The sequence below is a fragment of the Vibrio sp. M260121 genome, assembly GCF_036533715.1.
In the GTDB taxonomy this organism is placed as follows: domain Bacteria; phylum Pseudomonadota; class Gammaproteobacteria; order Enterobacterales; family Vibrionaceae; genus Vibrio.
Map to the genome: position 1 here is coordinate 1 of NZ_JATABF010000031.1, position 57,671 is coordinate 57,671.

Genomic DNA, 57,671 nt, shown 5'->3' on the forward strand with positions numbered 1-57,671 from the left:
CTCGGCCGGTCAACTCGACGGCGGGATATTAAATTCACCCACTCAATTTTCGGATGGTGCCCCGGGCCGGACTTGAACCGGCACAACGCGAACGTCGAGGGATTTTAAATCCCTTGTGTCTACCAATTCCACCACCAGGGCAACGCAATCAATGCGATGGTAACACCATCTGTTCTAACGACCTTCACCGTGAGAACGAGGCGTACTTTAACGGATTAAGATTTTAGGTCAACAAAAATTCTTATATTTATCAATCAAGTGAACACTAAGTGCCCTTTTCGGATAAATCACCATCGTTCAGTCCAATAATTGTCCATGAATAATTAACTTGTTCCGTCATCGAACTAAGTCAAGCAACCTGTTAACCAGTGTTCACTCAGAGAACAACTGCCCCAAATTCGCTATCTATCAGATAAACATAAACTTTTATCCATCACTTAAATAACTGTCTCACTGAAGTGAACACTGTGTACACCTCTTAACAGTTATTTTGGCTACAAACTCATTAGTTAATAAACAAATTCAATAACTTAAGGTTTGGTTCATTTCTTGCTCTTAAGTGGGCAACCAATGGATAGTCTCTTAGGTGAATATTGCTAGCGTCACCTCGAAGGCTTTTTTGGTCAAGGAATGAGGGTTCTTTACTTAAGTCGCTGATAAAGTGTCAGTTATGCCTTAGACACTATGGTGTGTTCAGCGTTCATGTAGCCCTCTTGTTCAAACTTTCGAATAAAAAGAAGGTCAATGATGGAACGATTAATACACAGCCGATTAAGCAAAGTGATGAGTGTCATCTTTGTTAGCTCGGCGGCATTGTATGGCGTAACGAGTCATTCTCCTGCTCAAGCGGAAGCCTATAACCTCTCACCAACAGAAAAACTCTGTATGGCAGATGCTTATTTGCAAGAGCCGGGAAACTCATTACCAAGAGATGCTTTAAACTGTACCGCTAATGACGTTGAGATCACGCAAGTGATTCCCGTCGATCCGAATGCAGAATGTAACCTTGGAGATACCTTCTCTTTCCAAGCTGACGTTACCGTGCGAACCAACGCAAACGAACGATACGACACCACCTTTTATCTTCCTTTAACTGAGGCTAGCCCTCAGGTCGTTCAAGGTAACTTTAGAAACTGTAGCATGATTCTGCCCGTGCCAGGAGGAAGTGGTGAGACTGCTGATGCTCAGTTAGATGGCGATGCTTGTGGTGACATCACTAAAGCTTTCGGTCCGGACGAATACACACTGCTTAACGAAACCATTACCATGCTCTGTTCAGATAACGACGGCGACAACCGAGCCGACTTTACCTATTGTGCAGCATGGGATAATCAAGAACGAGATAACTGTACGATCGATGAAGATCCGTACGCTGGTCAGATCCCAAATACCAAATCTAAATGTAACTGTGACACCTTTAATATTGATGTGTTCATCAAACCATCACCACCAGATATCGTAAAATCTGAAGGTGCCCCTAGCTCTCACCCAGAAGCAGGCGGCGAGTTTACCTTTAATCTAAGTTTCACTAACCCTAACGCTCAAACATCGTTATTCATTAGTGCATTAACCGATGAAATCGACATCAACGGCGATGGCACTTATGACGTTAGCTTCGATCTTTGGGGAGCGACCTCTGGCCCTGCTATGGCTGACGGTGTTTATCTGACATCGACTAACTGTCCAGTCGGTACACCTCTGTATGAAGTAGCTCCGAGCGCAACCTACAGTTGTGAGTTCAAAGTCTTTGTCGTAGATAGTGACCTTCCGGATATACCAAACCCTGAACTCTATAAAGACGTTGTCAAAGTAACGTTACAAGACAAGAACGGCGATCCTGTTGTGAACGGCGATACTTGTCCCGTTGGGGTTGGCAACGCGGCACTTGGCGATCGTTGTAGTGTCGAACGACAAGTCCAGATTACCAATATCCCACCAGCGATTAGCGTAGTTAAGTCAGCGGATAAAAATGAAGTACTTGAGCCTGGAGAAAATGTCACATTTACGTTCGACGTGACTAACGACTCCGGTACATTTGATTCTCCTATCGAACTCGTGAGCTTAGTCGACACCATCTATGGTGATCTAAGCGCAATTGGGGCTGAGAGTAACTGTCTTGATAACCCTGTAACGATAGCATTTGGTGCAACATACAGCTGTTCCCTAAGCGTCTTTGTTGCTGGCGATGCAGGTGATAGTTTCACAAATACAGTGACAGCAATCGCGAGAGACAACGAGAATGACACAGCCAATGCTATGGATTCTCACACCATCATGGTTCTTGATGTTCCTTCTATGATTACGCTAGAAAAAACAGCCAATCCAACATCAGTGTTTGAGACAGGCGATAATCCAACCTTGTTCAGAGATGTTGATTACACCTTCTACTTCACGGTCAAAGACACAATAGATGACGTCTCAACATCCGACACTGTGGTCTTCTCTAGCCTGAATGACGACCGTTTCGGAACACTCACTGACGACTGTATGGTAGACATGAAAAATGGCGGCGCTATCACGCCAACCGGGTTAAACGGGTTTGAGTTAGACCCAGGCGAAACAGCAAGCTGTACCATCACTTTGCAAGTCCAAGGCAATGCCGGTGATAGTCACGTTAACGTCGCCACTATTAATGGTACTGACGAAGACGGTCTAGGTGTAAGCGCAATGGATGATGCTACAGTAACGTTTGATCCACTTGCTCCAGATACGGATATCGCATTCGCATTGAGTGGTTTGGTTATTATTCAACTTACCAACGCGTCTGAAGTGGACAATGTCAAGTTAACTGGTTTGACTCTGCGTGGCGTTGATATTATCGATGGTAATGGCAATGCCAACTTTACCATCTTTAATACTCAAGGCGGCACCCACAGTGGTATGACGTATCCACCTTGTAACATCGGACAAGAACTCGGTTACAGCGGTTCAGGCAACAACGTTTACACCTGTGCGTTTACCGTAGAACTTCGACCTGGTCTGGAAAATACCGATCCTATTACCTTCCAAGCGCAAGGTGTACTAGACGGTATTGTAGCAACGGTTGAAGACGATGATGGTGATGCGTTAACCAACTTCGTATCTATCGAAGTCAACACTGTCGAGTAACCAACACAGAGAACTTCACGTTCTTAACATTAAAGGGGCAGCGTCATTGCCCCTTTTCTCAATCCATACAAGGGGATATCACTATGTTGAAGTATGGAAAAAGCATTTACGTTATGCTGCTGTCGGTTGCGCTGGTCATTGGTTGTCAACCAGCCAATGATGAGAAAGTTGAATCCGAATTAGCCGCATTAAGACAAGAAGTAAAAGACTTAAAAGCGCAGGTTGAAAGCATTAACTCAGACATTGAGTTAGCTAAAGAAAATGCAGCCAAAGCGGCCAAACCAAAATTCAGGACTTTACCCGATCAAAAAGACTTTGATGGCAATGGAACCATTCCGTCTATGGGCGCTGACAACGCGACAATCGCGATCATCGAGTTTTCTGACTACCAATGCCCTTACTGCAAACGCTTCACCGACAACACATTCGCAAAGATCAAAGAAAACTATGTCGACTCAGGAAAAGTTAAGTACTTAACAAGAGACTTTCCACTGGGATTCCATCCACAAGCTAAAGGTGCCGCAATTGCTGCCAATTGTAGCTTTAAGCAAGGTGAGTATTGGCCAATGCGACACGCTTTGTTTTCAAATATGCGCAACTTAAATACCGCTTTGTACCAAAAAACCGCAAGTGACTTAAAGCTGGATATCGACAAGTTCTCCGCGTGTCTTGAAGATCCTCAAATGGCAAAAAATGTAGAAAACGACATTGCCCTTGCATCCACTCTTGGTATTCGGGGGACGCCAAGTTTTGTTGTCGGACGTATTGAAGATGGCCAATTAGTAGGCGCGCAACTGGTTGTTGGTGCGCAAGATTATCACGTATTCTCCGCGCTGTTTGACGATCTTCTTAAAGTGCCTAAATAGCCACTTAACTCTGCGCTAATATAAACCAAAAGAGGCAATAACTTTCGCTATTGCCTCCTCTATCGCGCAGCTCAACAAACTCTATTTACTGTTTCCTTTTCCTTTATTACCACCGCCCCCACTTGTGCTGCTTAACTGGATGGAAACCAGTGCGGTCGCTGTATTTTGACCATCAGATATGGTGTAGCTAAAGCTATCACTCCCTTTAAACTTCTTCGCCGGTGAATAAACTAAGCGCCCAGAACTGTTTAAACTGACTGATCCCTTAGAGCCTTGAGTAAAGCCAACGACTTGCAGTTTATCTCCATCAGGATCACTGTCATTCGCAAGTACATCAACCTCAGTCACCTCTTTTGCCGTCAACACAACTGAGTCGTCGCTGGCGATGGGAGATAAGTTTGCGATCGCTAGGATGCGATATTCGACAACGCCATTAGCCACGCCTTCATCGCTTTCCGTTGATAGCGCATGAACTTGAATCGAATACTCACCCTCGGTTGCATTCTCTGCAGAAGTAACTATCACCTCAACATTCACCTTCTGTCCGGACTCAAGCGATAGCTGGCGAGTCGAGCTACTCCACCCACTTGGTACATCCGCAGAGATTGTGTACGACACAGAGTCGCATTCAGGACCATTCTGGCTCGTCAACGTTGCGGAATACACCAAGGTGTCACCGGCATTCCCCTCTTGAATCAAAGAAGAAAACGTCAACAACGGAGGGCTTAGCTCACAAGTAGGCGTCACTTCTGCCACTTTGTACACACTGCTCGCTCGCGCATTATAACTTGCGTCTCGTGTATTGGTTGCTATCGCGTCAATGCTGTAACTTCCTGCTTCGGCCGAAACGTCAGAAGTAACACTCAAACTAATAGATGTCGTTTCACCCGAAGCAAGTGAAGCAACGCTACTAGTCGTGCTCCACCCTTCAGGCACATTGGCATTGATTTGAAAATTCGTTGGCTCACACGCTTGGTTATCATTGTTGGTAATGGTTGCGGTGTAGTTAGCTATTGCTCCCGGTTCGAATTCTGCCGCTGAGTTTGCAACGAGCGTTAACGTTGGATTAGCCATCTCACACGCCTGAACGCTTGGTTCAATTTGATAAACCGCTGGAATACTTGCTAAATCAGTGCTATTTTCCGCCTTCAGCAGTATGTCGTAACTGCCTTCTTGTACTGAATCGCTCGACGCTACGCTAATTTCTACCGCTTTCGATTCACCCGGAACCAATGTCAAAGATTCATGGGTTGAAGACCAACCAGAAGGCACATTAGCACCCACATTGAATGAAGATGACGAACAAGCATTCGTATCGTTGTTCGTCACATTCAACTTATAAGAGGCAGAGGAACCAGCAACGCCACTCACCACTTGACTGGATTTAAGAGCAATGGAAGGGCTTGCTTGCACACACCGGTCATTATCAAATGTCACACGTACGCTGGCAGCATTTCCATCTGCCCATTCTGTTGTGATGGTAATGCCCGCTTGAACATCGGAATACGTTTGGCCAACAAGCAACGCTGAATCATCAAGATCTCTTAGACCACTATTTGGAATCATATCTAGCATCAAGTTACTTTGTGGGTCATCCTTCGTCGCTAAGTGGAAAATAACACCGCCTGTAATACCCGACTTACCTTCCACAAAACTATCAAACCCAATCGCTTGACGATATTCGAGGTAGTACCACAAAGGTTTCCCAGTCACGTCATCAGTACCACGTCGAATTTTCAAACCTTTGGCACCACCACTACGCGGTGTTTCAACAGGTTCAAGTAAATAGCTGCCGTCAGCCTCGACGGAAAGGACGTTTCCTGAACCTGTGGTAATCCAGCCTAAAAGTTCTTTGCTAAACGCATTGAAGTGGCCTGTAATACCGGACATACCCATGATATCGAGCGCATCACCATATTCTGCCGACGCACATCGTTCACCAATAATGTCTGAGCCACAATCGAGATCTTTGGCGTGATGCAGACCAAAATTATGTCCTAGCTCATGTCCGACGGTGCGCAAAGTAAGGGAGCCATTTGCGTACGCTTTAGAAGGATTCCCCCCCACCGTTCCTTTGCCGGTCCACCCGCACGATGAGTTTTCAGGGAACACATATAGAATACGCGCATAATCACCAAAGCTAACGCCATTGTCTAAAGCCACGTCTTCAGCGGTTGTATGAATTGCCCAAGTGTCACACGTTGTGTTCATTGGTAGCGTGTAATAGCCAACCACGTCTCCCGTTAGCCATACTTGGTTATCAGAGTTTTCTTTATAGAAGTCATTAACCTGCCCAAATACTAACTCTCGCACTTCTTCGACTGCCCATGGTGTCTGAGTGTTGTCTAGAAAGTTTAATAACATCACCAAAGTACGCTGTTCACCAAATGAACTCGCGGTCACTTGTGCCGAGTCAGCCCCGTCCGTAGAAGTTGTGTTACTACCATCGGCCAAAACCAATAAGTTAGATGGCTCCTCGTTCAATGCTAATACATCTAATTTCTTACCCGTTTGCTTGATGCTGAGACCGTTAGCGCGTACTTTGACGCCATCCTTCAAGCGCTTCGCGAACGCATGATTGGGAAATTTAATTTCGATACGTGTGTTACCAGAATTCAAGATATAACGAAGACGACTGGAGTGCGTTTTTTCGTCATCTTCATAAAACACTTCCAAAGCGCCTTCTAACTGCTGCTCTTGCTCAACAAAGCCTTGAAGTTCTGATGGAATAAGCTTGCGCTGCTTGTTGTTAAAAGCGACTTTTGTTGCAAGGTCTGAGTCGATGTCAGCCAATTGTGCAATAGTTTCCTGTCTCGACTTGAGCAACATTAATGCTTCTGAAAAATAACGTAATTTAGCTTCGCCATCATTATTCTTGTAATTATCAATTGCGACCAATAGGTCTGAGTTCTTCTGCTGTATTTTTCGTTTTAGATTTTTCTTATCAGCAAACAATTTCTCTTTTGATTCATGTACATCAGAATGTATGTGGTAGTGATGTTGATGAGTATTTTGGTTCGTCACATCATTTATATATGCAGCCAAAGTGTTTGACGAAAATATAGCAAGGGATATAACAGCAAGTTTTTGAACGAATCTTTTATTTAAATTAACACCATTAACTGGTAAGTAATTATTAAAATCAAACATAATTATATTTTAGATTTATATCTTATTATGGATAGAAAACAACAACGTCTTATGACTTGGGATTCAAGTCAAAACGGGGTACTAATTTACTTGCACTCCCACTACAGCAAGCTACCCAGCCAAGTCAGACATTGCCAAAAACAATGGGCAATAAAGCCCTCACCTATTTAATAAAATGAAAATCTAGGTAGAGTGGCTCACATTACTATAACTTCACATGGCGTATCTAAGCCACATATAAAGAAATAGAACGTAATAGGTATTAAATTTAAAGCGTAAGTGACCCAAGGTTATGTTGAGTTATATTTAACCTTAACTTTAATTTTGTAGGGCGCTGTAAGTAACCAATGCAACGATGCGGATATAAAATCCTTATAATTATTAATTCAATTTCATACTTATTACTTCCTTTAAATATTTGACGAAGGAAATATTACCAAACAGAACGATTAAAAACCAAACAATTCATAACTCAAACTGATAGTTTTTAAAATGCATTTTTAAATCATCATGATAGAAAGCCACACAATACTGAATTATTAATTCGAAAGGCTGGATTCCATGTGATCTACCTCTAAACAGACTTCCTCTGTAGGATTACAAGGTAAAAAACAAAAAGAGCCGCGTATGTCAGCGGCTCCTAGAATCAATACTCTTAACTTCTAAGCACAACAGTTACAGTTGCGCTTGTAGCGGTCCATTTTACCTATGCCTGGGTTAAAGGTGTTGGTCGGGTCAAGTTGGTGATAGAACTTTTGTAGCGAGTTTTCTGCTTCGTATAGGTGCCCTACGTTGTGTTCTGCTGGGTATTTCGCACCGCGACTATTTAGGTGCTCCAGCATCAGTTTCTTCATTAGCTTGGTGTCTGTGCCCTTTTTAAAGACATAGTCTTGGTGGAACACATAACACATGAAATGCCCATAATAGAGAGACTTAACGAGGTTCTTACTTACTTCGTCAGGTAATGTTTCTAACCATTCTTCATCGTTACGTCGTAACGCAATGTCGAGAGCAACGATGTCTTCCACTTCCTTGCGGTGAATGGTTTCGTAACGAATTGCTGCACCTGCTGCTGCAAAACGGTGAAGATACGCTTTCTTGCCCTCTTCTGGTGTACATTCGAAGAAGTCACTATCGTGCTCAGCCGCCCACACCTCTTTTAGGTATTTCTGCGCTTCGGCAATTCCGCCGTCACTCATTTTAAGTACAAGATGGTGCTCGTACTTATCACGGAATTCCAACATGCGCTTTGGTAAATGCTGCGGGAATAACTTGCTTGCGTAGTAGAGAATAGTATCTGGCAGGTATTTGCTGACCAACGGCACACGCTCTAGGAAGTTTTCAACCTTAGCTTTCAGCGAGAACATCTTAGGCAGATTGTCTGTGCCTAATAAATCGATAGAAAGGAAAACGTCTTTACCGTATTTCTCTGCCATGTTGAAGATATCACGGTGAAGGTACTCACCCATTTCTGGTAAGTTTTCGAATTGAGTAAGGAAGTCTTTTCTCAGCTTGGTCAGTTTATCTGGATCGTTAGTACCTAGGTAGAACACCTGCTCTTTCTCAGGGATTGGATAGCTATCGACTCGAACAGCAAACACGCCAAGCTTACCCGCACAACCGCTCGCCTCGTACAGACGGCGTTCGTCGGCATTAAAGCGCGATGGAATATCAGAAGTCACATCACGAACACGTTCGTCGTATTCTTTATCCGACGCCATACGTTCATCATGAATCACTTTGTCTGGGTCGAAGTTACCATCTTGGATATTCTGTAAGATCTCTTCAGGCGTCGAGCCTAACCCTTCAATACCAAGGTGGTTAACAAGATTGAGCTTACCGTCTTTGTCCACCTGAGCGAATATGGCTAACTCTGTGTAAGCCGGACCACGTTTAACCAAAGCGCCACCAGAGTTGTTTGCAATGCCACCTACAACGGTTGCTCCAAGAGAAGAAGAACCAATCACCGAATGCGGCGCGCGATTAACTGCTCGCAACTCTTTTTCTAACGAATGCAGACTCGCCCCCGGAAGACAAACGGCTTGCTTACCCCCGTCTAACAGATAGATTTGCTTCATCTTGGTGATATTGATCACCACCACATCGCGGTCGTAATCACTACCACTTGGCGCTGAGCCTTCGGTCAGACCCGTCTTAGCCGCCTGCATGATGATGATGCAATTATTGTCGACACATTGTTGGATGACCTTCCACTGCTCTAGCAGAGTCTTAGGAAAAACCACCGCCAACGCCGTGCCGCTTCCTGAGCGAAAACCGCTGCGATAATACTTGGTTTTGATTTGATCGGTAAGGACATTTTCTTCCCCGACAATGGTGACAAACGCGTCGATGAGCTGCTTCTGTTTCATATCCGTATCTCTAGTTATTATGCCCGGCCAATATAAGTAGTCCGAATCTGAACGTCCATGCCACCAAAGTCCGATAACGACGCTCAGATCAAGTTAACTACATTAATTACCCATACATTCAATTACTTAAAATTCTTAGAACTGTAAAATCAACAAAGAAACTTATCGTTTCCAAAAAGAAACAATAGCAAAGTACATTGTTAACAAATGTGCACGATATCGAAGAACAAGAAAGTTAAAAGGGATGACAAGGCTTTGTATTCCTGACCTTGTCAGAATATTGAGTCAGAACAAAGCCACAACATGTGAATACCATGACGTTATAGCAGCGTTATATGGCTGTGACATTGCCGATCAGTGAAGAAAATAGTTAGAGTGGAGAGTTTAAAATTTAGAGCAAATCCCTTCAATCAAAGGAGAATCACTCCTTTGAGAAAAGTTGAGCCACTAGAATTGATGGCTACGACGTTGAAAGCACTGATAGAGATGCTCGATAAAGATCTTAATCTTTTCTGGTTGCTGACGAGTGTATGGGTACACGGCATAAATACCCAAGCACTTAGCTGTTTCGTCTTTAAACAACTGAATCAGTTTGCCTTGCTGTAAGTCTTCATAAACCAGCACCCGAGGCACATAAATAATACCTTGCCCTAGCAAAGCGACGTTACGTAACGCAGATGAGTTATTGGTACATAGATTCCCATCTACCTTAACCTGATACACCTCATCATCACGCTTGAAAACCCACTCACGTGCACCTGTCTCTTGATAGGCGTAAACCAAACAGTTGTGCTTAGTGAGATCGTCCGGCGTTTTTGGTCTGCCATGTTTGGCGACGTACTTAGGCGATGCACACACAATCCAGTTTGCATCAACAAGCTTGCGTGCGATTAGGCTTGAGTCTGGTAAAACCCCAGTGCGAATAGCAAGGTCAAAACCTTCGTTGACGATGTCAGCAAACCGGTTGTCCAGTTCCATATCAATGTTGATATCAGGGTAAGCTTGGTTGAATTCAGAAATAACCGTAGGAAGGATAAGTTCACCAGAGATGGTAGGTACCGTAATCTTGATATTGCCGGATAGGTTCTTGCCTAAGCCAACAATGGATTCTTCTGCAGTTGCGACGGCTTGGTAAACGCTACGCGCATGTTCGAAGAAGGATTGCCCTGCTTCTGTCAGTTTTAGCGTGCGAGTGGTTCGATAAAGCAGTTGAACACCTATCTCCTGCTCTAATTTGGCAATGCGCTTACTGACGACCGACTTAGTGAGTTCCATTTGTCTTGCAGCGGCACTGAATGACCCCTGTTCAACCAAATGATAGAAAATAATGTAGTCGTCGGTATTTCTCATGTGTCTTCACTGCTTCCTTGTCGAAGAAGACATTCTAAAGAGATTTCGCACAGATTGCCGCAAGAAAGTTCACACTTGGCTTTTTAAGCCTACCAACGAGAAAGGCGAGCTAATAAGGCTCGCCTTGTTTCTACTTAATTGAGTAACGTTCCTAGACGGTCTGTTTACTTCGTGAAGTGAATATCACTGATTTCAAACTCTACGCCAGCTTGGGTATTTGCCCATGCGGGGAAGATAGTGAAAGTTTTAACGGTTTGAGCCCAGTACTTGTTATCAAACTTCTCGGCGAAGGTGGACATTGGCACGGTCACTTTAATATCCGTATTCAACGTAGTATTCTCCCCAGCCAATTCAGTGACAAAAATGTCACCGGTATCACCATCAGCATTCGCCAGCTTCAACACCAATCCGGTTTGATCGTTGTCAGGCTTTTGTGCCCCCAACGTCGATGCGTTCACCGTAAACACCAACGAACCCGTTTCAGCAAAGTTTTCTAAGTTCTGTGCATCAAAGTTAAAATGCAACAGGCCTTTGTAAGCCTCTGGACTCGCGTTGTTATAAGTAACCGATGCACCATCAGCAGTTTGTGTTGCCGTCATGTGGGTTTCACCGTCAGGGATAGGTCCCCAGCCTTCTGTCGTGTATTGGTCTGAGGTATTTATCTGCGCACCAAAGTCGGTAATGATGTTGTACATGTCCCCCGTCAATGGTGGTAGCGCTTCATCAAGCATGTCTTCACAGCTAACTGCATCCTCAGGTAATCCATCTGGGTTCGGAACATAACGAATCTTACCCAAATCAAACTCCACAGCCTCAGTTGAATACATCAAGAATGACGTGTTCAACATTTGGAAACTCATCCCTGTGTCCTTCAAACACTGGAGCGGTACTTTGACCGTCGTCCAAGTGCTATCTGACGGTTCAGGTAAGACTTTGTTGATGTTTACCTCACCGCGACAAGGATACTCACAGTGTGTCGACAGCACTAAGCTCTCTGGCGCTGTGGTTACCATGCGAATATCAAACTCCAAAGTCGAATCGGCATTCATGTAACTGTTGTAGTCGGAACCCTTTTCATCTGGCGTTTGCATGTAAATTTGTGCGGCTGAATTACCTACGAAATCGCCAGTTTCTCCAGAGAATTTCACGTTGATTGCTGACTGCTGCATGCCATCGTAGTTAATGCCTTTCGTCGTCACTGAGCCGATTGTGGTGGTGTCTTTACTGATTTCCACGCCAGCCCAACCATTTGCACTGCCAGACATTCTCGCAACAAACTCACCTTTTGCGTCTTTACCGAAGATCTCTAATGGGAACTCAGCAATACCATTGTCTGGCTCGTCCATACCACAGCCATAATCACGTGGGTCGAGTGGAATGTCGTTTAAGTCTTCATACAGCGCTGGGACATCGGTCTGGTTCGCGTAGTTCAAACCATAACCATAAGGGAATAACGGTTTATGTTCACCTTCAATATCCTGCTCAATCAACTCACCGTTTATGCCATCAATTGGTGTTGTGTAGTTAGGGATATTAGGCGCCTTTCGGTTGATTGTGGTCGAACACTTCTTAACGCCCCACGAGTAAGAGAGTTTGCCTTTGAAATCCGCGCCATCTTTTGCGAACAGTACATCCGTAATACCTAAACCTTCCGTTCCCGGCAGCCAAGCTGCAACGAATGCATCAGAGTTGTTGAGCTCTTCATTTACGTAAAGCGGACGCCCAGAGAAGAATACCGTAACCACTTTGTATCCCTGCTCTTTTAGTGCTTTGATCGTATCAAGATCCGCTTGATAAGAGGCTTTTAGCTTCGAGAACTCAAGTGTTTGTGCTTTGCTGATGTCACCAAACATTTCTGCATAGGGATCTTCACCGATAACCACAAGCGCAATAGCTTCTTCAGGTGTTGTTGCTGAAGCATCAGTAAAGACGTTTTCTTCACCAACTTCTTGCTGCATTGCCATAAGCACGGTTTGTGCGTTCGGGAAGTCTTTCTCTATCGTGTTGCCATCACCTTGCCAAGTAAGCGACCAACCACCAGTTTGTTTGGTGATGTCATTGGCAGCCGAACCCGTTACCAAGAATTTCGCATCTGATTTCAAAGGTAGAATTTGGTCTTGGTTCTTCAATAGAACTAACGATTCTGAAACTGCTTGGCGGGCAATAGCAACGTGTTCTGGCGCGCTAAGCACGGATTGGTCACCCGCTAACGAACGCTCAGATGGCTTAGGTTTCTCCCAAAGGTTTGCACGCATTTTGACGCGGAGAATACGGGTTACGGCATCATCAATACGAGACATTGGGATAATGCCTGCGTTTACTTGGTCAATCACATTTTGGTAGAACGCTTGCCAATCGTTACGCGAGGTCACCATAAACACATCATTGCCTGCGATTACAGCTTGCGGGCAGTTTGCTGCTGTACAGCCGTTGATCTCACCTTGTCCGTTCCAGTCTGTGACGACTAAGCCGTCAAAACCCAATTCGCCCTTCAAGACGTCAGTAATCAGGTATTGTGAGCCGTGGATTTTCTGGTTTTGCATGTAATCGCCACCATCCTCAGCACCGTCGATACCGACCATAGGATCGTAGTTCGCATCGCTCCACCATGAGTTAAATGAAGACATCACCACTTGTGCGCCTGCATTCAAACCACCGATGTAGCCCATTGCATGGATATTGCGTAGGTACTCTTCTGTGTAACGGTTCTCACCATGGTCAACACCACCCAACGTACCGCCGTCACCGACCCAGTGCTTCACGTTAGAGATTACGTTGGTGTCCCCTTTTAAGCCTTCTTCACCACCTTGAATGCCTTCCACCATGCGCTTCGCGTATTCATACACGATTTCAGGATCTTCCGAGTAGCCTTCGTATACACGTCCCCAACGATAATCGCGTGGTGTCGCAACGGTCGGTGCGAATGTCCAATCAAGACCGGTCGCAACAACCTCTCTTGCGGTCGCTTTTCCTATTTCTTCAATCAGATCAGGGTTACGAGCTGCACCCAAACCAATGTTGTGAGGGAATACCGTCGCCATAAAAACGTTGTTGTGGCCATGAACCGCATCGGTTGCCCACATAAAAGGAATTCGGAACCCTCTCTCTGCATAAGCTTCTTCTAGCGCCAGCCAGAACTTATCCGCTTCGTCCGCCCAATCTTGCGCGGTTGAGTATTTATCGTCATTTGGGAAGCCGCCTCCGCCGTTTAGGATAGAACCTAACTTATAAGTTTTCGCTTCTTCCGGAGTGACTTCACGAAGGTCTGGCTGAATCATTTGCCCCACCTTTTCTTCCAGCGTCATTAGCGTAAGGATACGCTGGATTTCCGCCTCCATTGCATCATCTTTCTTGATGGCACTATCGACATTCGTCCATTCAGCAAAATAAGGAATAGGGCTGGTTGAAATCGTATCACTGTCTGAGTCGTTGCAGCCTGAGATCATCGCCATTGAGACGAGAATACTGACGATTGTTTTCTTTGTTCGTAGCACGTTATTGCTCCTGAAATATTTGTTATCCAACGAGACCACACGTCAAAAACGTGCAAGTCACGGCTTATTTTTCTCTACAGGGGTTTTATTTAGACTACTGAAATAAAGGACGAATAATTCTGGTTTAGTCACAGAAATTGCTCGTGTGGATAGGTCTGTTAGTTCATGAAACAAATAAACAAATTTTCGGCTTTGATAAGGTATGAAAAGCCAGATGGCAAAAAGAGGCTGGTACTTTTGAATGATATGAAGGTTATTTTACAGATTCATAAAAATGTGACTCATTTAAAAATCTTAACAAAACGCACTCGTGATAAGCATTCCATATTCAATAGATTAAATTTGAGTGAAGTTGCATAACTTTGAAGTATATTCACACAAATGACGTCAATTAATTTTCACTGCGTTTTAAGTTGGTTGCCGAGTTAACATCAAGAGTCATTAGATTTGATGATTGAACTTACTGAGAGGAATTTTAGGTATAAAAAAAGACGCCATAAAGACGTCTCTTTTTAAGAATTTGGAGGCGCCTCCCGGAGTCGAACCGAGGTCCACGGATTTGCAATCCGCTGCATAGCCACTCTGCCAAGGCGCCAAATTGTTTACGCTTAAAGGCTCTGCCCCGCTGCGTTGGTTGCTACTTTACGGATTCAGGAAATATAGTCAAACAAAAATCCAAAATTTCTGTTTGTTTGCTTTGTTTTAAACCAATCCGATGTTAATTCGACCTACACCGTCCAGATTTACTCACTTTGGTTAAGACAAATCAAAACAGATAGACAAAAGAAAAGCGGCAATCGATGCCACTTTTGTATCTCTATTCTCGCGATTAACCGTTGGCAACGCGTTTGAACAAGCGCCCCACTACATTTGGATGGTAAGACCAAGTGTGGTCAAACATCGACATTAATGCTGGGTTGCCGTACTTCGACAAGCTAATGGCATGGAAGCGGTTCTTCTTCGCTTTTAACGCATCGACTTTTGCAAGCAATTCATCTTGCTGTTTTGGCGCAATGAAGTCTGAAATAACGACCATGTCGGCGTTTTTGTATTTGTCGCTGTTCATCAAATCGATGGATTTAATCAACGTTGGCTCCAAATCTGTACCACCATGGAAGCTGTAAGTTAAAAAGTCGGCAGCTTCACGTAAGCCATCCTGACGCGTTAACTCGTAAGTAATGTGCTCAGTGGAGAAGATGATCACATAACAATCACGCTGTTCAGCCAGAGCGATTTGCATAAGTGCGTACGCCATAGCTTTTGCACATTGTTCTGGGAAGCCACTCATCGAGCCTGACGCATCAACACAAACGATAAACGGTCCTTTTTCAACGTCCACCGCTTTATGATCTGGTTTGTGCGCTTTCACTTTACGTAGTGTGCGAGACTTACCTTGCGTGCGGTAGTTCATCAAGCGTTTATCAACCAAATGCTTGTAGAACACCACTTCCAGCTCTGGGTACGCCAAAAACATGGTTTCGTTAGGGAGCAGTTTGTTGAGATCGTCACTTTCATGAATACCGACGATATCGTCTGTTGCTTCGTCACTCTTTTCCTCAACCATTTGCAGCTCTTCTGCTGGCGCGCGATTAAGGTCAGGAGCATTCACTTGCCCCGCCATGCGACCAAGCTGTTCTGCGATTTCTTGTAAGCCTTTGTGCTTTTTAAGGAACTCTGCGTGGCGCTTCATCACGGTTAAGTCGGTTTTACTCAACTTAGCGGACGCCATATCCCACAAGCGACCTACGCTTTCTTCGTCACCGGACTCCGTCACTTTATCCATGTTACGCATGGTTTCCATACGTTGATAAAGATCGTTGAGTACTTTTTCTTTGTTCTCTTCAAGCTCAGAGACTTGCGCTTGTTTGATCGCTTCAGCAAGGCTTTGATACCACTGGTCACAGAAGTAATGAGGGAACATTGGGTTGTTCACTCCCTTGTTCTTCTCCATCATGCGACGCGCTTGCATGTAAAACGCCGAGTGCCATTCAAGCTTCTTGATCACGTCATCAATGCGTTCAAAGAACTCGTTCTCATCCCAATAGATAACTTCTTGGTAGAGTGCGAGTTCTTGTTGAAAACGTTCTGTCTCACAGACTTTCGTCATGCGCTTTTTCACGTTGCCACGCCATTTGAGCAGATGGTTTTTCACGGAGGATTTCATGCCTCGGTTTTCTGCCATCATCATGACTTGTGAACGCGCCATTAAATCGTTAACCGCACTATCAATGATGCCTGAATCTGCCACCATGAGCGCTAAGTTGAGTCCGTCTGCACCTAACATGTCGTCTCCTTAAGAGAAAAACTGATGTAAGTTTTTGAAGCGTTGAATGATCTTCTCGCTTTCACCTTGGATAGACTCAAGTCTCTGGCTCACCTGTTGCAGACTCGACTCCATTAGACGTGGTAACTCTGGGTCCACGAAACTGTGTGGCAATGCGCCATGGAAGTTGGCTTTAACCTTACGCATATGATGTTCAGCTTCACTTAGTTGGCTGACTGCTTTTTCGCTTTCTGCCAACCATTTTTGGTAAAGCTCAACATCCAAACCTTGTTGGGTAACCAAGCTCACCAACACGCCACGGTTGGCAATGTCACGGATCACTAGGTTGTTGGCGGCATCGACATCAAAACGCAGACGACACATATTGGTGTTTTGGTTCACGTATCCATACACATCGCCATGACCTTCTTTGATCACTCGGTCAAGTTCGTCTTTTGGCACGTATACCCAGCGGCTGTCGCCCTTCTCTGATTCAGAAACCGACATGTTGCTTTGCAGAATAACCAGCTTAACCAGATTCACCGCCGCGCCTACTTTGTAAGTTTTCGCTTTGGATGTATCGAAGCTCATGGTTTCTTTGCGAAGCAGACCTGTTGCCGCTTCAGCGTTTAGCGTCATGCGATATTTGTCTTCAAGCTCATGCTGTACATCAACCAAAGATTCACGACAGTATTCGATCTCTTGCTCTGCTTCTTGCTGGTCAAAAGCATGTTTAAGTGCGAACTCTTGAATCACACCGCGAACGACATCGCGTGACTCAGGGCTGTTCCATAAACAATCTTGAAGTAGCAGAAGATCAAGTGGATTGATCTCGTCACGCCCATTAAAGAACGCACTTGCTTTAAGCAGCTTGACCGCTTTCTTCCAACGGCGGTCAGACACGTACATGTCTGTTAATGATGCGTCGCCAAACTCAGACTCAACTTTGGTTTCCAACATCGTTTTTAGTTGGAAAAGCTTTTCGAATGCGTTGTCGGTCAGAGTGAGTTTGTCGAGCTGCTGCTGCCAGCGGTGGTATTCTTCGTCTGTGATCGCCAAGCCCTCTGGAACTTGCGCTTCTTGAGACGTACCCACTGTCAGCATGGATTTGAAGTTCTGTTTGTCCTGAATGCGATTTACAAACACGCGTACCAACATACGGTCGTAAAGTGCGTCTAAGCCGCTGTCTTCATCTGGCAGCTCGTTTGATGCAGAAACCAAAAGACGCATCGGTACACGTTCGATATCGCTGCCGTTTTTAAATGTCTTTTCGTTCACAACGGTCAATAGCGTGTTCAGAATCGCAGGACCCGCCTTCCAAATCTCATCAAGGAAAACCACTTGCGCCGTTGGTAAGTACCCTTGAGTAAGACGGACATAACGACCGTTGTCTTTTAGCTCTTGAATGCTCAATGGACCAAACACTTCTTCAGGTGTTGAGAAGCGCGTCATGAGGTATTCAAAATAACTGCTATTATCAAAAGCTTGGATAAGACGTTTTGCGATTAAGCTTTTTGCGATCCCTGGAGGACCAAGAAGGAAGACGCTTTCGCCGGCAAGAGCGGCAAGAAGGCAAAGTTTGATGGTGTGTTCGCGTTCGTAAACGCCATCAGTTAACGCTTTCGCTAGCTTGTTGATACGCTCTGAAAGAAGCGCCTTTTCTGCATTAGATGCGAAAGATGGTTGAATCATAAAAGCTCCGGCTGTTGAACTGAGGCTGTACATATAATTTTATACATTTGTTATCACTTTGTTACAAGTGTATTTTTTATTGAACCTCGGTTATACCAGATGCTCTTCGCGCGCGTGCGCGAGCAACCATAGTTTTCATTTATGAGACATAACTCACTGAATGTGCTGGTTTCGCAAGAGTATGAAACCATTTTCTTCTTTTGTTTCCGATGGTTTGTGGTTAATGTGCAAAACACGTCAATGCGCGGTTACAGCTAGGATCCAAAACTGCATGAGCAATACAATTCATAAATGGAAGCAGATTTCTCTGGTCGAAGAGGAAGTTAAACTACCAACTGGTCGGATGATCACACATACCACTATCCAACACCCCGGTGCTGCCGTTATCTTACCTATTACTTCAGATGGCAACATCGTTCTTGTTAATCAATTCCGCCCCTCTCTTAACAAATGGCTGCTCGAATTGCCTGCTGGCACACGTGAAGGCGATGAAGATCCATTGCATTGTGCTCAAAGAGAGTTGGAAGAAGAAACAGGATACAGCGCCGAAAAGTTCACATCGCTTGGTCAAGTTACCCCTCTTGCTGGTTTCTGTGATGAAATCCAGTACTTGTTTGTTGCCGAACAACTGAACAAAACCAATCGATACGAGTGTGACGACGACGAAGTCATTGAAGTAGTGACATTGTCACGAAAAGAACTCGAACAACAAATTATTCAAGGCATTATTACGGATGCCAAAACTATCGCTTGCCTAAGCAAAGCTCGTCTTTGCGGTTATATTTAGGTCTTTTCGACCGAGGAGAGAATTATGGACTTTCGATCAGATACCGTTACGCAACCTACCCAAGCAATGCGTGAAGCAATGTTTACCGCTCCTGTCGGCGATGATGTGTACGGTGATGACCCAACCGTTAACGAGTTAGAGCAATTTGCGGCTGAGCTTGCGGGCTTTGAAGCGGCAATGTTCACGACCTCTGGTACACAAGCAAACTTACTTGGCTTAATGGCGCATTGTGAGCGCGGTGACGAATACCTATGTGGTCAGCAAGCGCATAACTACAAGTATGAAGCTGGCGGCGCGGCGGTACTGGGTTCTATTCAACCTCAACCGATTGAAAACAACCCAGACGGTACCTTGCCATTTGATAAGTTAGAAGCAGCTATCAAGCCAGATGACGCGCACTTTGCACGTACTCGCCTACTTAGCTTAGAGAACACCATCAACGGTAAAGTGATTCCTCTTTCCTACCTTGCAGAGGCTCGTGAGTTTGTGAACAAACATAACTTGCAGATGCACCTAGATGGCGCTCGCGTATTCAACGCAGCTGTAGCGCTTAATGTTCCAGTCAAAGAGATTGGTCAGTACTTTGATTCAATGACTATCTGTTTATCTAAAGGTTTGGCAGCCCCTGTTGGTTCACTACTGCTTGGTAGCAAAGAGTACATTGCAAAAGCACGCCGTCTAAGAAAAATGGTCGGCGGTGGTATGCGCCAAGCGGGCATTCTTGCTGCAGCCGGTAAACTAGCCCTTACCGAGCAAGTAGAACAGCTAAAACAAGACCACATCAATGCAAAAACCTTAGCGGAAGGTTTAGCGGAATTGCCTGGTTTCTCTGTTAATCCAGAATTTGTTCAAACCAACATCGTCTTTGCCAAGCTTGATCCAGAAGTGGATATCGCTGGTATCGCAGAAAAGATGAAGGAGCAAGGCATAACAATTACGCCAGGAAACCCAATCCGCTTCGTGACGCACAAAGATATTTCGGCACAAGACATCGATACCTTCCTATCTAGCCTTAAATCTCTGCTTTAACTTGATTTTGATCATTGAGCTTCCCCTAAGGGGAAGCTTTATTCTATGCGCTTTCAAGAACTACAATGAGTGCATTTCATGCTTAGATACGTGCTTCTAACGTCTCTTCTTCTCTCTTCCTCTGTTGTGGCGAAACCTTTTGGTGACGTTGATAAAGGCAAACTTAAATCGCCTAGCTGTGTTTACTGTCATGGTTCGAACGGCATGACGACAAACGACGCTTACCCCAACCTAGCCGGTCAGAATGCTCAGTATCTGTATGATTCTATGAAAGCCTATCAAGATGGGCTTCGCTTAGGTCCTTTGGCAGAAATGATGGCAGCCCAGTTACGCATGCTGAATGATGAAGATTTGCGCGATGTTGCCGCGTTTTATTCAGAACAAACACCTCATGCAGAAAAGTGAATAATTATGGGACTTGTGAATCACCACAAGTCCTAACTCCGTTTTCATTCGCACAACATCTAACCAAAACAATTAACCATTAAATTATTGATAAGCAACTCAACCCTCTTCAGATCAAATTATTGATGAATTTATAGTTCATCAACTCAGTTAATATTGACTTTTTATTCTATTTTATCGATATTTCATGCTTTCTATAATTCGACGTGAAATAGGTTATGTCTCACACACACGCTCAGCCATCGGAATCGGCGGCAACCCCAAAATCATGGCAGATGCCTGATACCCTCATTTTGATCTTCATTGTTGGTATTCTTGCTGCGATTCTTACCTACTTAATCCCTGCTGGTCATTTCGATAGCCAACAAGTGACCTACATGGTCGACGGTGCAGAAAAAACTCGTACTGTTATCGATCCATCTTCTTTCTCTTATGCAACCGACGAAAACGGTGAATTGGTTTACAACAAGGTTGGACTGTTCGCTTCAGGCGGCGGCATTGGTCTAATGAACTTCCCATTCGAAGGTCTGGTTTCAGGCTCTAAATGGGGCAGCGCGATTGGCGTTATTATGTTCATGCTTGTTATCGGTGGTGCATTTGGTGTGGTAATGCGCACAGGCACAATCGACAACGGTATCCTTCGCCTTATCGATAAGACCAAAGGTAACGAAGCGCTATTCATTCCAGTTCTGTTTTTGCTGTTCTCTTTGGGCGGCGCAGTATTTGGTATGGGTGAAGAAGCCGTTGCATTTGCGATTATTATCGCGCCACTAATGGTTCGCCTTGGCTACGATGGTATCACGACAGTAATGGTGACCTACGTTGCGACTCAGATTGGTTTTGCAACGTCTTGGATGAACCCATTCTCGGTAGCGATCGCGCAAGGTATTGCTGGTATTCCGGTTCTATCTGGGATGACTGTACGTATGGGTCTGTGGGCTGGCTTTACACTTATCGGTATTGCTTTCACAATGATCTACGCAGCGCGTATCAAAGCAAACCCTGAGCTTTCTTACAGCCGTCGTACTGACAAATACTTCCGTCAGCAAGAGTTAGGTGACCACGATTCTCGTTGGAACCTAGGTGATACCCTAGTAATCCTTACGGTTATCGCAACGACAGTATGGGTTGTTTGGGGCGTAGTGGCTAACGCATGGTACATCCCAGAAATCGCATCTCAATTCTTCACTATGGGCTTTGTCGTTGCGATTATCGGTACGATCTTCCGTCTGAACGGCATGACGCTAAACTGCGCGGCTGACGCATTTAAAGAAGGTGCAGCAATCATGCTTGCCCCTGCTCTATTGGTTGGTTGTGCGAAAGGTGTATTGCTTATCCTAGGTGGCGGTACTACTGACGAAGCAAGCGTACTGAACTCGATCCTGAACAGCGCTGGTGGCGTAATCAGCGGTCTTCCTGACGTTGCAGCGGCTTGGTTGATGTATGTTTTCCAATCTATCTTCAACTTCTTCGTGACTTCAGGTTCTGGTCAAGCAGCGCTGACAATGCCTCTATTGTCTCCTCTTGCAGACATCGCTGGCGTTACACGTCAGGTAGCCGTTCTAGCATTCCAACTTGGTGACGGTTTCACTAACGTTATCGTTCCAACTTCAGCGTCGCTAATGGCAACACTGGGTGTATGTCGTATCGACTGGGGTGACTGGGCGAAATTCTGCTGGCGCTTTATGCTATTACTCTTTACCCTATCGAGCATTGTCGTCGTCGCAGCTCACGTGATGGGTTTTGCGTAAACTGATTACCAATATCCCCAAGCAACTTAAACGCGAAAGCGGAGTTTGGGTATAAAGAATAAGGCGAGACAAAGTTCTCGCCTTTTTTAATTCAAGCCGTATGGCAAACAAGCATCGAAGTAAGATGTTTTGGAGTGACAACTTTAATGGCAACACAATTTCTGGATGACGTAATTCAAGGTCATCAAGTCATTCAATCTCTTGACGTAACAGACTTGCCTGCAGGCGAGCATAAGTTTTGGTTCCGTATCGCAACCAACGCCCTATCTCAATGGCAACATTTGCCTGTGTTGGTTTTCAAAGGCGAAAAACCGGGTAAGAAAATCATGATCACAGCAGGTGTTCATGGTGACGAATACAACGGTGTTTTAGCGGCTCAAAAGACCGCTCGTGAACTGATTGGTAAAGACATCGCAGGTACTGTAACTGTCGTTCCGACCATCAACCTGACGGGTATGCTGAACCACAGCCGTGACTTCTTCTCTGCGGATCCAGATGCATCTCCTGCAAACTTAAACCGTTTCTTCCCTGGCGATGCAAACGGCAACGAAGCAAACCGCTTCCTATTTGCTTTGTGGAATAACCTTCTTAAGCCAAACGCAGAACTAGCGATTGATTTGCACACTCAAACCACTGGTGCTGCTTACCCGCTGTACGTGTTTGCCGATTTCCGTATCGAGCAATCTCTGGAAATGGCTCGCCTTATTAACCCAGACGTAATTCTTAACGATCCGGGTGACGCAGGTGTACTTGAAACCGTCTGGAACAACAGCGGCATTCCAAGCATCACCATCGAGGTGGGCATGGGTCGTTACACAGAACAAGAGCTGATCGACCGTACCGTGAGTGGCATCTTCAATATCCTTGCTCGTCATGACGTAGTGACCGGTGAAGTTGCAGAAATCACGCCTTGCCTAGAAGGCAAAGACATCATCAGCATTCGCGCCGAACTGGGTGGCTTTGTACTACCACAAGTGAAGATGATGGATAAGGTAGAGCAAGGTCAATTAGTTGCGATTCAATACGACAGCTTTGGTGATGAGATTCAGCGTTACACTGCCCCAACAGAAGGCACGGTACTGAGCCACAACATTGAATCGATCCGAGCACCTGGCTCTTTGGTTGTTCGACTGATCAAGTAATACCTTTAAATTTAATTGTTTGTAATTTCAGACTGTTAGAATCAAACCAATAACACAAAGCCCTGCATAACTTGCAGGGCTTTTCTTTGTTGCTCTCTTCGACATGCTTCAGCTAAACCCTGCGTGACAATGTCACTAACAAAACCAAAGCTGCACACGACATAAGAACAAATCCAAGGTTTTGAATCATTCCAGCTAAACCTAGACCCGAACCAATCATCAAGTAGTACATCAATCCTAGCAATGCCCCTGCACTGCCCGCTTGTTGCTTGTAATCAACCAAAGCGGTACTCAGTACATTTGGAATGGCGATACCAAATGCCATCACAATGAATGACATTGGAACCAAGAACCAAATCGATGTTTGCAGCATAAACACACCGAAGCCTCCGATGATCAAAAATGCTGATGCAATCCAAAGCAAATGCCTTTGTGAGCGACCTTTTGCTAGCAATGACTTGTTCATCAAACTGCCAATTAAGGTACCAACGCCCAATATCACACCGCTGTATCCGAACTGCTCAGAACTCAGTCCGAGCTGCTCAAAAGTGAATGCGCCCAATTGGTAGTATGCGAATAAAGCAATGTTGTAGAGCGCAACCAACAACGCAGATTGCCAGATTTGAGCATCTTTCAACATTCGTCCAAGTAATGAACCTATGTTTAGCGGCTGCTTTTGAGTTTGTGTTTCAGGTAGATTAACCGCGTTGTAGCACAGCAACACAAGCGCCAAAATAAACAACGTAAAGAACACAACCTGATAGCCACCGAGTGCTGTTAACTGACCACCGAGTAACATGCCAATTACTACGCTAATGGAAATACCCATGCCCATAACGCTAAATACTTTGCTTAGCTCATCACCTGAAAAACTGTCTCTTAGCATAGTTTGTGTCACGACCGACCCAACCGCAATACCAAAAGCACTGAATGCGCGAGCTATCATCATCACGTCAAAGCTTTCTGTTTGCATAGCGACCAAAGCAGATACGCCGTAAACCAGCAACCCTGCCAACATGGTAGGGCGTCTGCCCCACTTATCTGCCAAGATTCCCCAAATCACCACGCCAATAGCAAACGCAGAAAAATAGATAGATAGGGTTTGCGCCGCTTGTGAATACGTCACAGCAAATGACTTAGCAATGTTGCCAAGTGCTGGACTGTATATGGTCTCCACAATTTGCGGAAACATCAGCATAACCACCATCAATCCAATAGAAGGTTTAGTTTTCATTTTTACCTCTCTGTCCCACTCCTACAGATGTTTAAGTGGGTAACGAACTTAACTTGGCGTGCAGTATAGAAGGCGTTATGCTTTACCCATTAACAACATTAAAACCAAAAACATCAAGATTCGGACAAATGGCAATTATTGAAGATAATACTCGATTCGATGCGGACGCGATTGCCGCGAGTGTGGTTGGCATTGCAGCGGATGTCGGCAAACATGATTCCGGTATGCACGAACACAAGAAAGGACAATTGCTTTATGCGCCACAAGGCTGCATGACGTTCGCACTCGATAACTCTATTTGTACCTTACCTCCAACCAAAGCGGTGTGGATTCCGCCGCATACTTCTCACAGAGCCGTCATGACCAACGTTGTAGCTTACCGTTCACTCTATTTCGATTGCAGTAAATACACCTGCCCTGATGAGATAGTGATGATTGAGGTGAACGATCTTTTAAAAGCACTGATCGACAAAATGGCGTTATGGGGGTGGGATATTGAAGAAACGAAAACTCAGGCAACGAGCACTTTATTTTGGGAAGAGTTTTACCAAGCGAAGCAGTTTGAATTCTCTTTACCCTTGCCTTCCGATCGACGTTTAACAGGGTTTCGCAAGGCAATGACCAAGGGTGATTTTATAGCTCCTGAGTTAAACCAACTGTCACAAACCGTTGGCGCGAGCTGCAAAACCATCACTCGCCTATTTAAGGCTGAGACTGGCATGTCTTATCAAGATTGGCGTCAACAATGGCGGCTACTTAAGGCTATTGAGCTCTTATGTGAAGAAAGACAAGTCAGTGATGTTGCCCATTGTTTGGAGTTCTCATCAGACAGCGCATTTATTGCGTTCTTTAAGAAACAAACCGGACAGACACCACTGAGTTTTATGAAGCACAGATCGTTGTTATAAGGCGATCATTTCGTGTGTTATTTGGTTTGGTCTACGAGAATTAGCTCGTCCAACGCAAAGCCTTTCTCTTTTGCTGCTTGTTTGAAACGCTCGACTGTTGCTTTATCGACAGTTGGTGTGCGTGACAGTAGCCATAGGTAGTCGTGATTGAAACCAGAGATAAACGCGTAGTCGTAGTCCTCGCCTAGCTCAAACACGATGTAAGACGAATAAAACGGACCGAAGAAAGACACTTTTAAATGCCCTGTATTTTCATCATCAACGAAATACGCTTTGCCGTCAGCTTGCGTCCATTCTTTATCTTCTTCTGAATAACCTCGGTTGATAACCGTTACGCCACCATCCTCACGGCGCTCGTATTCAGCCGTCACATTCGATAGACCGCGCTCAAAAGAATGATCAAGACGCGCAATTTCATACCACTTGCCTAGATATGGCTGAAGTTCAAAGTTGTTGACTGGCTCCACACCGTCCGGTTTAGACGTACAGCCAAACAACGTTGCAAGAGATAAAAGTAAAAGTGTTTTAAGAGATTTCATACAACAACCTGAAGTTAAACTAGGGTCTGATTTTACTATAGAAGATAAAAATTCGATCAGAAATTAATGTATCGAAATTCTCCACAGGACAGCCCTACGTCTTGGAAACCTTGTAGTGCTTCAAACACATTAAAGTGGCTCACGACAACAACCTTTCGATATTGACGGTAACGATCCAGTACTAACTCCGCTCGTGCTTTTAGCTCGTCAACATGTTCATAGCGAGTATCAGTCATTGGAATACATGCTTTTAATAGCTCTCGATATTCGTGCCAACGTCGGTCTCTTTCATTTAACGTAATGTAGCCACCATCTTTGTCAGCACGCCACTCTCTTAAGTCATGCTCGATAAACAATGGTAACCCGCGATGGCGATTGAGAATTTCTGCAGTTTGAAGAGTACGCGTATAAGGTGAGCTGATGATGATATCGGCATCGTCAAATACTGCATGATTGAGTTTCTCCTGCAACGCAGGCAAATGTTCTCGACAAAGTGGCGCATAATCCTTCTCAAGTTGGGTCATCTGCCGCTCATCCGCTAACGTAAAATCTGGCACGCCATGCCTTACAAATACAATGTCCATATTGTGGTGCTCGTCCTTGTTAAATTACTATTGAGAAATTGGAGTCAGTTTTAGATAGGAGTGCACTTCTCCATTTTTGTATTCAATCGCAGAGTGGATGGAAGGTTCACGATTTCCCACAACAGAGAGCTCATAAGTGTTTTCACCTTTGTAGATCGTGATATGAAGAACACCAGCCTCAAGCTCCCAGTGTCCTTTGGTGTGAAGGCGTCCAAACAAGGTGTATTCATCAAGTGAACCATCCGCATGCAAGTGCACCTCTGTGATGTAGCCACCCGTGCAGCTCTTAATCCAGCAACGGTCGCTCACCTCCTCCAAGCGTACTTCTCTTTTGCTTGCCTTCCATTTTGAGAAACGTTCAGACTCCGCAAAAGACGCTTCGATATCGGAATGTTCTTTGATAGGCGCACCTTCCAGCTCGCGAAAGCAAAGCTGAATCCAATTAGTTATTTGCATGGAATGTCCTTAAGGTTTCAATTGCCCTTTTTACGCCTAAAAGCGGGCTGCTTAATACTGGAATGTCGACATCAGCTAATGGTGCCGCACCTGACATCGAAGCTTGTGCTAATACTATTACGTCATAATCACGAGCTTTCTGCTCTATTACCGCTTTGATCTTGTCGTAATAGCCTTGATTATCTTGGTCGAGAAAGCGTTCCCATGCACCTTCAACCACAAACGTATCTAACTGAAGGATACAATTGTCCTCACTCGACTCAAGTAACGCCAAGCTCGGCTCTATCGTTGTCGATAATGCCGCAAGTAACAACACTCTCTCATGAGTTACGGCTTGATCACCCATTGCGCGGTCGATACGCTGAACATTGATTCCCTGCTCTGTAAGCGACTCAGCAAAGCGACCAATTGAAGAACAGGTGCAAACCACCAAGTTTGCTTGCTCCGAAAGCTCGCGTACTTTGTCTTGTACTGATTGCTTCACCTTAGACTCGTCCGCCCCAGCAACCAAACGTTCCAACAAGTCAGCATCGGCAAAGTGTGCGACTTTTAAATCAGGTGCGAGCTCTGTCATCAGTTCGGAGAAAGGTTGAATGTGTACGGGTGAAGTATGCAGAAAATAAAGGTCGTATGGCTTCATGCTAAGTTATCGATTTTTAGTTCACTTCCGACAACTTAGCACAAGGCAATGGGAATTAATGCGATCAGAGTTATTGTTGTGCTTCCCAAAGGTCGAGAAAATACTTGCCATAAATCACTTCCGTTTGCATATGCATAATCAGCAGAAATGCAATCAGGACTAATACAGTGCGATTGAAATAGCGGCTAACTTTGGTACGGACTTTTATGTCGAATATACCGATGTGAATACCAACATAAGCAAAGGGGTAAACCAATAAAACAGCGAGTAACCAACCTAGGTAGCCGGATATCGCCATTTCTTCGTAGCCGATCATAATACCTCCACAATGAATACGACGGGAACGTTATTGGGGTCTGTTAATCTCTCGAGCTGATTTTTGCAGCGAAAGGTCAACAGACCCTAGTATTCATCATCTAACGGAGGCGGAATGTCAGGATTTACACAGCTGCGAGCCGTTGCCAAAAAGTCACTTAAATAAGTTACTTATCTATTTATAAAATCTTGAGAACCAAGAAAATCTTGTGCCATTTTTGGTGAAGTGGTGTGGATGAACTCGATAGGCGAACCTTTTAAGTCATCTTTCAATTTTAAATAACGCTTCCGATTCTTTCGGTAATTCTTAACCGACCACCAAATAATCGAGTCTGTACTCAAAAACGCTTTTCTAAAGCTTTCTCTATTGCCAGTTCCTTCCCAAAACTCTTCTTGAGTCCATGCCCTTTTAATAGCACGAGTTATGGAACGATAAGTGGTGATAGAACGTGAATAATCGAGCCAGATGATGGTATCGACTCTTTGCCATTTGTATGGTTGTGTTCGGCTGTAATTCCCGTCGAGTACCCAAGCGTCTTGTTGAGTTACGTCCACGACTTTATCGAAGAACGTCTCATCATCGAGTTCTTTCCAATCGGGAAGCCAGAACAACCTGTCCATTTCTATGTACGTGACACCTAATTTCATTGCGAGTTGCTTTGAAAACGTCGATTTACCGCTTGCACTGCTGCCTACTACATTGATCCTTTTCATTAAATCCTCCTAGGTGACCATACCAAATTGACAAAGAGCGACGCACTCCAACTATAGGTAAGTAGGGAAAATGCGGAGGCGAGATACTAATGATTACGCTTTCAAGTTCTAGTGTAGGTTCAATAAGATGTGAAGTTACGCGCATAAAAAAGCCTCCAGTGAAGGAGGTCTATACCCAAGTGACTTCAAGGTGCTGATTCAGAGCGTTGTCATTGATTCCCTGTTTACCGAAAGTAAGCAAGGAAAACAACGAAGCGGAATAGCAAGCTCTTTCCAAGTTGTTTGACGCAGTAATCGGGTCAATGACACGCTCCCTGAGGGCGAGTTGACTTGGCTTGTATACTTTGTTGTCGATTCTTGATTTAGACCCACTAAACCTTTAAATCGCCGCCGCGTCTACAAACCAAGTCAATCTCGCTGAACCTAGCACCTCGAGGTTACTTGGGTATACCTAAATTCATGAGCTAATTACAACTTATCCCACGCGTCTGACCAATAAACGGTTTCACCAGGTGCATAAGAAGGGTTTGAACACCAGCCCGTGTATGGCCACGGTTTACACTGATACAAGTTACCATCCGAACCTGTGACAATGTCACCTGCTTCATACGTCTTTCCAGATTCATACGGAGGGTAACTGCTGCCATCAGAAACAATCACAGAGCGTTGCGCAGTCGTAGTTTGATTAGCACTGTCCGTTACGCGGTAAACCAAGTCGTAGACACCTAGTACGTTCACATCTACGCTGCCTTCTACACGCACTTGATCAGTCAAATCACCGTCTTCTGCATCCGTCGCTTTTACGCCTGCCATTGGGTCAAAAGCGTCACCAAGCTGGATGGTCGTATCTGCGACACCTTCAAACTCAGGCACTAGGCTGTAAACAACAACCGTTCTACTTTGCTTGGTTTCATTGTTGTCGCTGTCTTTTACACTGTAAACCAAAACATATGTGCCTACCGTGTTCACATCAACTGAACCTTCGACAGTGATGCTGTTGGTTAGGTCTCCATCTTCTTTATCAGACGCAGTAACACCTGCATACGGGTCAAATGAACTACCGTGATGCACACGAACATCGATGAGGCCACTAAACACTGGTTCACCTTCACTTGGTGGTGGAGTCTGCCCGTGGATAAACGGACCGTAATCCTTCACGAATTTTTCACCGTACGCTTGGCCATTTTTATCGGTGCCCATATCCCAGTTCACCGACCATGTCATTACGCCACGAAGTGCCTGCCCTTGCGCTTTAAGTTGATCAAACGCGTCGTAAAGGTCTTGAGGGTTTTGAACAAAGCCCGTTGCAGCAGCATCAATGTTAGATGGGATACCAAACACCAGTTTGTCATGCGGGATTTTGTGGAAACCGCGTGTACCGTTCGATAGAGCGTCCGAAATGTAGTAAATAAACTCTTGTTTTAACTCATCATTGTTTTGCGCTATCCAACCCACGCCATCAACCCAAATACCGTCACCACCTTGATTGTAAAACTGAGGGTTGATCCAATCGTAGTACCCTTCTAAACCAGTAATGTAAGGAACATACTTGCCACCTTCTGTTAGATAAGGGAATTCAGGCGCCATCGTAATTAGGAAGTTCTTACCTTGTTGTTGATAATGCTCTTTTACAAGGCGAAGTGCAGCTGGAATTACGGTTTGGTTGTTCTCTGCCGTTACTGCTGACTGCTCTAGATCGATATCTAGACCATCAAAACCGAACTTATCCGTTAAACGAATAATCTGTTGTGCGAACGCTTGTTCGTCACCAGTTTTAAGTTCAACGTGAGCATCTGCGCCACCAAGAGCGATGAGAACGGCACGTCCTTGTTGGTTTAGAGCTTCAATTTGGTCAATAAATTGTTGTTCTGAAAGGCCGATATTTGGATCGAGCTTAAAGGTTGGAATACGACCTTCATTGGTATTGAATACCTTCATAAAGGAGACGTTAACCACATTGTACATAGGATCAACTTCATCCAATGTTACACACGGTGCATTACCTCCCTTGTAACCAGCGCCATCGCACCAGTTATGCCAGTAACCCACTACGACACCACCATCAGGATTTACCATCTCATTAGCGGATGCGACGTTCGCAAGACCACTCAAACCCATTGCTACTGCTAGATATAGCGCTTTTTGCTTCATCGTGTTACCTCTCATCCATTTTGTTTCATCACAACAATCATTCAGTACTTTGTATTGGCACTTAATGAATTTCGTTTGGATTATATGGCTGAGCTAAGAAAACAGATACACTTACAAAGTTATGTTTTTAATGTCTATTTTATAATTGTGATCTTAATTCACGACGCGAAATGAACCGTAAAGCTGCGCTCGCAATTAAGCGTGACGTTCTATCAAAATCCCACAAAAACGTAACCAATCTTCTTTTTTTGGAGCTCGCTCGCAACCATTTCATCAGGATTTAACCCTCTGCATATCAAAAGTTTGCACAACGTAGACATTGTGCTTTAACACCGAGCTTTATAATACGTGCTTGCAAACAGAGGTTAATTTTATGAAATTAAAAACCGTGTCAGCTTGCGCTATCTTGATTCTTCTTGCTGGATGTCAGCAAAATACTCAAGATGAAGCGGCACAACCAACAACCTCGGCAGATGTATGTAATACACAAGGAAATATGCCAGGTGGGTGGAACGAATTCGATGCTACCCCAGACGCTCAAAAGGCAATGGCCTTTGTCCTAAACAAAATGGAAACTCTCGCTTCGTTTAAACAGATCTTGTCCGTTCATGCACAAATTGTGAGTGGTGTGAACTACGCGATAGAGTTTGAATTGAATGATGGCTCAGTTTGGAACACGGTTGTTTACCGCAACCTTGATGGTGAATATGCGATTACGCAATCGCCGAAGGAAGGTCGCTTCTGCGAACAGTAAGTGCTTCGAGACAGAGAAACAAAAAGCTCCGCTACTTTACACCGTAATCTAGCGGGGCTTTTGTTTATGTACGTTTGCAGGTATTGATTAAGAATCAAATACCATCCGAGATTTCACAGAAACTGTAGAACCAAGTCGCGACGGTTCAACATCAATACGCTGCGCCATTTGCTCTTTCAGTTCAGATACGTGAGAAATCACGCCAATCATGCGACCCGTTTGTTGTAAGTCGACCAAGGTTTGAATCGCAAGATCTAAAGATTCCGGATCTAAGCTGCCAAAGCCTTCATCAATAAACAGCGTATCCAAGCGAATACCGCCACTGTAAGACTGCACAACATCAGATAGACCGAGCGCTAATGCCAACGCTGCCATGAAAGATTCACCACCTGATAACGTCGCAACATCGCGCGTTTTACCTGTGTAGCTGTCCTCTACTACCAGATCCAAGCCTCGTCCTGCCGCACCTTTAAAGCCTTCCGTTTTACGAGCCAAGATATAACGACCTTTACTCATCAGACTTAAACGCTGTGACGCTTGAATCAATACATCGTCTAATAACACACCAAGGACAAATCGGTGCAGACTGATGCGGCTACCCGTTTTACCGCTTGCAACGTCATACAAAGTGCCAAACACTTTGTATTCGTCTTCTAACTTAGTGTTCTTGTCATGTAACGTCGCGATGTCATTACGGACTTTCTCTAGACGTTCAAACAATGAGCGCGTGCTATCAAGCTGATTACGCGCTTCAACGTAATTTTGCTGATTGCTGTTTAGCTTAACGTTAAGCCCTTCTAAATCTGGTAACACCAAGTCTTTCAACGTTGAACTTAAATCTGCCAAAGTTTGTTCTAGCTTGATTTGATTCTGTTTGAACGCATCAATTTCTTGCTGCCAAATCTGCATCTCGGCTTCATCAACTTTACTTGCTAGGAATTGTGCTTCATCCTCAAATGCGCTCGTCTGCAACGCTTGCGCCCAATCAGTTTTGGCTGTGTTCAAACGCTCTAGTGCCTCATTCAACCACTGTTGATTGGTTGTCAGTTGGCTTTCAATATTGGTCTTCGCCAGCACGGCTTGTTGTAAATGATTTTGTGCAGACTCGAATGCGGTATTCAACTCCGTAATCTGTTTTTGAATCGCAACAATGTCTTGCTCAAGAACTTCAAGAGATGAGTACTTGGCATCTAACGAAGCAGACAGTTTAGCCAGTTGCTCTTGGTTCCCTTTTATCGTCGATTCATTCGCTGCCATCTGGTTTTGCAGATCATTGATCTTACCTTCCCCAGTAACACAACGCTGGTTTAACTCATTGACGCTTTGTTCCAACTGAACCAAGTTAATCGATGACAATTGCTGTAAACGTTCATTGAGCTGCTGCATGGACACTTGTAACGCGCCTAAATCCATTGATGCTTTTTGACCAAGCTCAACGGATAGCTGCTCAATCTGCTGCTTGTATTGTCCGATTGCGATATTGTGCTGCTCCAACTGATTGTTCAATTGGTTAAGCACAACTTGCCCTTCTCGCTCCGTGTTTCGAGCGTTTTGAACTTGATCCTTAGTGACCTCCTCACCAACAAATTGAGCGGGTTGAGGGTGTTCTACACTACCGCACACCGGACACATTTCACCGGCTTGTAAGCGCTGAGCCAATACAGCGGCTTGAGCATTGTGCCAACTCAATTCAAGTGTATCTGCTGAGCGTTGAAGTTCTGCGTATCGCGCTTTTGCTTGGTCAACCGAAGCTTGTTTGCTAGGCGTCGCCGCGTCCAATTTTGCCAGCTCTTGGTTTAAACCAGTTAGCTTCTGTACGTCTTGCATCAAACGTTGTTGCTGTTTTATCTCAGCCTCTACAGTGCCAATACTTGCAACATCGACTCGAGCTTGATCCAGTGACTTCTGACCTTGTTGCGCCTCTAGCGTTAACTTCTCTTTCAGAGCGATATATTTCTTGAGCGTTGCCTCAAACTCCGACTTTTGCGTCAAACCTGCGTTAATGGCTTTCTCTAGCTCTGACTTTTCAACCAACTTTCCTTTCATGCCTTCAAGTTGGTATTGCTGCTCTGTCAGTTTTGGCAATTGTGCGGCTTGTTCTTTCGCGGTTTGCAATGCGCCTTCTTTGGATTTTACCGCGTCATTTGCCACAGTAAGATCTTGAGAAAGCTTAGCCACCTTTTGCTCAAGTTCTTGCGTTTGCTTTGAGGCATTTTGTAACGTGACATAAGGCAACTCAACCTTGCTTGCCTTCTTCGCATTGTCTAACTGCAATTGACGAGATGAGACAGCATCGCTCTGTTCTAAATGTCGCTTCAATGCAATTTCGGCTTGCTCGCGCTTTTTAAACTCATTGCTCAGCGCTTCTGCTTTTTGCAGTTCCGTTTTTACCGCATTTAATTGCGCCAGAGATTCTTGCTCTTGCTTTTGTACAGATTCAAATTGAACAGATAAGGCTTCGCGCTGCTCTGTCAACTCCGCTTCTGAAGAAACACCAGCCACCTGCAGTGCGCCTCGAATTTGGTTATCAAACTCGTCTTTGGCTTTGCTAATAGCACTCGCTTTGTCTTTCAGTGCGTATTCAATCTTCTTGTAGATATCCGTTTGGAATAGCTGACCAAATATCTCTTCACGCTCTTTGGACGTCGCAAGTAACAACTCTCGAAACTTACCTTGTGGCAACACCATAACTTGGCGGAACTGAGTTTCGTTCAAGCCAATAATATTGGTCACTTCTGTCTTTACTTGCGTTGTTTTGCTGGTGATGAGCTTTTCTTCGTCCGTAATCTCATACAAAGCTGCGGTATGCTTACGCACCGTCATGCCCTCACCACGCGCTTTTGGTGCTTCTTGTTCTGGTGAGCGAATCACTCGATAAGACTTGCCGTGTAAAGAGAACTCAAGTGTCACTTCAGTCAATAGCGTTGGCGCTGCCATATCGCAACGCATTTGAATGCCTTGACGCTCGTTACCCGTCGTTTCACCATAAAGAGCAAAACAAATCGCATCGAGAATCGAGGTTTTACCCGAACCAGTAGGACCATTGATAAGAAACAGAGGGTTAGTTCCCAGCTTGTCGAATTCAATCGTTTCTGTTTGAGCAAACGGACCAAAAGCCTGCATTGTCAGTTTAATGGGTTTCATGTTTGGTCCTTACTGAGCTTGCTGAGAAAGTTGTTTGATAATGTCACTGATCGCTTGATCTTGTTCTTGCGATAATTGGCCGTCTTGCGCTTCCGAAAAGAAATCTCGGAACATGTCTATCTCACTTCTCGCCAACTTCGCTTGCGCCATTTCCTGCTCGACACCAATTAACATGCCCGGTTTTTCTAGGTGCAAAACATTTGGGTAAACAGTACGTAGCTTTTCCATTGGGTTTAAGATCGCGTGCTTATCCATCAAACGTACCAACAGGTAGTCTTCGTTTTTCGGATCGGTTTTGCCCTGCTCTATTACTTGTTCAAGTTCGCCTTCAACGATTCGCATCTCATGAGGTGCGGCAAGGTCAATATGCTCTGCCGAGACAAAACCGTTTTGGTCAATTTCCACCAGCGTGAAACCTTTCTTCTGGTTTTGTTCACCAAAACTGTATTTCATCAGTGAACCAGAATAACGAATGTACTCTTCGCCTTTTTTCTGTGGCTGGTGCAAATGCCCCAACGCTACATAGTCAAAGTTGAGAAAATGCTCGTGACTGACACGGTCGGAACCGCCAATCGAAAGTGGACGCTCAGATTCAGACTCAATGGCACCATCGACAAAGCAGTGACTGACTAACACGTTGCGTTGTTCTGGTTGGAACTGCTCCGTGATTTTCTCGGCAAGTAACTTGTGTGCTTGATCGTGGGTCGAAACGGGTTCTTGGTAGGCAAAACGGACTTGCTCTGGATCGTTATAAGGCATGCCATAAAAAGCCACTCTCCCTGCGCTCTCGGTTTCAATAACAACAGGGGTAAGCATGTCTTCGAAGTTACTGATAATGTGAAGACCTGCATTTTTCATCTGTTCTGAGCCAAAACCTAGGCGCTCAGCACCATCATGGTTGCCAGAAATCAGAATCATCGGCGTATTTAGCTCACCACAGATTCGCTTCACTACTTTGTTAAGTAGTTCAATCGCAATGGTTGGTGGGACAGAACGGTCATAAATATCACCAGCAACAACCACCGCATCAACAGGGTTGTTTTCAATATATTGGATTAACTGGTCAAGAACGGCTTGCTGATCGTCAAGCAAAGAGACGTTATGAAACTGTCGGCCAAGGTGCCAATCTGAGGTATGGATAAACTTCATTCGAATTCACTTTCTGCCATCAATATGGCGCTATCTTATTATCCCCCTAGGATATCGTGAGTTCGTAAGCTTTTCATGTGGTTTGTGAAGGCTTATCAAGAATAGGATCCCCGAACTTAATTCGGGTTATCTTAAGACAAACTTCAGAGGAAGAGCGCTACTTCGCAACTTTTGCTGTGAATATCAGTAGCTCATCTATATGGAACGATAGAAATAACTGGGGAAGAATAACTTTCCCTTTTACAACCAAACAGCTTGCGAGCGAAAAATGTTCTACCGATACGTTTAAAGTAACATTGGTTAACACTCTTAATTCTATAGCTTTGTACTCTATTACTCCAACCTTTGGGACTCCATTGAGATTTTAGGCCCATCCTTTAGCTATCAGATATTTGTCAGGGATCCTAAGCCTAACCTCTTCTTCTAACTTAGCAGGGATGCTATCAATTGATTCATCAATCATAGATATCGAAAAAAGCTTAAACTGGAAGCCAGATTGCAATATAGATAAGGAGATGGTTCGTTTTTCTACAAAAGCTCGGACTACGAAGTAATTATATAAACTCATCTCGATTACCAGTTGCAAAGCAGGGATATCACTACTCTCCTTTACGACAAAATCATTCACAGCTTGCCCAAAATGACTATCGAGTATTTCGATTAGTTTATCTTCTAAAATTTCACTTTGCATAAAATACTCCATCAATTTCTTTTAGTCGTTTAAAGTTGTACACTTTTTTTAGGTAGCCCCATTCTTGCTCAAGAAATCCACCGTGTATACGAGGATCATGGGTAAATTTTATATCTTTGCCGGACTCAACTGCTTGGTCCAAAATGGGAATGTTAAATGCATCGAACATTTCATCGTCAGTCAAATTAAACCGTTCGGTTACAGTCCCCCATTCAGCACCAAGGTCAAAATACATTGCATTTTCATTTTTAGCCACAGCCACATAAGAATCTGGGCCTGGTATACTCCAGTCTTCAATTCCATCTATAACTGTGGGTCTATATTTTCCAAGAACTAAAGTGTCCGCATTGACGTTATGAACAGAACGATTTTTGACTGCAATGTATTCGTCTTCTGGGATCTTAGTCAGTATTGACTGAAGCCTTGAGTTTGGGATACTACTTTTTCCTATTGCTTTGAGCGTTGTAGCTCCACCTACTAAGGTTGTTATTATTTCAGGTGACTTTTGAACGATCGTAGCGATCAACGGAGAGTCTGTTTGTTCCAGTGCAGCATTCCCGATCCCCATCATAGTTTCTTCATATTTCGCGACATATGGAGAAATAGCTCTGCCAATCCTACCTGCACCGTCTGTCCCTGGGATATACGAGTAGTTTGTCTGTATTGATTCGATTAAATCTGCCGAGCTAGATACATCTCCTGTTGCTAATTCAATTACACCTCCCAGCCCAGCTACAATGTCAACTGTCGTGTTATACATACCGGCAGCTAATATTTCAGTAATACCGACCGCATAGTCTATACCAACCTTCTGGACAGCATGAGGAGCGATAGCCCGCATGCTATAACTTGGGTTAGTTTGGGAGAGAGTGTTACCATAATTCCCCGCCCCCATTGCGTAGTACACCGACTTCTCAGGCGAATTATCATTGTGTCCGGCAAGAACTGTCGGTGTGTCTTCTTTTGCACATAAACCCAAGGGGTCGACCCAAGAAACTGGATTTGGCGCAAATTGATAGTGGTTGGTTCCACCGAGAAGCCCTAGGGGATCGGGTTGGATAAATCGACCTATTTGAGGATCGTAGTAGCGTGCTAAGTTGTAGTGCAGACCAGTCTCAATATCGAAGTACTGCCCCTGTAAGCGAAGGTTGTTTTTAACCGTCTCGACACCAACGTGAGCAAATCCAAAGGTATCGTATGTTGCTTGCCAAACTACCTGCCCATTCGAATCCACCAAACGCTCTGGAGTTCCGATTTGATTGCATTGGAAGAAATAACACTCGCCGTTTTCAATAAGAGCAAGCGGAACAAAACTGTTTGGTTGATATAGATACCACCGATAACCCGAACGAGAATACTCACCGACTAAATGACTTCCTTGCCAAATAAATTCGGTAGTCCCAATTTCGCTGATTTTCTTCGTTCTTCGGCCTAGCGCATCGTATTCAAATTGGCATAAATGCCCTTCGCTTTCGACAACAATCAGCTGCCCTTTTGCATCGTAAGTGCAGTACTGCTCTCGTCCATGTCCTTGACTGCTAGTTCTATTTCCTAGTTCATCGTAGTCGTACCTGATACCATGGTGTTCAATAAGACGGTCATGTTTTCGCTGCGCACTTTCGTCATTAAAGTTGCCAAAACTGTCATAAACGTATGACTCTTCAGAAGTTTCCGTCTTTACTCTTTCTAATTGGCCGAGTTCATCATATTGATAATGTTGAGCTCCCTTCTCACTGTCGATGATAAGCGACAGATAATGCTGTGCGTTGAAATGGTATTTACGCTCGAAACCAGTCCATGTTTGGTGCTTCAAGCGACCTATTCCATCGAACTCTCTCCGCTCTTTTCCCGCGCTACAGGTGATTATCGATAAACGTTGTAATTCATCGTATTCAAACTTAATTGAATCTTCTCTTTCTGAGCCGTTTGAATGAATCGTTAACCCGCATACCGTGCCAAATTGGTCATGCTCATATATAACCTCTGTGCCGTCGTCATAACGTTGAGAGCGAAGTAAACCGTTATCTTGGTATTGATTGGTGAAAGAAAAGCGTCCCTGCTCTTCACTTACCAATTTTGTACCTAAATACGTATAGGAGACGTTCGAAAAACGGTTGTGCGCACGGATTAACTTGCCGCCTAAGGTGTGTAGGTAATGGTCCTCAACACCGCGATTTTTACCATGGGCTTTCACCCTAGCGATGTGACCAACTTGGTCATACTCAAAAGAGATGCGACCACTGCAATGCAAGATTTCACTTAATCTTTCAGCGCGGTCATAGGTGTAGTTTGTTTGCACTTGATCGAAGCTAGTTGTCTGACTGATCTGGCCATCTGGAGTGTATTCAAACTTGTATTGGCAACCGTCAGAACGTTCGATAGATATCAGGTTCCTTTCCGCATCGTACGAGAAGGAAAAAGAGCTTTGATCTGGTTTAACAATTTCCGTTGGTTGAGCAAAGTTCCCCCAAACAATTTGGGTTGTCCCTCTTGGCGTATGAATCAGCTTAACTCGCCCAACTGAGTCATATTGGTAGCGATGCTCTCGAGACGTGCCATCTTCTGAGCTTTGGAAGTATAGTCGTGTGAGTAAGTTGCTTTCGTTGCGCTCAAATCCGCTTATGAGGCCATGTGGGTAAGCGACTCCGTTCACTCGATCGCGCTCGTCATAGCTATAGCGAATCAAGCTTTGATCGACTTTTTTTGCTAACAGCTGATGCGAGTCATTCCACCACCATTGTGTACGAGACCCAGTATCAGCACTCGTTTCTACTTGTCTGCCATATTTATCAAATACGGCGCGTTCTTGAAGCCCGTTACTGTGTTGGTGCCTTACGAGCTGACCAAGTGCATTGAACTCTTTAAACTCGATTTCACCGTCAGGAAATTGATGCTTAATGCATTGACCAAATTCATTGTACTCAAAACCCTCTGTAGCCCCAGACGAGTGTGTTTTTTTCTCGAGCAAACCAAATGGGTTGTAGCTATGATGGGTGTATGTCTGATCTGCATTGATAGTACAAACTAATCTACCGAGTGGGTCGTACTCAAATGCCCTACATCTCGATTCAGGGCTCACACTCTCAAGCAGCTTGCCTTGTTCATTGTGTTTATAGTGCCAACAGTGTCCAAGTGAATTTCGGTATTTGGATTCGCTCCCATCAAACTCAAACGAGTAATCATAAACACTTTCATCCGCCCAATTTTTTATGCATTGCGCATCAGGCCCTCGCCCAGACCATGTAAAGTAGTGAGAAAGTCCGCTAGCTCTCGTTCGTTTAACAATTAAGTTTGTGTCATCGTATTGGTATTGTTCGATTAAACCATTTTCATTCTGAGCAGCTATCAATCGCCCATCAAAATCGAAATCATACTTGGCTAGCAAATGTTGAGTCTTTGGATTTCTAATCTCTATTAGTTGGCCTTGATGATTGTATTGAAGCTCAAGCTGGTTTTGTCGGTTGACGCATATATGGGTGATACGGTGATCTCGAGAGTATTCGAGGCTTACCGTTTTCATATGACCTAGACGGATTTCAGTGGCAACCCACTGCTCATTCTTTAAGAAAAACTTGATTTGAGCTTCATTACTTAACGTAACTAATCGATAACCGCTGTGATGATACTGGCAACTCGCACCCACATAAGTTTGGTAACTGATTCCGCCTTTGGCGACATTTGGAAATAGGATTGTGTCCCCCATTTCGTCGATGAACAGCCACCCCGTCACATTAGATTTTTCATCCAATACGTCTGTTAGCTCATATTGAAAAATATGTCTCCAACCAAAGCCAAGAGTTGTAGCAGAATCGCACAACGATGAGCGATACGTTCGTGACCAAACCAATCCATTAGGCAGTCCGACATCAGACAATGAGAGATTTTCTTCCCCTGTGACCATGGAAACAGGATCGCCTGCTTTTACATGCCTTTTGCTACTTTCTTCTTGAGGATTACTATTACTTGCGACAGTGTTGGTGCCTGAGTGAGTAGCGTTCGAGTTATTACGCTCAACCTTCGCCAGTTGGTTTATGACTTGGGAAGGTATGTTGGCTGATGGATAAAATGTGCTTGGTGCAGTCTTAGGTAACTCAACAGCAAAAAGGATTTTTTCTTGTAATCCTTGAGCAATAATTTGAAGAAGTTCAGACTTAGTTTTTGTCTGGTATTCATGTGAAAAAGTCGCACTCATGCTTGTCCATGACGCAATTTCACTGAGCTCCTCTAAATCGGAAAAATGAAAATTCTCAATAAACGCTTCTGCACTTAGAGCGGTTGCAAAGCTTTGTTCCGAGCCGGTACTGAGTCGCTGCGTGGAAAAGTAAAACGTGATTCCGTTCAAAGATGTGAGTTTGACAATCCTTTGTATATTCATTTTGTAAGTTACTCACTACCCCAGCGGTAAGTGGCGCCAACGGCATACCCACCACGCTCAATATCAAGCTGAATACCTGAATAATTTTTATCGTGTGTTTCTTTCGGCTGCAGGCAAGCACAAATCGCCTTCAATACCCCTCCACTCGCTCCCAAAGGGCCAGTCGTGGTGCCTATTAGCCGATAGGAGGTGTCTCTATTAACCCAAGGAGAAAGGAATTGAATTGAGTCCAGCCACACAGGCTCATCGCCTTCGGTTGACAACATCAATTCATCCAACTCCTGTACACACGACTTTCCGAGTTGCTTAACGACATGTGAAACCGCGGTGTTATTACTATCGAGTTGAAGATCAATTGCGATCTTATTGAATATAAGTCCCTGTTTTTGCGCGGAGCAGCGCGCGACAACTAATGAGTCGTGCTCCCCTTTAGCATCGGCAACATGTAAAGCGACAATCCATAATGGTTTAGTTTGTTTTACTGCTCGTTGGATTCGACTCAGAGCCATCAGAAAAGACGCGTTCCCATACGGATATAACGCCAAATGTTGTGGTTCTACTCGGTGAAAAACCGAAAGAAGCAGCGTTGTAACACGTTGAAGCTCAACCTTGTCGGATAGCTTTGGTAACAGAAGATAAACTTGTCCTTCGATGCCGCATTCAGACAGCGCTTTCGAATAGTGAGTTAATCTGTCATAGACAGGTAGGACTGAGCTTTCCCTGGCTTGTGGAATCAGTTCGTTTTTTTCTGATGGCCTTAGCGTATTGTTTGCCAATTGCTCTACAGAAAAGGCTTGATCGCCCAGCATACAAAGTTGGGATTGAAAAAATAGCGCCATTTACCCACCAATTAATATTGCTGAGTTACCGGCAACAATTTTACCGCCATGCGCGGTGGAGTCTCCCAGCCTAGCCGCAGGTTTTCCGTTGATTTTGACGCTCGAAGACCCAGATGAAATAGTGTCTGGAGGCCCCACACAAGATAGCTTGTCCCCCTGACGCGCAGCCGGAATACCTGAAATCTTCACGTTTGGAGAACCGACAACAACAGGACCACCTACATGAGGGACTTTGTTTGTTTTTTTGGGGCACACATGGTGACTCCCCAATACCGCGGCTGGTTTACCCATATCTGCTCACCTTTAGTTAAGAGAAATTTGACCAGCTTTAAGTGCTATGGCTGAACCATTAATAGAGATCTTGTTGCCTTTAATGTTGATCTCCCCAGAACTAGACATTTGTATCGACGCCCCTCCTACCTTTATTTCAATGCTCTTACCCGCTTTAACGACAAGAGCTTCACCGATATCAACCCCTTGGTTCTTGCCTACTTTCTGACTCGCGTTATTACCGACCTCTTGCATAAAATCATTGGTAATCCTTTCACTTTTATTGTTCTCTACAGCAATATCGGCATTGTCTTCCACCACCATTTGAAAGAGTTTCTCAGCATGCAAATACACATGTTCTTCGCCGGGTTTGTCTTCAAAACGTAGCTCGTTGAACTTGTCACTGCCTTTTTGTACTGAACGGGACTTATAGCCGCTTTGGGAAGCTTGGGCAGGTAATTGATAAGGTGTTAGCTGGGTAGCGTTATAAAGAGCCCCAGTTACGATTGGCTGATCTGGGTCTCCATTTACAAAATCGACGATAACTTCTTGTCCGACTCTTGGATGGAATACACTCCCCCAGCCATTGCCAGCACTGGCTTGAGCGACTCGAATCCAACATGAACTGTTCGCATCATATTGACCTTCACGATCCCAGTGGAACTGCACTTTGATTCGACCAAATTTATCTACGTAGATTTCGCCATCTTTGTTTCCTGTCACAATTGCGGTTTGCAAACCTCTAATCTGCGGTTTAAACCTCCGCATTTTTGGGCGCAGAATGGTGTTTGAGTCAACGCAATGAAACGAAACCCTCACACCTTGTGACGACGTACCGCCCTGTCCCGTTTGGTTAAATACCGCAGCAGAAAGCGCGACAGAAGAAAGGACATATTCTTTTCCTACTCGAGTCTTATCCTCATGTTTTTTAAATTTAAAAAGCTTGCCAACAGAAAATGTCCTGCAGCTTGATTCACCACTGCATTGATAAACGTCTTGCTGAAGTGATTCAATTGCGTGTGTATTTCGCAACACAAACTCATCGTCAGTTTCAGCTTCAGCTAAGTATTCGTAGTGCTCACTATTTGGCACCGAAAACAGTTGTGCAGATCCACTAGTAAGATTCTGTGGTGGTGATAAAGGCTTGAGCATATTAAAGCCGGACTTGTGTGCGGCTTTTGTCGTCAGTATTTGCGTTTCATTCCAAGAGTAAATATGGCTTGCTTGACCTGTTCCCGTCGTATGTTCGACAAGAAACTCTGAACCAGGTATGTAAAAGTTAAGATCATCAAACAATTCCAGTATGTGTGCTGAATTTGTATGTGAGAAGCAGTAAGCAATCCCTTCTTCAGACAGAAGTCGTTCAACAAATGCCAGATCAGATTCTTCATATTGAACTTTATAAGTATATTTAGAGTACGACTTGGTAAGCTTTAGGCTAAAGCTTACGTCATGCTCAGATAATACTTCCGACACAATTTCTTTAATGTCTTTGTTTTGAAAAATACGGGAGTGGACTCGATAATCGGCAAAGCGAACTTTAGGCTCTATAAGTAAATCGATATTTCGATAGTTTTCACCTTGATGAGCTGTGGTCACCCGAGATCCTGTTAACTTAGCTCGTGAGACAACACCATGAAAGTAACGGGGTTGAAAGCTAACACTTGGATCATTGTCCATAGCGATAACAACCTCTTGCCCAATAATATTATTGAGCTCTTCGTGTTGCCCGTTGAAATAAGCTTGTGCATGTAATGAAAAAAGATCTGATACTTTTTCCTTATATTCAAATGAATTTAGAATAATGGCATCTGTACCAAATGGTGTAGAAATACGAATAAAGTTATTTTTCTGTGTCGCTTTTTTCATTAGATACTTCTTTATAAAATAGCGGGAAGCGTTGACTTCCCGCAATTCAATTACATTTGTTGACCTTTCACACCGCTGTAGCCATATACTAATGGTGCAGATGTGTTGTTCTTATCGTCAGTTGGTGTCACTGTCATCATCATTTCAGTGTATGAAATAGTGATAGTTTCAATTGGGCGGTCATCTTGAATTGACACTGAGTAGTTTGAAATCATTGCATCTGTAAGCTCGATTTTCATGATTTCTTCCACTTTCTCACCTTGCTTGGTGATGTGGAATACAGCTGGTTTACCTTTACCAATGGTCGCTTCTTTAAAAAGATCCGGTGACGCGCGGTCTTGAAGCTTAGTGATTGTCAGGTCGTATAGACGTGTTGCACTTGCTTCACGGTCCATAGCAGTACCAGTGAATGATGAAATTTCACGACCAACACTCCAATCTACAGATAGTAGTGTAATTAGATCCTTGTACTGCTCAGCAGTTGCTTCACCTTTAATATCTGCATATTTAAGATACGTGTTAGACTGCATGCTAATCTCCTATAGCATTATTAATGACATATTGCTTAATGTTTTAATTATCTATTCTATTTTGATAATTAATGATTGATGTATCAAAAACTTTATTTTAAATACGCTCTTTTATATCTTTAATTAAGAATTTAATTAAGCGCTATTTCTGATCAAAAATGTTTATTATGAAGCGACTCTCAAATAATTTTTACTTTAGAAAAACTGTTAAATAAGTGAGACACTCAATGAATTAACAGAACCTTCGACATTAATTATTTCAAATGTCTTACCATTAAGAATGGCGTTCAATATTTCATGAGAAACTTTCGGTAATAGCGTATTTTCAATGGTTGTTTGCACGACCCTTGCCCCACTCCCAGACTCGTTACTGCTATCCACTATGTCGGTTACAAGATCGTCATCAAAATGCAGTTCAGCCGAATAGTGTTTTTCAATTCTGTCTGACACCTTTTTCAGCTTGAGGCGTGTAATTTGTGTCAATACTTCTTTATCCAAAGGCACATAAGGAAGGACATTCACTCTTCCTAAAAAGGCGGGCTTAAAGTCGTTTAGTAAGTCATCATGTAGTGAGTCTTTTAATGTACTTGGATCAGGAGCAAGTTCTGGGTCATCGAACAGTGACATGGTGGTATCCGTCCCTGTATTCGCTGTCATGATAATAATCGTATTTTTGAAATCGATATCTCTGCCTTCGCCGTCCTTAATTATCCCTTTATCAAAGACTTGGTAGAAAATGTCTTGAACTCCTGGGTGCGCTTTTTCCATTTCATCCAGCAGTATTACACTATACGGCTTACGTCTGACGGCTTCGGTTAATACACCACCTTCACCATAACCCACGTATCCTGGAGGAGAACCTAGCAACAATGAGACCTTGTGTTCTTCTTTGAACTCCGACATGTTGATTGTCGTAACGTTGTCCTCACTACCATACACTTTTTCCGCAATCGCTAACGCAGATTCCGTTTTACCCACACCACTTGGACCAGTTAATAGGAACACACCGTTTGGCTTGGATTCATCAGTCAATTGCGCACTCGCCGTTTTGATCACCTCAGACATGACTTCTAGCGCGTGGTCTTGACCAACAACCCTCTCGATTAAACTCTCTTTTAGGTTTAGAACAGCTTTTATTTCATCATCTTGCAGTTTACCTAGTGGAATCCCAGTCCAGTCTGATATGACTTCAGCAATCAAAGCCTCGCTAACATGGGAAAACACTAAAGGCTGCGCACTCGCGTTTAAGTCGCTTTCGATTTCCATTAATTTTTTCTTATCTTCACTTAATGGTTCTAGAGCAATTTTTTCGCGTAACGCTATCGCTTGTTCAACCCACGCTTGTTCTTTGTTCCATTGCAACTCCAAGTCAGAGACCTGAGTAGATAACTCATCAATATCTCGTCTTATGCGCTGGACTGATTCAGTATTCTCCGAGCCAAATTGAAACTCTTTCTCAAGCTGCTTTAACTCGTCTTGTTTAAGTTGAACAGATTTCCTTTTGCTATCGAGCAACCCCGGAATGGCATTTTGGCTCAAGGCTACGCGGGAACATGCGGTATCTAAAACGGAAACGGCTTTGTCTGGCAACTGCCTTCCATTTATGTAACGCGAGGAGAGCTGTACAGCGGCTTCTAAAGCATCGCTGGTGATGTAAACACCATGGTGTTCAGCCATAACACTCAATAGTCCACGTAACATGTTTACGGCAACCGCTGGCGTTGGCTCTTCCACTTTAACGACTTGAAATCGTCTTGTCAGGGCTGCGTCTTTCTCAAAGTATTTTTTGTATTCCGCCCAGGTCGTTGCTGCTATCGTTCGCAGCTCACCTCTTGCCAGAGCGGGTTTGAGAATGTTCGCAGCGTCACCTTGACCGGCTTGCCCGCCACCACCAATCAAACCATGCGCTTCATCAATGAAAAGGATGATTGGCGTGGAAGACTCGTTAACCTCTTTAATTACGTTTTTTAACCGATTTTCGAATTCGCCTTTCATGCCCGCTCCTGCTTGAAGCAGAGCCATATCAAGAGACTTAATTGAAACGCCTTCTAGCGCTGGAGGGACATCTCCTTCGACGATCTTTTGAGCCAGTCCTTCGACAACCGCTGTTTTACCGACCCCAGCTTCACCCGTCAGAATTGGGTTGTTTTGACGCCTTCTAAGCAAAATATCAATCATTAGACGGATTTCATTCTCTCGTCCAACTACTGGATCAATCTTCCCTGCCTTTGCTTGTTCAGTGAGATCCACGGTGAACTGATCCAACGCCGCGTGCGACCCTTTAGTTCCAGTAACGCCAGCTTGATGTGGTGAACTCCCCTCTGAAAATCCAAGGAGTGCACTTGCCTCTACTTTGTCTAGCTCTGTGCTGACTTGGTTCATCACGTTCGCCAAGCTTTCATCTGACAAATAAGCACTTAGCAGATGGATACAATCAAGATCCGTTGCTTGAAACTCAATCGTCGAGACCATCATGGCGTTTTGCATCACAGAAACTGTATGCGCTGAAAGTCCCGGAACTGACTCACAACCTGTTTTATACTTTTCTAATTGAGATAGTAGCTGTGATTCAACTACCTGCGCGTCGACATTAAATTTATCGAAAACTTCAGCATAGATTTGATTGGGATTTTGGACAATGGTGAGTAACCAATGCGTCATTTCAATACTATGGTGAGTACGCGAACTGGCCATAGCGGCTGCTTGCTCAAGTGTTTCTCGTGCAACAGGTGATAACCTTTCGACCAACGCTGAAAGTGAGAGTAAAGCCATTTTGATTCCCTTAAATGGTAATTGTTATTTTTCGATCTTTGGTTCGTTTATGTTTTGCCAAAACGGTTCCTATCCCTAATTGACCAGAACCTTTAACAAGACGAACTTGAGGTAAATGTTTATGACGTGTCGTGAGCTTCCAATTAATGCGCTTATGCTTGCCAACATAGTCCTGCACAACTGACTTTATGGTTGCTAAGCTCGATTTATTTGGCAGTAATTGCTCAACCTGTAATGTGTTCGTCGGAAACAGCTCAATCGTAATTCCTGCATTGATATTCCATGCCTTGGCACCGATAGAAGCTCCTCGCCCTAATTGAGCATACTGCCCTTCAGGCGATGATCCTCCAGCTAGCTTAGTTTGCTCATCTTGCGATACACTCATCCACTGCCCCTGAAGCTCGTGTAATTTAGCTTCACAGTCTGTGAGGTGCTCAATTAAGTCTTTTAGCGCACCTTTACCGCGACCTTTCTGCGCAAACAATCCTGCATAGTAATTGTTCAGGTGCTTTTCGTGCCCAGTTACCGCTTCAAGACTGCTCAATAGAGGTGCTCGATTGCCCTTATTGTGCTCACGTGCTTGCACCGCAAATTGACTTAGCTGCCAACTTCGGTAGTACAGTGACAACAAGCGATGATTGAAAATGTTATAGAAATCGACCATTGCACCATCACCAGCCTTTTCACGACCGATGGCCAATTCACTGTAGTAGCTTGGTAAAACACCTTGCTCACCCGTTAAGCCAAGCAAGTTCGTTTCTAGGAAAACTTTATGCTCAGAAAGTGTCGCATTAACCAGTTGTGCATTCTCATAACCCAATGAGGCGTTTACTTTTAACTCAAGCTTCTCTTTCTTGGGTAACTCATCCGAGCCTAGTTGAGCTTGCGAACGAAGTAACGCTTGCTCGATTAGGTGAATCGCTTCGAACAACGGTCGCTTTTTCAGCTGAATTAAGAATTCTTCTGGTTTCATAACAAAGCTTTGTTTCCGATCAGTGCTGGCCACCGATGAAATAACTGGCCTGTCGATTTAAGTTTTACCTCTAACTGCGTAAAAATGTTTACTTCCGCAAACTGAGAGAAGTACACCGACAAAACGCAACCTAAAAGGAAGACTTGCTCTTTAGATATCATTTGATCAGAGACGGTCAATATGAGCTTTACACCATGAGCAAATCCAACTTTACCTTTTTCGTTGACCCTTCCCGTTGTTTGCTGATACTCGAAATTTACGAGAGCATCGATCAGCGATTTCGTTTCCGCTGTACCTGTAAACGCATACAAGTTGAGTAATTGCTTGAGCGTAGAGAGTCCATCCTCATCGGTAAAATGAGTCAGGGTAAGCAGTTTGGTTAGTTGCCAACGCGTGCTCTCATCCATTTCCGGCCTCACCGTTTCTGACAAAGAAACAAGGCATCGAAGCTCAGCAAAATTGTCATTGACACTCGGTAGCGAGACCTCTGGCAGGCCGCCACCAAAAGGCAGTTTCTGCGGTAAGTTTCGATTGCAACATTCCGCCTGTACGTACATCAGCCAGTTTTCACGACTTTCAGGAGCAAATAATCGGTGCTTTTTATCCACGAATGAAATGTAGCTTTCTCGGCCCGGTTCATCGAACCCACCTGCCCAATTCTTATCCTCTCGCCTCATGACCCAAAAAATCTCGCTTTTGTTCATGTAATGAGTGTGTTCACCGGCAAAATAACTGGGCAAGTTCTCGTATGTTTTATTCCAATTCCTAAGCGTGACATTCGAAATAGACACCACTTCGTTGCTCTCTGCTTCTTGGTATTGTGGAGACAGTTGGTATTCGTACTCGGCTGGCTCTAGTCGCTTTGGCTCCATTGTTGTTTTGAACAGATTGATGATGGGAACACAACCTAATAACACACTGTCTTTGTCAACTTGCTTTGGGAGCCAGTCATCATTGCAGTCAAAGTAAAAGTTGAGTTCCAACTCCTCGTTAATACCTAGCTTTTCAAGATTTAAGTCAACGACATCAAAGAACATAAACTTCTCGGGGAAGTGTAAATATTCCACCAACATCCTCGAAGAAGAAAAGCTTCGCTTGCTGTAGGGCACGACTTGTTGACTATCGATAAAACCGACAGCTTGGCAGTGACGTGGAGTGTACGAAGCCTGCTCACAACCATTCACCGAGACAGAGATCCCGATTAGGCTTTGGAACAATAGCTGATATAACCGCTGAGTAAGCTGTGCTTGGCCATTGAGGTAGAATCTGAGCGTCTCGACGCCAATCTCACTTAATGCAGACTCACCATCATTAGCATTGATCTTTACCTTAAGTACAGATTTAGACGAACGCTCCCAAGGAGAACCAATCGGCTGTATCGGGGCATTTTCAAAGGTTCCTGCCGATATATCGAAGGGATACATTCTTGTCTCATAACACGTTCTGAATTCACATTCTTTGTAACCCGGCGCGCCAACCATCACCTTTTCCCCCTTAGAAACATCAAAGGGAGCAGAGGTCGACTCATTACATTTCATTTTAATGATCGACATTGAAGGGATTGGCGCATGAAAATCCGGATGCAACTGCCCCATCAAAGATTCCGTAAACTGCGGATAACTGTTATCGAGACTTTGACGTATACGAGCTGTCATGAAAGCGCAGCCTTCAAGAAGCCTCTCCACATGAGGGTCATCGACTTGCTCTTCACTGATCCCCAATCGAGAAGCAATTTTGGGGTACTGCTCGCCAAACTCTTGCCCTTTATGGCGTAAGTAAGCTAACTCTCGGTTGTAATACTTAATAAACTCGTCACTCATTTCATTCTGCTCAACTTCATGCCTAAACTCACGGGTTCTACTTCTGAGTTAAATGTCACTTCGTGTGTGTTATTGCCAATCAGACAAGTCGCGCTGATCTTTAGTCTCAAGGTTCTGTCTACTGCGCTCTTTTCATCTAGAATGCTAACGTTCGGGCTTTCTAGGCGAGGCTCAAACTCTAAAATCGCATCACGAACGATTTCACACAGTTGATCTTGCCCCTGCTTGCTGCTGTATGGCATAGACGAAAAGTCAGGTAATCCATAATTTAAAATTGAGGACTTTACTTCTCTGAGATCATCCGAAATTTCCGTCCAACCGATACGGCTGTTCAGCATGGACTCCAAGTCTCTTAGAAGATTGTCGACCAATGCTTGCTGACCCAACGGAAAATCCTTGTCTTCTCTAAGATGTGGATCGTTATCGATAAGCTTGTCGAGTAAAGAAGCGACCAATGGCATAAAAACCTCTATGCCAATGCCTTGCTTTCTGACAAGGTGTCCAGCTCAAAGATAGGCAGTGCTTTATCACCGACAAGCCAACATTTTTGACCTAGGCCGACAAACAGTTCACTTTCACCTAATTGCCTCCAATCTGTTTCTCGGCCAAGTTTTTGCGCGTCGGTAATGGAATCAATGTAAGTCAGAGGCATATGCCCCTCACCTTCACCCAAGCCTTCAATGTCAAACTCAACAGGTCGCCAGATGTGTTCAAGCATCGAGCTCGCTTGTTTTATGTCTAGATGCTTAATGTTTTTGATCGGCACCAGAAAGTAGTTACCTGCCGTCGAGAAAAGTTCGATGTATCCGGATAAACGATCGTCAATATCTCTCACATCCTCAAACTCTCGAGTTCCTTGTAGGAAACGCTTTTGCTCTCGCATATTTTCCAGTGACTGAGCGAGTTCATAGCCATGGTCAAACTCTTCATTTTTGATGGCTAAATTAAGGTCTACAACAAGCTCGTTGGCCTGCTGATCAAATTCAATAAACTGTGCAGTGGCAGCCCCACCTGTAAAGTCTTTTCGCGCTTGTGCCGCTTTCACCATATGGCGTAACTGACTCGCACCAGATAAATATTCAGGGAACAATTTTATCGACTGTATGAGCTGATCGTCAGCACGTTCAAAATCACCGTCAATGCACAACAGTTCAATAAAAGAACTGCGTAACGCTGCATCTTTTGGTGAAGCTTTAATGTCTTCGATAATCAGTGTTATAGCCTGTTGTAAGTTGCCCTCAGAAAGCGCATTTTTCCATGTTTTCATTGTCTTCCCTTACACCACTTGTTCTGGTGATAATTCCGTAATAAGTTTGACTGCCGATACCATCTGGTCGAGTTGAAAATGAGGCCGTAAATGAACCACCGAATAATAGTGTCCGGGGGAATCACGTTTTTCTTTAACGCTGATGTTTGCCTCATTTAAAGGGTACTTTGCCCTCAGTTCATCCGAAGCTTCGTCAGAGGCTGTTGTGTATTGATGAAGCCACTTTTGGAAGTCTCGTTGGATTGAATCTGCATCTTGATAACCACCGATTTTGTCTCGTCCCATGACCTTTATGTAATGGGCTATTCGTGAAACACAAAGCGTGTATTGCAGCATCGAGGTCAACTTGGCGTTCATAGAGATATGCTGCTCTTCGAACTGTCTTGGCTTATAAATGGACACGCTGGATGTCATCCCCACCATGTAGGTCTCTGCAACCGGTGACATGGTGATAAATCCACAATCCGATATTTCTTTTTCTTTGCGCTCTGAAACTTTTAAGTTCAAAGGACTTCTATCGCGGGTATTTTTGCTAGTGAAATGCACTGAACTTCGCGTGGGCGCTAAAATTGTTCCTTGTGTGTAATCGCCTTGCTTAACACCCCTCATGTGAGTAAACCAGCCATGTTCTTGATACGTTCGAATTGCAATCGCAGCGAAACAAAAAGCGGCACTTCCCCACTGCAATTCGCGCTCAGAATCATTGATAGCCTCTTCGAAATCAAACCCTTCTATACGAGAACCGTCTCTGGTATAAGGCAAGCGAAATAACACGTTTGGTGCAGCAATACCGATGAATTTCGCATCTTCCGATTCTCGTAACTTTTGCCATTTTATGTACTCAACTTGTTCAAACTGAGCGCCAATATCTGTGGTCGATGACAGCTCTGAAAATCGATTAACACCAAACACACTTGGCTGCGCAGACAGAATGAATGGACTGAATGCCGCTGCCGCAGTTTGCGCAACCTTACTTAACACAGTTAAATCTCGATCAAAGTGATTTTTCGCTGGGTCATGTCTTAGTTCGTAATCACCGATCACCACCCCAAAAGGCTCACCACCCGGCATGCCATATTCATTCTGATACAACAATTTAAACAGCGCAGATTGATCAAACTCGATGGCTTTCAGTGCATCTTTGCTGACCTCATCCCATGTTGCCGAAAGCACTTTTATCTTCACAGGTTCACTGGATTGGCTGGCAGTTTGCTCACACAGATAGCGAACACCTAACCATGATTTTTCCAATGCTTGAAACACTTGATGATGAATAATCTCATTCAATTGCTCTTCCAATATTTGGTCAATCTGATCGATGGCCATCAACACGCTATATCGAAAATCATCAACAGTTGAACTTTTTGTTCCTTCTAGCCAAATTTTTGCCGAATGTATTGAATCTACTGACTCGACAAACTGGGTAACCCAGTGACTATCAAGTTCCGCACACCCAAGTGGACTGAACTCGTGTTTCAGTTCACTTGGGTCTAAGAAATTCAATGTCATATCGTTAGCCATTCCAAATCGTCACTTTTAATACTCAATCTCTATCCCCAAGCGTGGAAGGAGTGGTTGACCCAAAGGCCAACCACCTATTACTTAGCCACCCGATTGAGGGATCTTTGCGACCAAGCGTAATGACGTGGTCAACTCTTCCATTTGGAGCCAAGGCTTCAACCATGCCACAGCATTGTAGGAACCTGGCGCACCCGGAATTTCTTTCACCTGAACACGAGCATCGGCAAGCGGGTATTTCGCACGGATTTCTTGACCACCACCTTCTGAGGCATTCACGTAGCTTAAGATCCAACGGTTTAGCCACGACTCCACGTCTTCAGCTTCCATAAAGCTACCAATCTTATCGCGCGCCATGACCTTCAAGTAATGAGCAAAACGTGACGTTGCCATCATGTAAGGTAAGCGTGCTGAAATGGCCGCATTCGCAGTCGCATCAGGAGAATCGTGATTGGCTGGTTTTTGGCAGGTTTGTGCACCAAAGAAAACCGCGTAGTTGGTATTCTTATAGTGGCACAAAGGAAGGAAACCAAGTTTACCTAGTTCCGCTTCACGTCGGTCCGTAATGCCAATTTCTGTCGGGCATTTCATATCTGGGTCGCCGTCATCACTCATGAAGAAGTGCGTCGGTAGGTTATCTACTCGGCCACCACCTTCTGCGCCACGAATAGCGGTGCAGAAGCCATATTTCGAGAATGCATCGGTAAGCTTAGCACCCAGCACATAAGAAGAGTTCATCCAACAGTAATCATTATGTTCAGCATTCGTTGCAATACCCGACACTGAGTCAACGTCAAACTCTTCAAAGCCAAACTCTTCCACCGGCGAAGTTGCTTGTCCATAAGGCAAACGCGCCAATACTTTTGGCATGGTTAAGCTTACAAAACGAGAATCTGCGCTTTCACGGAAAGAACGCCATTGAGCATATTCCAGTGATTCGAAAACTTTGTCCAAATCGCGAGGTTTAGAAAGCTCTGTCCACTCATCAAAACCAAACAATGCAGGTGAAGCCGCAGATAAGAATGGAGAGAAACCTGACGCGGCCACATTCGACATTAAACGAAGTGATTCAATGTCTTCTGGGTGGTTAGTAAATTCATAATCACCAATCAGTGCACCATATGGCTCACCACCGGCACTGCCGAATTCCGACTCATAAACTTTTTTGAATATCTGGCTTTGGTCAAACTCAACCGCTTTACTCAAATCTTTATGAAGCTCTTTCTTCGTCATGCTGATCATGCGAATTTTCAGTGTCGAACTGGTATCTGAGTTCATGACTAAGTAGTTCAAACCACGCCAAGATCCTTCAAGTTTTTGCAGTTCTGGATGGTGCATGACTTCGGACAGCTGTTCAGAAATCTGACGATCGAGTAAGTTGATCGCTTCACGGAAAGTCACGGTTAGGTTCTTATTCCACGAGACCGTGCCTTTCATTGCTTCTTCAGTTAACGTCTTAATCAGCTCTTCAGCACGTGAAGCTTCTGTTTGCTTAGTTGCGCCAATCGCTTGCTCTAGAAAAGAGGAAGTCTGCTCACCAACGGTAGGATCAAGCTGCTTTTCAATTTGCGTCGTCATCACTTCACTCCCTCTGGATTGTCCGTCGGGTGAGCGTCACCTAGTTTCAGCTCGCCTGCTAGCTTGGTTAAGTTATCCGTGTTGTTTAAGACATCTTCTAGAATATTTTCCAACTCTTCTGAACGATCCACCTTTGTCATTAGGTCACGTAGCTTATTGCGTGTTTCCATTAACTGGCGCAGTGGGTCAACTTGATTCACGATCGCTGCTGGCTCAAAGTCCTGCATCGATTTGAAGCTCAGATCAACTTCAAATTGTGAGTCATCTTTCGCGAGTTTGTTGGCAACCTTAAACTTCACTGACGGGTTCATTTTCTTAAGAACGTCATCGAAGTTATCTCTGTCGATCTGAATAAAGCGACGGTCTTTGAGTGGCTTCAGCGCTTCCGTATTTTGTCCTGCGAAATCGCCCATTACACCAACAACAAAAGGAAGCTCTTTTTTCAGCGTTGTTCCTTCAGTTTCAACATCATAGGTAATGTGAACACGAGGCTTCCTTACTCGTGACAGTTTCGAGTGGATACTCGTCATACCGTTCTCCCTTTCTTAATTTTCATTTTGTTCTGCTATGCCAACTAAACGGAAATAGCTTCTCTTTGCATCTCCGTCGGAGATCAATTCCGCCAGTAATTCCGGCAGAGGCATTCCACACCAACGAATGATTTGTTCGATGGAGTAAGAAACTGGTGAATGAGGCTCACTTTCTCTAAAGAAGTCTGCCACCTTTTGTAACTGCTCAATCGCCTGTTCCCGCGATTGCATGTTTGTCATCAATAAAGCGCCGTTTTGCCCCTGTAGAATTGCGGCTTCCTCATCCTCAGTCGGATCGAGCTGAATAACTTCAGTCACCTCTGATGGAGCTTGAAAACGAACGCCCAATAGATGCTTTAATGCCGAATGTATTGAATCTAGTTTTTTGGAAATGTATGAGCTCGGTGTAACGTCTCCAACCGCATCATCAAGCTTTTGACTAAATTGGCTAAACGCAACCATCGCAAACTCAAGGTCAGAGATAAGTTCACGATAGAACTCATCAGATGTAGATTTCACCGTGTCGTTAATCTTGGACATTTCAACAGCACCCTGCTCAACCTTGTAGCGGCGCTTGTCTTCATCAAGTCTCTCTAACTCAATCGCTTGCTGATATTCCCAAAAGGCGTACGGTTGCTCTACACCCATGTCAGTCAGGGGAATAGATGCTAAAGGAAAAATTAACGTTCCTTCACTATCGATGCCATTTAGGCCAATAATGGAAGAGATACGCGTCTCCATACCGTCTTCATCAGGCATTGGATACAGTTGTTCCCAAAAATTGTCGATGAAGTTTGAGGCAATTTCATAGCCAACTCCCATGCCACGAAATCCATAAAGACGCGTGAGGGCTTCAATTAACCATGCAACAAATTCTAAGTCTTTTGATTGGCGAGAAAGAATATCCGGAACCTCGTCAATAAAGACACGCCACAAGTTAGTGTGCGTTAATATGCTCTCTTCTTCGATAATCGCATTGCGCTCAGCATTGCGTGCCGCCATTCGACTGTCTTTTAAACGGTAGTATGCTGATTGAGGTGACACGTCTTCACGCGGATCTACACCTGTTGGGCGCTCTTCTGATACTGGTAATAGAACCGGCTCCAACCAATCGAATACCCTGCTAGAGTCAGATACACTTTTGGGATCAACCATTCGCCTTGCTCCTCAAGAATACTGGGATAGTGGCATCGTCTTGTGCTCGTCCGTCTAGCTCGCTTCTCTCACAACAGGCTTTGATCAAAGCGCACGTGACATTGTCACTCGCACCTCTCACTAATGCAGAATGCATCAAAGCTAAACCCGCCTGATTAACCGAGTCTGCATAAAGTGTCTTGTGCATCTCATCGTTGGTGAGTTCTTTTGATAATCCATCACTGCACAAAAGAAATTGGTCACCGTCTGCAAGCTGGCCTGATACTTGGTCTATCGTGACAACTTCGTCCACACCAATCGCTCGAGTAATGACATTAGCCAATGGATGTGACTCTGCATCCTCAAAAGCCAATAGACCTTGCTCAACCAAATCCATGACTTGGCTGTGATCTCTGGTTTTTTGGGAAAAGCGACCTTCTCTGAGTTGATAGATGCGGCTGTCTCCTACCCATAGACAGTGGAAGTAGCCATCTTGCATAAACAATAAGACAAGAGTCGTTCCCATAGTTTTGCCCTCTAAGTGGGCTTGTGCGTAATCAAAAATCTCTTTGTTTGCTTGCTGGACAACCGTTCTTAGTTCATCGATATTCGTTGTTTTATTGTCTTTGATATGGCGAGCGATGCGATCCACTAACATTTGACTCGCAATATCCCCCGCACTGTGTCCACCCATTCCATCCGCTACAACCCAAAGCCCAGCTTCAGACATCTCAAGTAAGGCGTCTTCGTTATAAGGTCGTACTTTTCCTGGGTGCGTCTTAGCAAAAGTAAAGTAATTCCAATTCATTATTCGCTTCCTACCAGTTCCACTTTTGCCAATTGCCGTCTAGCATTGCTGAATATTGTCCTATCGAGGGCAAACCAGATGTCACCAACATGCACGGTTCGACGTTGTCCGAACCGGCTGTCCACCAAAAGCAAGGCGTTTTGTAGTCCTTACCAATCATTCGATTCAAGAGGCTGTTCACTGATAGCTGCGACGAGCGCTGATAAATGACGGACAGTTCACTTTCATAAACCATCGTTGGAACTTGGCTTACGCCAGCTTCTTCGGTTGGTAGATTGTCAGAGTCTGTCAGCCCTTGTGCCCATGCATCGAAAACAAATTCATCACTCAATACGGCAACTGCAAGGTTTTGGCTATGCTGTGTCCAGTCACTCTGTTGCCAGTAGTTCACCGCAGGTCCCTGTACTGCGCGCGCCACCGTAAAAAAGAAATAGCGACCTGACGAATCCACGCTCGGAATGACACTGCCGATATAAGTGGCGTCTTCCATGTAAGAAACATCAAGCGCAAAATGCCAGATAGGAGCAGTCAAAAAATACTCACTCCAATCTTCACCCAGTTGCTCACGGCTAACGGCGATCACCGCTTGCTGCCAGTCGTGCCAACGACCAGTAAATTCTTGGGACAAACCGTCTTTAACGAAATCCCCTTTAGCCGGCATTTTCCCTATGTATCCCCAAGAAGAAGTTAAAGCGTTTGTGGA

Annotated in this window: 43 protein-coding genes and 2 tRNA genes (2 of these 45 only partly in view); 9 read left to right on the plus strand and 36 right to left on the minus strand. The window is 44.4% G+C overall.

Going from position 1 to position 57,671, the window contains the following annotated elements; all coding sequences use genetic code 11:
* Positions 1-54: 54 nt before the first annotated feature.
* Positions 55-141 (minus strand) — tRNA-Leu (locus QTO06_RS16305).
* A gap of 603 nt (positions 142-744) precedes the next feature.
* On the opposite strand from QTO06_RS16305, the gene QTO06_RS16310 reads away from it, so the two are divergent.
* Together QTO06_RS16310 and QTO06_RS16315 are read left to right on the plus strand one after the other, a co-directional pair.
* The gene (locus QTO06_RS16310) at positions 745-3,108 is read left to right on the plus strand and encodes a hypothetical protein (RefSeq protein ID WP_331408948.1); all 2,364 of its coding nucleotides are present in this window, start codon (positions 745-747) and stop codon (positions 3,106-3,108) included.
* A gap of 83 nt (positions 3,109-3,191) precedes the next feature.
* Entirely contained in the window at positions 3,192-3,974 is a 783-nt protein-coding gene (locus tag QTO06_RS16315) for a DsbA family protein (RefSeq protein WP_009705332.1), read from the plus strand.
* Between the two features lie 81 nt (positions 3,975-4,055).
* Here QTO06_RS16315 and QTO06_RS16320 read toward each other — a convergent pair whose 3' ends face one another.
* The 7 genes from QTO06_RS16320 to QTO06_RS16350 form a co-directional block, all read right to left on the minus strand.
* The gene (locus tag QTO06_RS16320; RefSeq protein WP_331408999.1) at positions 4,056-6,872 is read right to left on the minus strand and encodes an Ig-like domain-containing protein; all 2,817 of its coding nucleotides are present in this window, start codon (positions 6,870-6,872) and stop codon (positions 4,056-4,058) included.
* Positions 6,873-7,786: 914 nt separating this feature from the next.
* Positions 7,787-9,493 (minus strand): D-lactate dehydrogenase, encoded by a 1,707-nt coding sequence (gene dld, locus QTO06_RS16325; RefSeq protein ID WP_331408950.1) that lies wholly within the window; start codon positions 9,491-9,493, stop codon positions 7,787-7,789.
* A gap of 447 nt (positions 9,494-9,940) precedes the next feature.
* Positions 9,941-10,843, minus strand: a complete 903-nt coding sequence (locus QTO06_RS16330) for a LysR family transcriptional regulator (protein WP_038899523.1) — start codon at positions 10,841-10,843, stop codon at positions 9,941-9,943.
* A 164-nt stretch (positions 10,844-11,007) separates the two neighbouring features.
* Positions 11,008-14,295 carry a glycoside hydrolase family 3 protein gene (locus QTO06_RS16335; RefSeq protein WP_331409000.1) on the minus strand — a complete coding sequence of 1,096 codons (3,288 nt, stop codon included), beginning with the start codon at positions 14,293-14,295 and terminating at the stop codon, positions 11,008-11,010.
* A 563-nt stretch (positions 14,296-14,858) separates the two neighbouring features.
* Positions 14,859-14,932: transfer RNA gene (locus QTO06_RS16340), tRNA-Cys, on the minus strand.
* 234 nt (positions 14,933-15,166) lie between these two features.
* Positions 15,167-16,621 carry an ATPase RavA stimulator ViaA gene (viaA, locus tag QTO06_RS16345; RefSeq protein ID WP_331408951.1) on the minus strand — a complete coding sequence of 485 codons (1,455 nt, stop codon included), beginning with the start codon at positions 16,619-16,621 and terminating at the stop codon, positions 15,167-15,169.
* 9 nt (positions 16,622-16,630) lie between these two features.
* Complete coding sequence (locus QTO06_RS16350) at positions 16,631-18,292, minus strand: ATPase RavA domain-containing protein (protein WP_009696114.1); 1,662 nt, start codon at positions 18,290-18,292, stop codon at positions 16,631-16,633.
* Positions 18,293-18,563: 271 nt separating this feature from the next.
* On the opposite strand from QTO06_RS16350, the gene QTO06_RS16355 reads away from it, so the two are divergent.
* The 5 genes from QTO06_RS16355 to QTO06_RS16375 all read left to right on the plus strand — a co-directional run bounded on the left by QTO06_RS16355 (position 18,564) and on the right by QTO06_RS16375 (position 23,406).
* Complete coding sequence (locus tag QTO06_RS16355; RefSeq protein WP_331408952.1) at positions 18,564-19,079, plus strand: NUDIX hydrolase; 516 nt, start codon at positions 18,564-18,566, stop codon at positions 19,077-19,079.
* A gap of 24 nt (positions 19,080-19,103) precedes the next feature.
* Positions 19,104-20,108, plus strand: a complete 1,005-nt coding sequence (ltaE, locus tag QTO06_RS16360; RefSeq protein ID WP_331408953.1) for a low-specificity L-threonine aldolase — start codon at positions 19,104-19,106, stop codon at positions 20,106-20,108.
* 78 nt (positions 20,109-20,186) lie between these two features.
* A complete protein-coding gene (locus QTO06_RS16365; RefSeq protein WP_017190809.1) occupies positions 20,187-20,513 on the plus strand; it encodes a c-type cytochrome in 327 nt (108 codons plus the stop codon).
* A 218-nt stretch (positions 20,514-20,731) separates the two neighbouring features.
* Complete coding sequence (gene yfcC, locus QTO06_RS16370; protein ID WP_005443800.1) at positions 20,732-22,264, plus strand: putative basic amino acid antiporter YfcC; 1,533 nt, start codon at positions 20,732-20,734, stop codon at positions 22,262-22,264.
* 146 nt (positions 22,265-22,410) lie between these two features.
* Positions 22,411-23,406 (plus strand): succinylglutamate desuccinylase/aspartoacylase family protein, encoded by a 996-nt coding sequence (locus QTO06_RS16375; RefSeq protein ID WP_331408956.1) that lies wholly within the window; start codon positions 22,411-22,413, stop codon positions 23,404-23,406.
* Positions 23,407-23,518: 112 nt separating this feature from the next.
* Here the strand turns inward: QTO06_RS16375 and QTO06_RS16380 are convergent, their stop codons facing one another.
* Positions 23,519-24,640: a multidrug effflux MFS transporter gene (locus QTO06_RS16380; RefSeq protein ID WP_331408957.1), complete on the minus strand. Its 1,122-nt coding sequence runs from the start codon at positions 24,638-24,640 to the stop codon at positions 23,519-23,521.
* Positions 24,641-24,768: 128 nt separating this feature from the next.
* Between QTO06_RS16380 and QTO06_RS16385 the strand changes: the two genes are divergently transcribed.
* A complete protein-coding gene (locus tag QTO06_RS16385; protein WP_331408958.1) occupies positions 24,769-25,548 on the plus strand; it encodes an AraC family transcriptional regulator in 780 nt (259 codons plus the stop codon).
* Positions 25,549-25,565: 17 nt separating this feature from the next.
* Here the strand turns inward: QTO06_RS16385 and QTO06_RS16390 are convergent, their stop codons facing one another.
* The 7 genes from QTO06_RS16390 to QTO06_RS16420 all read right to left on the minus strand — a co-directional run bounded on the left by QTO06_RS16390 (position 25,566) and on the right by QTO06_RS16420 (position 30,947).
* Complete coding sequence (locus QTO06_RS16390; RefSeq protein ID WP_331408959.1) at positions 25,566-26,087, minus strand: lipocalin family protein; 522 nt, start codon at positions 26,085-26,087, stop codon at positions 25,566-25,568.
* A 56-nt stretch (positions 26,088-26,143) separates the two neighbouring features.
* Complete coding sequence (locus tag QTO06_RS16395) at positions 26,144-26,671, minus strand: histidine phosphatase family protein (RefSeq protein ID WP_331408960.1); 528 nt, start codon at positions 26,669-26,671, stop codon at positions 26,144-26,146.
* 27 nt (positions 26,672-26,698) lie between these two features.
* Positions 26,699-27,127: a hypothetical protein gene (locus QTO06_RS16400; RefSeq protein WP_331408961.1), complete on the minus strand. Its 429-nt coding sequence runs from the start codon at positions 27,125-27,127 to the stop codon at positions 26,699-26,701.
* Positions 27,114-27,767, minus strand: a complete 654-nt coding sequence (locus QTO06_RS16405; RefSeq protein ID WP_331408962.1) for an aspartate/glutamate racemase family protein — start codon at positions 27,765-27,767, stop codon at positions 27,114-27,116. The genes QTO06_RS16400 and QTO06_RS16405 overlap by 14 nt, the downstream gene beginning before the upstream one ends.
* A gap of 70 nt (positions 27,768-27,837) precedes the next feature.
* Positions 27,838-28,083, minus strand: coding sequence for a hypothetical protein (locus QTO06_RS16410; protein WP_331408963.1), 246 nt, complete (start codon positions 28,081-28,083; stop codon positions 27,838-27,840).
* A gap of 170 nt (positions 28,084-28,253) precedes the next feature.
* A complete protein-coding gene (locus tag QTO06_RS16415; protein ID WP_331408964.1) occupies positions 28,254-28,796 on the minus strand; it encodes an adenylate kinase in 543 nt (180 codons plus the stop codon).
* Between the two features lie 468 nt (positions 28,797-29,264).
* The gene (locus tag QTO06_RS16420) at positions 29,265-30,947 is read right to left on the minus strand and encodes an immunoglobulin-like domain-containing protein (RefSeq protein ID WP_331408965.1); all 1,683 of its coding nucleotides are present in this window, start codon (positions 30,945-30,947) and stop codon (positions 29,265-29,267) included.
* A gap of 373 nt (positions 30,948-31,320) precedes the next feature.
* Between QTO06_RS16420 and QTO06_RS16425 the strand changes: the two genes are divergently transcribed.
* Entirely contained in the window at positions 31,321-31,701 is a 381-nt protein-coding gene (locus tag QTO06_RS16425) for a cystatin domain-containing protein (RefSeq protein WP_138955426.1), read from the plus strand.
* 87 nt (positions 31,702-31,788) lie between these two features.
* Here the strand turns inward: QTO06_RS16425 and QTO06_RS16430 are convergent, their stop codons facing one another.
* The gene (locus QTO06_RS16430; protein WP_331408969.1) at positions 31,789-34,845 is read right to left on the minus strand and encodes an SMC family ATPase; all 3,057 of its coding nucleotides are present in this window, start codon (positions 34,843-34,845) and stop codon (positions 31,789-31,791) included.
* A 9-nt stretch (positions 34,846-34,854) separates the two neighbouring features.
* Complete coding sequence (locus QTO06_RS16435) at positions 34,855-35,994, minus strand: exonuclease SbcCD subunit D (RefSeq protein WP_045459007.1); 1,140 nt, start codon at positions 35,992-35,994, stop codon at positions 34,855-34,857.
* A 364-nt stretch (positions 35,995-36,358) separates the two neighbouring features.
* On the minus strand, positions 36,359-36,685 hold the full coding sequence (locus QTO06_RS16440) for a hypothetical protein (protein WP_050904609.1): 327 nt from the start codon (positions 36,683-36,685) through the stop codon (positions 36,359-36,361).
* Entirely contained in the window at positions 36,675-41,060 is a 4,386-nt protein-coding gene (locus tag QTO06_RS16445) for an RHS repeat-associated core domain-containing protein (protein WP_331408971.1), read from the minus strand. Before QTO06_RS16445 ends, QTO06_RS16440 begins: the two co-directional genes overlap by 11 nt.
* A gap of 8 nt (positions 41,061-41,068) precedes the next feature.
* The gene (locus QTO06_RS16450) at positions 41,069-41,899 is read right to left on the minus strand and encodes an NAD/NADP transhydrogenase beta subunit (RefSeq protein WP_331408972.1); all 831 of its coding nucleotides are present in this window, start codon (positions 41,897-41,899) and stop codon (positions 41,069-41,071) included.
* On the minus strand, positions 41,900-42,190 hold the full coding sequence (locus QTO06_RS16455) for a PAAR domain-containing protein (protein ID WP_020196276.1): 291 nt from the start codon (positions 42,188-42,190) through the stop codon (positions 41,900-41,902).
* Between the two features lie 12 nt (positions 42,191-42,202).
* Entirely contained in the window at positions 42,203-44,038 is a 1,836-nt protein-coding gene (gene tssI / locus QTO06_RS16460) for a type VI secretion system tip protein TssI/VgrG (RefSeq protein ID WP_331408973.1), read from the minus strand.
* Positions 44,039-44,088: 50 nt separating this feature from the next.
* Positions 44,089-44,568: an Hcp family type VI secretion system effector gene (locus QTO06_RS16465; protein WP_005426862.1), complete on the minus strand. Its 480-nt coding sequence runs from the start codon at positions 44,566-44,568 to the stop codon at positions 44,089-44,091.
* A 207-nt stretch (positions 44,569-44,775) separates the two neighbouring features.
* The gene (tssH, locus tag QTO06_RS16470) at positions 44,776-47,340 is read right to left on the minus strand and encodes a type VI secretion system ATPase TssH (RefSeq protein ID WP_331408974.1); all 2,565 of its coding nucleotides are present in this window, start codon (positions 47,338-47,340) and stop codon (positions 44,776-44,778) included.
* A 10-nt stretch (positions 47,341-47,350) separates the two neighbouring features.
* Positions 47,351-48,313, minus strand: a complete 963-nt coding sequence (tssG, locus tag QTO06_RS16475) for a type VI secretion system baseplate subunit TssG (RefSeq protein ID WP_331408976.1) — start codon at positions 48,311-48,313, stop codon at positions 47,351-47,353.
* Positions 48,310-50,133: a type VI secretion system baseplate subunit TssF gene (gene tssF, locus QTO06_RS16480; protein ID WP_331408977.1), complete on the minus strand. Its 1,824-nt coding sequence runs from the start codon at positions 50,131-50,133 to the stop codon at positions 48,310-48,312. Before tssF ends, tssG begins: the two co-directional genes overlap by 4 nt.
* Complete coding sequence (gene tssE, locus QTO06_RS16485) at positions 50,130-50,594, minus strand: type VI secretion system baseplate subunit TssE (protein WP_005426975.1); 465 nt, start codon at positions 50,592-50,594, stop codon at positions 50,130-50,132. The genes tssF and tssE overlap by 4 nt, the downstream gene beginning before the upstream one ends.
* An 8-nt stretch (positions 50,595-50,602) precedes the next feature.
* The gene (locus tag QTO06_RS16490) at positions 50,603-51,400 is read right to left on the minus strand and encodes a type VI secretion system accessory protein TagJ (protein WP_331408979.1); all 798 of its coding nucleotides are present in this window, start codon (positions 51,398-51,400) and stop codon (positions 50,603-50,605) included.
* A gap of 9 nt (positions 51,401-51,409) precedes the next feature.
* Positions 51,410-52,921 (minus strand): type VI secretion system contractile sheath large subunit, encoded by a 1,512-nt coding sequence (gene tssC, locus QTO06_RS16495; RefSeq protein ID WP_050904824.1) that lies wholly within the window; start codon positions 52,919-52,921, stop codon positions 51,410-51,412.
* Positions 52,922-53,002: 81 nt separating this feature from the next.
* The gene (gene tssC / locus QTO06_RS16500) at positions 53,003-54,496 is read right to left on the minus strand and encodes a type VI secretion system contractile sheath large subunit (RefSeq protein ID WP_005426776.1); all 1,494 of its coding nucleotides are present in this window, start codon (positions 54,494-54,496) and stop codon (positions 53,003-53,005) included.
* A complete protein-coding gene (tssB, locus tag QTO06_RS16505; protein WP_005426987.1) occupies positions 54,496-55,026 on the minus strand; it encodes a type VI secretion system contractile sheath small subunit in 531 nt (176 codons plus the stop codon). The genes tssC (QTO06_RS16500) and tssB overlap by 1 nt, the downstream gene beginning before the upstream one ends.
* A 15-nt stretch (positions 55,027-55,041) precedes the next feature.
* Positions 55,042-56,181 carry a type VI secretion system protein TssA gene (gene tssA / locus QTO06_RS16510; protein WP_045401274.1) on the minus strand — a complete coding sequence of 380 codons (1,140 nt, stop codon included), beginning with the start codon at positions 56,179-56,181 and terminating at the stop codon, positions 55,042-55,044.
* Positions 56,174-56,968 carry a PP2C family protein-serine/threonine phosphatase gene (locus tag QTO06_RS16515; RefSeq protein ID WP_331408981.1) on the minus strand — a complete coding sequence of 265 codons (795 nt, stop codon included), beginning with the start codon at positions 56,966-56,968 and terminating at the stop codon, positions 56,174-56,176. Before QTO06_RS16515 ends, tssA begins: the two co-directional genes overlap by 8 nt.
* Positions 56,969-56,978: 10 nt before the next feature.
* On the minus strand, positions 56,979-57,671 hold the 3' portion of the coding sequence (tagF, locus tag QTO06_RS16520) for a type VI secretion system-associated protein TagF (protein ID WP_331408982.1). The gene runs 3 nt beyond the window's last position; 693 of the gene's 696 nt are visible here — the last part of the coding sequence; its start codon lies off the right edge, out of view — the gene reads right to left on this strand; the stop codon is at positions 56,979-56,981.
* On the minus strand, positions 57,656-57,671 hold the 3' end of the coding sequence (gene tssM, locus QTO06_RS16525; RefSeq protein WP_331408985.1) for a type VI secretion system membrane subunit TssM. The gene runs 3,503 nt beyond the window's last position; 16 of the gene's 3,519 nt are visible here — the last part of the coding sequence; the start codon falls outside the window, past its right edge — the gene reads right to left on this strand; the stop codon is at positions 57,656-57,658. The genes tagF and tssM overlap by 19 nt, the downstream gene beginning before the upstream one ends.

Coding starts and splice junctions, on each gene's coding strand:
- QTO06_RS16435 (WP_045459007.1), bottom strand. CDS start 35,994: ATGAAGTTTATCCATACCTCAGATTGGCACCTTGGCCGACAGTTTCAT.
- QTO06_RS16515 (WP_331408981.1), bottom strand. CDS start 56,968: ATGAATTGGAATTACTTTACTTTTGCTAAGACGCACCCAGGAAAAGTA.
- QTO06_RS16385 (WP_331408958.1), top strand. CDS start 24,769: ATGGCAATTATTGAAGATAATACTCGATTCGATGCGGACGCGATTGCC.
- tssF (WP_331408977.1), bottom strand. CDS start 50,133: ATGAGTGACGAGTTTATTAAGTATTACAACCGAGAGTTAGCTTACTTA.
- QTO06_RS16310 (WP_331408948.1), top strand. CDS start 745: ATGATGGAACGATTAATACACAGCCGATTAAGCAAAGTGATGAGTGTC.
- tssC (WP_005426776.1), bottom strand. CDS start 54,496: ATGACGACGCAAATTGAAAAGCAGCTTGATCCTACCGTTGGTGAGCAG.
- QTO06_RS16335 (WP_331409000.1), bottom strand. CDS start 14,295: ATGGCGATGATCTCAGGCTGCAACGACTCAGACAGTGATACGATTTCA.
- QTO06_RS16400 (WP_331408961.1), bottom strand. CDS start 27,127: ATGCAAATAACTAATTGGATTCAGCTTTGCTTTCGCGAGCTGGAAGGT.
- tssB (WP_005426987.1), bottom strand. CDS start 55,026: ATGACGAGTATCCACTCGAAACTGTCACGAGTAAGGAAGCCTCGTGTT.
- QTO06_RS16350 (WP_009696114.1), bottom strand. CDS start 18,292: ATGATTCAACCATCTTTCGCATCTAATGCAGAAAAGGCGCTTCTTTCA.
- ltaE (WP_331408953.1), top strand. CDS start 19,104: ATGGACTTTCGATCAGATACCGTTACGCAACCTACCCAAGCAATGCGT.
- tssG (WP_331408976.1), bottom strand. CDS start 48,313: ATGAAACCAGAAGAATTCTTAATTCAGCTGAAAAAGCGACCGTTGTTC.
- tssI (WP_331408973.1), bottom strand. CDS start 44,038: ATGAAAAAAGCGACACAGAAAAATAACTTTATTCGTATTTCTACACCA.
- tssH (WP_331408974.1), bottom strand. CDS start 47,340: ATGGCTTTACTCTCACTTTCAGCGTTGGTCGAAAGGTTATCACCTGTT.
- QTO06_RS16420 (WP_331408965.1), bottom strand. CDS start 30,947: ATGAAGCAAAAAGCGCTATATCTAGCAGTAGCAATGGGTTTGAGTGGT.
- QTO06_RS16455 (WP_020196276.1), bottom strand. CDS start 42,190: ATGGGTAAACCAGCCGCGGTATTGGGGAGTCACCATGTGTGCCCCAAA.
- dld (WP_331408950.1), bottom strand. CDS start 9,493: ATGAAACAGAAGCAGCTCATCGACGCGTTTGTCACCATTGTCGGGGAA.
- QTO06_RS16410 (WP_331408963.1), bottom strand. CDS start 28,083: ATGATCGGCTACGAAGAAATGGCGATATCCGGCTACCTAGGTTGGTTA.
- QTO06_RS16425 (WP_138955426.1), top strand. CDS start 31,321: ATGAAATTAAAAACCGTGTCAGCTTGCGCTATCTTGATTCTTCTTGCT.
- QTO06_RS16355 (WP_331408952.1), top strand. CDS start 18,564: ATGAGCAATACAATTCATAAATGGAAGCAGATTTCTCTGGTCGAAGAG.
- QTO06_RS16330 (WP_038899523.1), bottom strand. CDS start 10,843: ATGAGAAATACCGACGACTACATTATTTTCTATCATTTGGTTGAACAG.
- QTO06_RS16390 (WP_331408959.1), bottom strand. CDS start 26,087: ATGAAATCTCTTAAAACACTTTTACTTTTATCTCTTGCAACGTTGTTT.
- QTO06_RS16465 (WP_005426862.1), bottom strand. CDS start 44,568: ATGCAGTCTAACACGTATCTTAAATATGCAGATATTAAAGGTGAAGCA.
- tssE (WP_005426975.1), bottom strand. CDS start 50,594: ATGCCATTGGTCGCTTCTTTACTCGACAAGCTTATCGATAACGATCCA.
- QTO06_RS16445 (WP_331408971.1), bottom strand. CDS start 41,060: ATGAATATACAAAGGATTGTCAAACTCACATCTTTGAACGGAATCACG.
- QTO06_RS16380 (WP_331408957.1), bottom strand. CDS start 24,640: ATGAAAACTAAACCTTCTATTGGATTGATGGTGGTTATGCTGATGTTT.
- QTO06_RS16405 (WP_331408962.1), bottom strand. CDS start 27,767: ATGAAGCCATACGACCTTTATTTTCTGCATACTTCACCCGTACACATT.
- QTO06_RS16415 (WP_331408964.1), bottom strand. CDS start 28,796: ATGAAAAGGATCAATGTAGTAGGCAGCAGTGCAAGCGGTAAATCGACG.
- tssC (WP_050904824.1), bottom strand. CDS start 52,921: ATGGCTAACGATATGACATTGAATTTCTTAGACCCAAGTGAACTGAAA.
- QTO06_RS16440 (WP_050904609.1), bottom strand. CDS start 36,685: ATGCAAAGTGAAATTTTAGAAGATAAACTAATCGAAATACTCGATAGT.
- QTO06_RS16450 (WP_331408972.1), bottom strand. CDS start 41,899: ATGGCGCTATTTTTTCAATCCCAACTTTGTATGCTGGGCGATCAAGCC.
- QTO06_RS16315 (WP_009705332.1), top strand. CDS start 3,192: ATGTTGAAGTATGGAAAAAGCATTTACGTTATGCTGCTGTCGGTTGCG.
- viaA (WP_331408951.1), bottom strand. CDS start 16,621: ATGTTAGGTGCAGACGGACTCAACTTAGCGCTCATGGTGGCAGATTCA.
- QTO06_RS16375 (WP_331408956.1), top strand. CDS start 22,411: ATGGCAACACAATTTCTGGATGACGTAATTCAAGGTCATCAAGTCATT.
- QTO06_RS16395 (WP_331408960.1), bottom strand. CDS start 26,671: ATGGACATTGTATTTGTAAGGCATGGCGTGCCAGATTTTACGTTAGCG.
- QTO06_RS16430 (WP_331408969.1), bottom strand. CDS start 34,845: ATGAAACCCATTAAACTGACAATGCAGGCTTTTGGTCCGTTTGCTCAA.
- tssA (WP_045401274.1), bottom strand. CDS start 56,181: ATGGTTGATCCCAAAAGTGTATCTGACTCTAGCAGGGTATTCGATTGG.
- QTO06_RS16365 (WP_017190809.1), top strand. CDS start 20,187: ATGCTTAGATACGTGCTTCTAACGTCTCTTCTTCTCTCTTCCTCTGTT.
- yfcC (WP_005443800.1), top strand. CDS start 20,732: ATGTCTCACACACACGCTCAGCCATCGGAATCGGCGGCAACCCCAAAA.
- QTO06_RS16490 (WP_331408979.1), bottom strand. CDS start 51,400: ATGAAAACATGGAAAAATGCGCTTTCTGAGGGCAACTTACAACAGGCT.